The sequence below is a fragment of the Bacillus cihuensis genome, assembly GCF_000504145.1.
Lineage (GTDB): Bacteria > Bacillota > Bacilli > Bacillales > DSM-1321 > Peribacillus > Peribacillus huizhouensis.
The window spans coordinates 32,588-90,258 of record NZ_KI632502.1 but is presented as its reverse complement, the minus strand read 5'-3'; the positions used below and the strand labels follow the sequence as shown (position 1 = coordinate 90,258).

The following is a 57,671-nucleotide window of genomic DNA, read 5'->3' as shown; positions in this document are numbered from 1 at the left end:
GGCTTCTCTTAAGTTGAGTAAACTTTTGGGAAGCTCCTTTTTTCAATTCTTGTGTGATATAGTATGAATTTTGTCCTTATTCAAGGAGAAAGTGGACAAAAAAGACCAATTTTCATGATTTTAATACTAATGGCGTTATTCTTCTAGTTCGAGTTATGTTCAAAGATCTACTAATTCTAAATAGGGTTGTTAATGTATGGCCCCTTTACCGCAAGGCGCATTACCTGTGTTGCCATATATTTTGGCGTGTACGGCGTGTCCTCCTCTAACCACCATACAATCACCCCCAGAAAAGCAGCAGCGTAGTACCTCACAGCGATTTCCCGTGGTACTGTAAGCATCTGATCATCCGGCTGCACATTATTCATTCCTTTCGAAATAAAATCAATGATGACATCCATGAGACTGGAAGTGAAGTGGGGCATGTTTTTTTCGGTCAGAAAAACTTTATATAATCTACTATTTTGCGAAATTTGTTCAAAAAGTTGAATAAAAATTCCATGAGGTTTATCACTTGAAAAGTCAAATTCTCCATCAAATGATAAGTTAATCCTCCCGGTTAAGTCATTTAATATTTCTTCTGAACTTTGATATAAAAGGTCAAGTTTGTCACGATAATGTAGGTAGAAGGTGGCGCGATTTAAAGTTGCGCGACTTGTAATATCTTGAACTGTGATTTTCTCATATCCTCGCTCGTGAATTAATTCAACTAGTGCGTCTCTTAACATGTGACGCGTTCTTACAACTCGTGGGTCCATTTTTTTCGACATTTTTAATCTCCTTGTATTACTTTTTCTAATTTATCAACACATCTTAACCAACTGTCGATTAAACAACTAATCTAAGAATCGTGTTTATTGTTATTTTTAAGATGACTGTTATAATCATTTTATCAACACAATGTTGATAAAGCAACTTGTTGTTTATGTATTCACGATATCGTAATCATTCAGATATTTTTATTACATTAAATTTTGTAGGGAATAGATTTTGGGTCGTAACCGGTAAAGTAGCGATTATTACAGAAGGTGCATCTGGATGGATCCATTATAAATATTTCATCGATGACTAGAATAGTTGTTACAGGAGCAACGAATGCTTAACATGCATCAAGAGGGTCAGAACGAATTTATACAAATACGTTCACTGTATATGAGGGGGAATAAAACATGGAACTAAAAAATAAGGTTGCCGTTATTACTGGAGCAGGAAGTGGAATAGGACGAGCTAGCAGCATTAAATTGGCATCTATGGGTGCGATAGTCGTTTTGGTTGATTTCAATAAAGAAACAGGGGAAGAAACATTAAAACTTGTTATAGAACAAGGTGGAGAAGGAATTTTCATTCAAGCAGATGTATCGCAGAGAGAAGATGTTCAAAACTATGTAAATAAAGCTGTTGAAGCGTATGGACGTATCGATGTATTTTTTAACAATGCGGGTATAATCCAAAAGTTCGCTCCTTTCACCTCGGTTGAAGAATCAGAATTTGACCGTATTATGTCGGTTAATGTGAAAGGAATATTCCTTGGATTGAAATATGTATTGAAAGTGATGGACGAACAAGGATTTGGTTCCATTATAAACACTGCTTCAACTGCTGGAATTCGCGCAGAGCATAGCGTAGCTGTATACTCTGCAAGCAAACATGCAGTTATAGGTTTAACCAAAGGTGCTGCATTAGAATATGCAAAAAAAGGAATTCGAATTAACGCACTATGTCCAGGGGGAGTGCAAACAGCATTAACAGCTAGTGTTACTGAGCAGTTTGAAAAAGGCGGTTACGTCCCGGAAGAAATACCGAATATGCGAATTGGCCGTTATGCTGCTCCTGAAGAACTTGCGGATATGGTCGCTTATTTAGCATCAGAAAAAGCGAGTTATATGAATGGTTCAATTGTTGTTGTCGATGGGGGCTTAACTTTATAAATAATTGTTTACTCAAAGATTTAGAGATAGTTTATATAAAGCAGGGTTCATTTATTTATAAACGTTTTATCTTTTTAAAAAAATTAGAGTAAGTTCCAATACAGTAAGCACAAGGAAAATGAGTCCTAAACTTGTATTTTTTCTGAAGTGATAAGGTAAATAGATGTACGGACGAAGTGCGCTCCATAAATTACCGATTCAAATAAGTTTATGACATTATACCTTTGTGGTGTCGACCGTACAGATAAGGATTGGAAGAAATGTTAAATTTTTATTTAATTAAAAAATGAAAGGGTGTTTATATATGGGACGTTTAAACGGCAAAGTGGCGATCATTACTGGAGCTGCGATGGGGATGGGTGCTTCCGAAGCAAAACTATTCGCAAAAGAAGGAGCTAAGGTGATTGCGACAGATGTTCAATTAGAACCCTTGAATCAAGTCGTCAAGGACATTAATGAAAATGGCGGCGAGGCTGTAGCGATTAAACATAATGTTACATCTGAAGAGGAATGGAAATTTGTTATCGAAGAAGCAGTGAAATTATACGGAAAAGTCGATGTCCTTGTTAATAATGCAGGCGTTTCATCACCAAAAACTATTGCAAACATGGAAATGGATGAATGGAATAAAATTTTGGATATTAACTTAAATGGATGCGTAATCGGAATGAAATATGTTATCTCTGAAATGAAAAAAGCAGGCGGAGGTTCAATCATCAATATTTCTTCAATCGGTGGCCTTGTCGGTATGGCTGGTACAAGTCCATATACAGCAGCAAAAGGTGCACTGCGTGTCTTATCAAAATCAGCAGCTGTTGAATATGGAAAGGATAAAATCCGCGTCAATTCTTTACACCCAGGTATCGTTGTCACACCGATGACAGAACCATCGATGAAAGACGCGCTCCCTTTCTATAAAACATATACACAGCTTCCATACTTTGGTGAACCAGAAGATATTGCCTATGGTGCACTTTTCTTGGCCTCAGATGAATCTCGATTTATGACAGGATCTGAATTAGTAATTGACGGCGGCTGGACTGCTCTTTAATCCCTATTCAGGGGTGACGGTTTTTTTAGGAAATCTTGAAGTTAATTTCAATGAGTAAGAAAGAAGTATCTGTTGAAATGGTATTATGAATGACAAAAATCACTTAAAATATAATCATGTTTAGATAAGTGAAAAAGTTTATTCCGCTAAACAAGCTAATAGTTTGTCAATATTTTTCAATAAAAATATCATCTTTACTATAAATGCACTTGCCAAATAACTTTAATTTTTCACTTAAGCACCATTATTGTTAGACGCGACTAACAATAGTGGTGCATTTTGCTGTGAATAATTAATAATAGCCTTGATTTTTAATTGGGAATACTTGGAATATTCATACTTTTATTGCGCAGAGAAATAAGAAAAACGGTATGAATAACAATTTAACACTCTTTTTCAAACGACTTTATTGTCAATCTACTTGAATTCAATTAAAACTTAACAATCATCAGTCAATAGGCATTGGGTTGAGCGTGTAGTAACGGAAGCAACTGCTCAGGTGGTAGTAAGAGGACCCTGTGAAGGATTCTCGGAAAATTTGCGTGTAAATACCGCCTTAGTTCGTAGAAGACTGAAAGACCCAAATCTTTGAATGGAATCAAAAGTTATTGGAAAACGTACGAAAACGAATGTTGCCATAATGTATATCAATGGAATTGCAAATGACAAAATAGTGAAAGAAGTCCGTTTGCGTTTGGAGAGAACAGATATTGATGGAATTCTTGAAAGTGGAAATATCGAGGAATTGATTCAGGATGAAACATATTCACCTTTTCCAACCATACTTAATACGGGACGTTCGGATGTAGTAGCCGAAGAATTATTGGAAGGAAAAATAGCCATTTTTGTAGATGGAACACCATTTGTCCTAATTGTTCCAGTATTATTCGTGCATACACCCACCAACATCCCATGTTCTGCTACATACACTCCACACAGGAGGAAAGTGTGAATAGATGCTAACATTTTGCTAACGCAATCAAGTGAAAAACGATATATTTCCGTTAAAGATGTTACACCTCTGATTTTTACAAAGCTTGGTATACCGCATTTTTGGAACACATCGTGTAAGAGATTACACACTTTCACCTTACGGGCGACATGATGTAATAAACATCATAAAGCCTTGATATATATAGGTTTATAGGTTGAAGTGTGACAAATGCTCATTTCAAAAACTAAAGCTTATTTTATTAGAGGAGGTCTTTCATCAGTTTCCTGAACTGGTGGGAGGCCTTTTCTTCTATATTGGCGGTCATACGAGCATAGACATTCATTGTAGTATTAATAAAAAAATAGCACCGTAATAGTTGCTTTTCAGGGATAAATCTATTTTTTCATTTAGACTAATCAAGGTACTTTGCAATTTCATGAGCGGCAGTGATAATACGATCGGTTAATGCTATCATTTTTTTCCTTTGTAAATCGAAAATTTGGACCGCAAACACTGATAAAAGCAATCAGGTTATTTCGCTGATCAAAAATAGGAGCTGAAATGCCGTTTTCATTTTCATCCAGTTCGCCAACGGAGATACCAATTCCCCGTTTTCGTACCATTTCAATTTCTCCACGTAATGACTTACGGTCTGTAATGGTGAATGGTGTAAGTTTTTCAAGCGGTTGTCCCAATAGAATGTCTAATTCTTAAATACAGAAGAAATGTTAAAAGAGCTGTCAGGTGGATTCGGTGTTCATTTCGCTATCGACTGCTCTGGCCCACACAAGAGCGACCGAAAGTGCCTGGAAAGGAACAAGAAAAGGGGGAACCGTTGTTGTAGTTGGAGCTTTCAACCATGCTATGGCACTCAATCTGCCAGCAGGAGGCTTCCACCGCGTCGGTAAAATTTTAAAGGGCAGTTTTTATGGAGATACCCAGCCTTATCGCGACTTCCCTATCATTGCCCAGCTTTATTTTGATGGCAAATTTATGCTCGATGAACTCGTACTTGATCGCATCCAGCTACATGATATCAATAAAGCATTCGATAGTTTCCATGACTGCAATTGCATCAACGTTGGCAGAACAGTAGTGGAGTTATTATAAGAAAACAGACCGTCTGAGGCCAGGCGGTCTGTTCTTTTATGTGCGCTCGGCATGGGTGTAATCTTTAGGGTGAAAGTCCCGAAGTAGCAGTTAGCTTAACGCAAAGGTGTCCATGGTGACATGGAATCTGAAGGAAGCGAGCGGCAAACTTCCGGTCTGAGGAGAACGAACTTCATATGAGGCTAGGTATCATTGGATGAGTTTGCATGACAAAACAAAGTCCTTTCTGACGAAGATGATACAGAGTAAATGAAGCAGATAGATGGAGCACTTTTACCCGGGGAGATCTAACTGAAACCCAAATATACTCGATAACCGATCTAGTAATAGATAGATGAACAGTTAGAAGTCAGGAGAAGCCATAGTATCGTGAATGGGAAGGGCTGAACCATGAAGGAGTGTGGAATAAACTCGAATTTCACTTGTTCGTTGAAGCAGACAATCCGTAGATGGACTTACTTAGTGGAAGAAATGCTGGAAACACTAAGAGGGCTGAGATTCAAAATGGTAAGGAGAGACAGAAAAGTATAACGGATAGTGAGGTACAAAATCATTCCCCGTTAGACTTCGTGGAACCGCCGTATTCGGATCCGTATGAACGGTGGTGGGAGAGGTCGGGGGGGGGAGTCACCCCCTCCTACTCGATTCATCTTGTTTTAATGTATCTCGTTCTGCCATTAATTTTGTCATAATTTCTTCGATGAAAATAAAGAATACGGTTCGAGTTTTTTCATACGGCAGCTTTTTTTCATTTTGAGCAGATTGGGTTAAGTAAAAGATATTATCTGCTTTTAAAGCAGATGAATTGTCATACTCCTCCAAAATCAACAATGTTTCAGCCCCTCTGGACTTTACTTCATTAAAAAGGTTTTCAAAAGAGGCGAATTTACCGGTTACTGAAAAAACAATTAAAAGCGTTTTTTCATCAACCAAATGTTTCGCATGATCTTCACCTTGGGATACTAAAATATTTTTTTCGGAAACAACAGCAAGCTTATACGCAAAGTATTCTACACAAATAAATGAGGGACCTAAGCCGTATAGAACGATTCTGTCGTACTTTTTATAAAGAGTTAAAAACTCATCCACTAATGTTGGGTCAAAATTGTCAATAAAGTGTTTTAATCTTTCAAGCTCACTTGAAATTTGTTTGTCTTCATGAATGATTGGCTGTCCCCCAAAAAAATGCTTGTATTGTTTAAAACTTTCAAACCCAAGTTTTCTTACCAGTTTTGATACTTTCGAAGGAGACACATTACAGTAATCAGCGGCCTCTAATATTTTAAGATGATCATTATCTTTTATGATTTCAGAAAGTGTGTTATGAACCGTAAGCTCTAGGTTATTTAATTTATTTATATTAATATTTATTGTCTTTCCCTTCTTTCTCATATGTACTTAATGAAATTATATCATTGTGGAAAATTTTCCACAATATAAATATTTTTTAAAAATAATAGAAAATTTTCTTAAGAATCCGTTTACATTTGGAGTGATTTATAGTAAATTTACGTTGTAAATAATAAAAGCGATTTAAGAAGAGGGTTGAACATGAATACTCAAAAAATCGATATAAAAGATTTCTCAATGGATTTTTTTAGCTTAAAAGGAAAAGTAGCCATTATCACTGGAGGAAATTCAGGATTGGGGCAAGGTTTTGCCTTAGCACTGGCAAAAGCGGGGGCAAACATATTTGCAGTCAGCATCGCTGATGATAATGGTGAAACGAAAAACATGATTGAAGCAGAAGGCGTTCGATACCATTTGATGATTGCAGACGTTACTCAAGAGGGTACTTGTAAAGAAATTGCAGAAGAATGTATCGATGTATTCGGAAAAATAGATATTCTTATGAATAATGCAGGCATTTGTATCAATGAACCAGATGTGACGAAGTTTACTCGTCTTCAATGGGATAAAATGGTCGCGATCAATTTAACGGCAGGTTTTGAATTATCTCATGAAGTGGCCAAGTACATGATTCCACAAAAAAGCGGGAAAATCATTAATACTTGTTCCTTGTTTTCCTACCTTGGAGGTCAATGGTCACCAGCATATGCTGCAACGAAACACGGTTTAGCAGGATTTACAAAAGCCTATTGTGATGAATTAGCTCAATTCAATATTCAAGTTAACGGTATTGCACCTGGTTATTTTGCTACAGCGGTTACGACAGAGACAAGAGCGAACCCTGAAGCGAACCAACGGATTTTAGATCATATTCCAGCAAATAGATGGGGCAATATCTTAGATTTAATGGGTGCGGTTGTATTTTTAGCTTCAGACGCTTCCAATTATGTAAATGGTACGATCGTAAATGTTGACGGTGGTTACTTAGTACGATAGCGGAATAGAAAAATGGATATAGAAGGAGAAATGTAGCGATGACAAATGAACAAATAGTAAACGAAGAAACTGCAATGGTGAAGGAGCAGTTATTAAAAGAGTTAGAGACGATTATTTCAGTAGAACAAATTAATACAGATTATGAAGCACTGTATGATGCATCATCAGATCGTTATAATAAATATGCAAAAGCAAAAAAGGTCCTTGACGTTCCAATGCCAATGGCTATTGTATACCCACATTCTACAGAGGAAGTTCAGGCACTTTTGAATTTCTGTAATAAGCACAAAATCAATGTAATTCCTCGGAGTGGAAGAACAGCTACTGAAGGCGGACTTGAAAATTGGAAAGAAATCGCGTTGGTTATTGATGGGTCAAGAATGAATCAAATCATTAAAATCGATCCTTATAATATGCAAGCAACTGTCCAGGCGGGCGTAAAATTGCAAACGTTGGAAGATGAGCTGCGTAAAATCGGTTACACTACCGGTCACTCTCCTCAGTCAAAACCAGTCGCGCAATATGGTGGATTATTGGCAACAAGAAGTATTGGACAATTTTCAACCTTATACGGTGCGATTGAAGACATGGTTGTAGGATTAGAATGCGTATTCCCGAACGGGCATGTTTCCAGAATTAAAAATGTTCCGAGAAGAGCTGGCGGCCCAGATATCAGACATATTGTCATCGGTAACGAAGGGACACTATGTTACATTACAGAAGTTACGATTAAAATTTTTAAATACTATCCTGAAAACAACGTGTTCCATGGTTATTTAATCAAAGATATTGATACAGGTATTAAAGTGTTAAGAGAAGTAATTGCGAACGGCTTTAGACCATCTGTCGCTCGTGTCTATTCTGAAGAAGATGCAAGACAACATTTTTCTCATTTCTATAAAGATAAATGTGTTTTGATTTTTATGACTGAAGGACCAATAGGTATTGTCAAGGCAACAAATGAAGCGATTGAAGAAGCTGTTACTAAGTTCCAGGAAGGAATCGTTGAAAAAGTAGAAGACCAATTAATCGAAAATTGGTTCAACAACTTGAACTGGACGCAGGCACACATTGATCGTGAAATCCAAAATATGATTGATCACTCTAAACATGATGGATTCACAACGGAAGTATCCGCCGATTGGGAAAACATTACAAAGATTTATCACAATGTCATGAAACGAGTTAAAGAAGAGTTTGACAGATTTGAAGATATCACCATGCTTGGCGGCCACTCATCCCATAGCTATCTAAATGGTACAAACATGTACTTTGTATACAACTACAATATTAATTGTGCGCCGGAAGATGAAATGAGAATTTACCATCATCCGATCCAAACTATTATTGTTGAAGAAACATTAAAACTTGGCGGTTCCATGTGTCATCACCATGGTATTGGAAAATACCGCAGCGAGTGGACACTTGAAGAGCACGGTTCTGCTTACTATATGCTGGAAAAACTAAAAGAAGCATTTGACCCGAATGGCATCATGAATTTCGGTACCATCTTCCCTCAAGAAGAAGGCTTAAAATATATTAAAGGTTAATATTAGGTGATGATATGAGCGGGTATGTAATGGGTATTGATAATGGCTCGCAAAGTACAAAAGTAGCCATTTATGATTTTGAAGGAAATGAAGTTGCATTTGGAACTTTTCAATTAAAAGAAACGCTATCCCCGGAACCAGGTGTCGTCATCCATTCCGATGATGATTTATGGGACAGTGTGTATGGGGCCATGAGAAACTGTCTGGCTGATTTTACTGGCAATCTTCAAGAGATTGCAGGAATTGGCCTTTGTACAATTCGATGCTGTCGTGTGTTGTTAAAGGAAGATGGCCATCTAGCTTATCCGGTGATAAGCTGGATGGACTCTAGACTTAACAAACCATATGTACATTCTGATGACCAAGTAAAATATGTAACATCTACTTCTGGTTATCTTGGCTTTCGACTGACGGGGGAATTTAAGGACTCAGCTTCTAATTATGAAGTTCACTGGCCTTTGGACCGCGAAACGTTAAATTGGTCCCGAGACGATGAAGTATTTAATGCTTATGGACTGACAAGGGATATGGTTTTTGAACTTGTCAAACCAGGAGAAAAGCTGGGGACTCTGCGGCCAGAACTGGCTGATGAGTTTGGTTTGAATCAAAATATACCAGTAGTAGCAACAGCCAATGATAAAGCGGTAGAGGCTTTGGGCTCAGGGATGAAGGACGAGCGGACCATCATGGTTTCTCTTGGAACATTTATTTCGTCTATGTTGTTAAGAAATGAATATAAGGAAAATGCGCTTAATTTTTTCCCAACGCTTGCATGTATTCCATTTAAATATGTGTATGAATCCAATGGAATACGACGTGGTATGTGGACCGTGAGTTGGTTTAAGAAGCTTATTGGTGAAGAACTCGTCACAGAAGCTAGGAAGCTTGCTGTATCGGAAGAGGAATACTTGAATAGGAAAGCACAGAATGTTCCCGAGGGCAGTGACGGTCTGATTACCATCCTGGATTGGCTATCGACACCTTCTGAGCCGTATCGAAAAGGGATCATGATCGGTTTTGATCAGCGCCATACAAAATACCATATCTACCGCTCCATTTTGGAAGCGATTGCTTTTAATATTAAGAACAATATTGATGATATGTTAGCGGAAATAGATGTAACGTTAAATGATTTAGTCGTCATAGGCGGAGGCTCCAAAAGTGATGTAATGATGCAAATCATTGCCGATCTTTTTGGAATGCCAGTTCACAGACGTGAAGGCAGTAGCAGCGCGTGTCTAGGAGCGGCCATATGTGTCTGCCAGCATCTATCCATTTATAAAGACCTCTACGAAGCTGCCAATAAAATGGTTAAAACACAAAAAACGTTTTTACCAAATCAAAAAAATCACATACTCTACAATACCATTAATGATACAGTCGTTAAAAATGTAAGAAAACATACAGATGAGATTTTAAAACTTACTTATCCAATTTTCAAATGAAATTTGCCAAATTAAAATCACCAAGAAGCCGGAGCGTCCTAATGTTGAAGGTTGTTCCGGCGACTAAATAAAAGGTAATATCCGATTTCTTTAAAAATTTAAAAAAAGGGGAAATATTGGATGAAAAATTTGAGACATAGCGTTTTTTGGCCACCGTTTTTATTATTGATTGCTGCAGCTATATTTAGCTTTACGAACAAAGAAGGTTTTATAAAAATGACAACGGTTTCAAATGACTGGCTGCTTGCGAATGTCGGGTGGGTATTTAGCTTAGGCGGCTTGGTTATGCTGGTAACAGTAGTATGGGTCTATTTTTCGCCACTTGGGAAAGTAAAAATTGGCGGCAAAAATGCAAAACCCATGCTTAAATTGTCAAATTGGCTTGCGATTACTCTTTGTACGACGATTGCATCAGGTGTAACTTTTTGGGGAATTGTTGAGCCGATCTACCATGTAACGGCTCCGCCTGAGTCTCTGGGGATTGAACCAAATAGCCCTGCGGCTGCCATTTTTTCAATGTCAACGATGTATCTTCACTGGACAGTTACACCATATGCTATCTATTGTGTACCTGCACTTATGTTCGCTTTTGCTTATTATAATATGCGTAAACCGTTCAGTTTAAGTTCAACGTTAGCACCGCTTTTTGGCGACAAAGTATTTGGCGGCTGGGGAAAAACGATTGATTCCTTATGTTTATATACATTGGCACTTGGAATGGCCGCCGCAATGGGAACCAGTATTTTGAACTTAGCAGGTGGAGTTAAACAGCTATCAGGTATAGCTAGTACCCCGACACTTTGGGCCATTATCTCTGTCGTGGTCATGGTTACGTTTATTATTTCTGCTTCTACTGGTTTAATGAAGGGAATTAGAATTTTATCGGATATCAATATGAAGGTTTATATTGTGATTGTCCTATTCATGTTCATTGCTGGACCGGCAGCTTATATTGTTAATCTTGGAACTGAATCCTTTGGCTACTTTCTAAGCCATTTCTTTGAAAAAAGTTTATTTACCGGAGCCGCCGCCGGAGATCAGTGGCCGCAATGGTGGACGGTGTTTTATTGGGCTAACTGGTTTGCATGGGCTGCGATTACAGCATTGTTCCTTGGAAGAATCTCATATGGTTATTCCGTAAGAGCTTTTATTACGGTTAACTTTGTGTTTCCGTCAGTCTTTGGTGCCTTATGGATGACAATCTTTGGCGGTACTGCGATCCACAAGCAAATGACCGAAGGAACCCTGGGGGATATTTTGACGAATCAAGGACCTGAATCCGTTTTATATGCGGTTTTATCCGATGTACCTTTGTCCAGTCTAGTCATTCCTTTTTATTTATTTGTTGTATTTATCTCCTTTGTAACAGCATCCGACTCCAATATTTCGGCAATGGGCGGTATCAGTTCAACTGGAGTGACGCCTGAAAGCCCGGAATCACCAATGCTCATTAAAGTGGTTTGGGGAGTTGCTATTGGTGCTATTTCTTGGATCATGATCAGCTTCGCCAAAATTGATGGAATCAAAATGCTTTCCAATCTAGGAGGCATACCTGCACTCATACTGGGGCTATTAACAGTCTTTGCCTTAATTAAAGTCTCTACAGCCCCGGAAAAGTATGATGTGGCGAGCAGGGACGAGCTCAACGAAGGCCAGGAAACAGAAGAATTGAAAAAGGTGTTGTAACTTATAGAACATTTGAATATGAAATGGGGCTCTTTAGGGGAGCCCCATTTTTGTTACTATTCGCTTAGTGAAGATTATTGTTTTTATGTCCTCGACTTGTTAATAAACTATTTCAGGTTAAAATATGACTGCAAAATGTTGATTTATAGCCGTTTTTTGTAACAGATTTTCTTCTATTATTTATGAAAATGAATGGGCGGCATGATGTAATAAGCCGCTTCACCCCTTGATATATAAGGGTTTTCTGTAAGATATGAGTGGAATGTTAACATTTTGCTGACATAGAAGATTTTAACGGAGGCTTCTCATAAGTTAAGCAAACTTATGGGAAGCCTCTTTTTTCATTTTTTGTGTTACAATGAAGATATAATTTTTTTGATTCTGAACAAAACAAAGAATTAGTCACTTAGCGTCATAATCAATTAATCTCAGTCATTAACTGTTGAAAAGTTGATGTTACCGTAAAAAACGGTTGGATGACCCCGTTAAATAACATTCAAAATGGTTATCGATAGAAAGTATTATTGTTGAAGCTTTTTCTTCTAGTGTAATTGAAGGGGGCGTGGGGCGGAAAAAATGTACACTGTTTTTACATATTTTGTTTCCCTTTTTGTCATTGTGATATCAGTATTTATTACACTTTTTATCAAGAATGAACTAGAGCAAATGTTTCGAGAAAAAAATAATATGGTCCCTTTTCATATATGTAATGTGCTTATTACCTTAATGGTTTCTTTTGCGGCACATGCTGTAATGACTATTTATATCATTGGGAATGAATTCGATTGGATACTGCAATTTGTAATCCTCATGATCATTATCTTACCAATTTATATTATAGGGCACTTTGCATTTGAAAAATATAAATTAGTTTATCGAAAATATATAACCGCTGAGAGCGGGAAAGTTATTGTACTTAACGAAAAGTACTTAAAAAAGAAAAAATGGCCTTCAAAATTCAAAAATTATAATGCCATTTCTAAGGAAAAATAAATCAAGGGAATATAAAAATAGGCTCTTTTCGTAAAGATTGTTGTTTTAGCAAGAAACCAATTCGAACAGATGTTGATCTTCGTTACAGGTGCGAGACTCCTGCGGGAAAAGCGTGTTGAGGGAGACCCCGCAAGTGCAAAGCACTGAGGAGGCTTCTGAGACCGCCTCTGCAACGGAAATCAACCCGGGTTATTAGTGTAAAAATGATTGAAAAGCAACAAAGTATGTGAAAACAGCCTAAAAATAAGAGGTTTTCATGGGTTAAGAAAACTTACAAAAGCCTCTTTTTTTCATTTCTTGCGTTACGTGGTAAGAAACATTAATCGTATGGTTTCATTTTTCTGTTTGAGGGCAAATTTCTTGGTAAGTAAGTGGACATGCACGGTTAGTAATCTAAAAACGGTAAATTCCCGTTAAAGATGTTACAGTAAAATTTAAAAAATCCTTGAAATACCGCACTCTTAGTACACACCGTTAAAGATAATACACACTCTCAGCTTACGTGCGGCATGATGTAATAACGCCCTCAACCCTTGATATGAATGGGTTTGTCAGTGAAATATCAGAGATATGCTAACATATTAATAACAATAAAATTAAAGAAGCTTCTCATAAGTTGACCAAACTTGTGGGAAGCTTTTTTCTTATTTCTTTCGTAAATGGGATATACATTATTGGTAATCTGATCATCTAAATGCCAGAGTCTGTTATGATTTACGTAAGAGTAATTTAATCTAATATAAAGTAATAACAAGAAATAACTCTGACAAAATATCAAAAATTTAACATGTATAAGGGGACTAGCCTTATTCGTATGTAAACCATACTGATGGAAGTTTCACTTTATATCCAAAAAAGTGCCCGATTTTAAGAAGTCGGGCACTTTCATATGTTTTCTCATCGTCCATTTAAAATAGTAGTCTTTCAATTAACCATGCTCCACCTAATAGGAAAGCAACAATGGAAACAATCATAATGATTTTCTTAGAATGCTTTGATCGATAGATGAAATATAATAGCGGCAATAGCAGTAAGACGATGGCCAGTTGGATTATTTCAATTCCAATATTAAAACTAGTTAAATCAATGGCTAAGCTACTTTTTGGTATATTCATCTCTTTGAGGATATCAGCAAAGCCCATTCCGTGAATTAGCCCGAAAACAAATGTTGTGATCCAACGATAGCTAATCTTTTGACGAAAAATATTTTCCAAAGCTACATAACAAATACTAAGGGCAATGGCCGGTTCTACGAAACTTGAAGGGATGTCAATGATGCCTAATACTGTCAAGGTTAATGTAAAGCTGTGAGCAATCGTAAAAGCAGTAATGGTTGTTGCAATCTGCTTAAATGTTTGTCTGGCTATTAGAAGTGAAAGTAGAAATAGTAAATGATCATAGCCTGTTAGAATATGACTCATTCCAAGTTTCAAAAATGAAAGCCAGGAAAATGATGTTGCTGTATGGCTTGGGTTTGCTTGTTCAGATTGTTTTTGGTTAGGAGTTGGCTGGGCCACTTGCTCCCCAGGAGATGGTTGTTCTTGCTGAGCCACCTGTTCTCCATTGGATGACTGTTCCTGCTGAACTTCTGTAATCAACATCGTCCAAGTTCGGTTTTTCCCTTCTAATACGGCTTCACTTGTTTCACCTAAATATGATGCTGAAATGAGATTGATATAATTAGTCCCCGTATCATTGAAATAAAACCCATCATTAAAAATAAGTGTGTCGCCAGGAAAAAATACCGGAAAGGTCATAGTTGTAGAAAGAAATTCTTTATTTTCCTTCTTGATGATTTCCATTTTCTCAATCTTCGGTGTTTGTTCCTTATTCCCCTTATCAAGTGTAAGACCTTCTGTAATTAATTCTTCTAAATGGTGTTTTTCTTTTTCGATTTCTGATGATTCAAGAATCCAGTTTTTGTTTTTATCAATATCTGGTACTAATTCTAAGATGGATAATGTGTCGATAGAAAATATCATCTCTGTTTTGTTAGAATCCATTTTAATAGTTGTATAACTAGCACTATATGCATGTGCTGAAGTATTTGAAGGGAAGCAAATAAAGAAAAGGAATAAAAAAGTGAATAACATTAGAGTTAGAGATCTGACTTTCAAGAGTTGTTGAACTTTGTTAGCATGCGACAAAATATGAAACCTCCCAAAAAATACTATATTTAGATATTTTTATAGTAATGCTGAATAGAAGTGTGAACTATTTTCATATAGATATAAACATATTTTATCGGTATTTGTATATGGAATTATAATGAAATTACATTTTTTTAATATTTGTTTACAAGAATTTACGATAAATAAATAGTATTTTACTAAAATTTTTGTAAACTTAAGCAGTGGCTAAAATGTAGGATGAAGATAAGGACGATCAAAATTATCTTCTTGTCTGCATTACATGTCAAAATTTCCGAAAAAAGGGTGGGTAATGGATGGTAATTAAAAATCGAACGTTCAGACGTTGGACAAGTATGTCTACAGCAGCGTTTCTATTGATTAGCACATTTTTGCCTAGTAGTTTAATAGGTGAAGCTCATGCAGAGCAGGCTGATCATGTTGTAATTTCACAAGTATTTGGGGGAGGGGGTAATTCGGGGGCTCCTTACAATAAGGATTTTATCGAATTATACAATCCTACAGATCAAGCAATTGACCTTGCAAATTGGTCAGTACAGTATGCATCCGCTGCTGGAACATCATGGACAGTGACTCCGTTAGATGGCACAATTCCGGCTCATGGCTATTATCTGATTTCGGAAGCAGGTGGTGCAAACGGTAGTGATATTCCAACTTCAGATGCTTCGGGCGCAATCGCTATGGCTGCGGGAGCAGGGAAAGTGGCTTTATTTAACGATCAAGCTGCCAAAAGTGGAGCAACACCAACTGGCGCAATTGATTTTGTTGGTTATGGTTCTACTGCAAACTCGTATGAAGGATCTGGAGCAACCAAGAATTTATCAGCTACAAATAGCGCCCAACGCAGACCTTATGCAAACATTGACCCATCTCTTGGAAAAGGGAACGCTTGGGATACAGATGACAATGCAGCCGATTTTTATGTAGGATCTGTTGCTGCACCAAGAAACACTGCAAGCCCAACGGAAGTTCCAATGGTTCCAGTTACAAGCTTGCAACCAAAAGGAATGAATATTCAATTTGTACAACAAGGAACTGCAATAACTGTTAATGGTACAGCTGATGCAGTTGAACCAGGTTCAATTGTTAATGTTTATGGAGATGCATCTAAAGGAACTAAGCTTGCGACAGCGACTGCCGAAAGTGATGGGTCTTTTACTATCAATTTCGCAAATGAGCAAGTACTAACATCTGTTTTTGTTTCAGCCATTCAAGACGGCTTGGATGAAAGTGCCGCAATTAAAATTAGCTTAGCAACTGCAAGTGCGTCAGTCGATCAAACTAAATTAAGCTATGTAGTTACTGGTGGAGTAGGTACATTAATTGGTAATGCAGGTAGTGCTGCAGCAAATGCAACGATTAATGTCTATCCAAATAATCAAGCGAATGTGAAGGAAAGTTTAGTTACTAATGAAGTAAAAGCAGGTACAGCAGGAGATTTTACGATTACGATTAAAAATGCTCCTGATACAGTATATGTAACTCAAACTACCAACAGTAGCAATGGAATCATGTTAGAAAGCGTCCCGGTTTCCGTTACAAAAGCAGATACGTCTGTCATTTCAACAATTAAAGACGTCCGAGAGTCTGATGCAAAGGGACAGCCTGTGAACTTAAATAAGACTTTCACGATCGAAGGTGTTGCCACTGTTGATAACCAAATTCTTGGAACTCAAAAACAAAACTTCTATATTCAAGATGGTACAGCAGGCATCAACATTTTTGGTTCATTGGAAACTCCATTTAAGACACTTAAAGGTGATAAAGTTCGCGTTACTGGTAAAATTTTAGTTTACAATGGTTTAACAGAACTAGAGGCTACTTCTATTGTAAAAGTTAGTGAAGGTAATCCAATACCAGATGCGAAAACGCTAACAATAAATGATTTATTATCTAACTATGCAGTGGCAGAGCCGCTTGAAGGTAGTCTTGTAACAGTGACAGGTAAAGTTTCTGCCGTGGCAGTAACTGGTGTAAATTATAATGTCACTTTTGTAGATGAAAATATGAAAGCAACTACATTAAGGGTTATGGGAGCAACAGGTATTAAACCTGATACGGACCTGGTGATTGGTAAAAGTTATACTGTTACAGGTGTACTAGGCCAATATACTACAAATGTGTCTGCCACTAACGGGTACCAACTTTACCCTCGTGATGTGAAGGATATTGCTCCAATTCTAGGTATTACACATTCAGCGTTAAAAGAAGTTTACAAAGGCACAGCTGTAGAATTTGAAGCAAATGCAGATGGTGCAGAAACGGTTACTGCATATTACCGAGCTGCTGGAGTTACTGAATATACCCCGGTACCAATGAATGGCAGTGAAGGTCGTTATACAGGAACATTGCAAGCAGCAAATGTGCCTCAAGATGGTTTTGACTATTATATTGAAGCCAAAGCAGGAAAGCAGGTACAAACAGCTGGAACAAGTGCAGCACCATATGCAGTAACGGTAATTGAGGACAAAGTTGGTCCGGAAATTAGCGGTGAGACACCACAAAATGATACAAAAGTAGAAAGTGCACAACCTGAAATTTCTGCTTTAATTAATGACCCAAGTGGTGTTGATGACAAAACAGTACAAATGTGGTTGGATGGCCAAGAGCTAAAAGCACCAGCTGCATCTATTAGCAAAACACAGGTAAAATACACACCTGAAAACGAACTTTCACTTGGAACGCACACCGTGAAGGTTTCGGCAAAAGATGTAAAAGGTAACGCAAGCGAGAAACAATGGACATTTGAAATCGTTCCACGTTTTACAGGTGGAAATCACTACCGTGGTACAACACACAACCACACTAACATCTCACATGATGGTACGGGTACACCTGAGGATGCTTTAAAAGCAGGTAAAGCCCACCATTACGATTGGTTTGCATTCTCAGACCATTCACATGATATTGACCCTGAAAAACTGGGTACAGATACTGTAGTCCGTGATGGGATGCAGGAGCGTACTGGTGGTGATCAGTGGCAATTAACAAAAGACCTTGCCAAACAATACACAAAAAGTGATTATGTTGTATTCCCAGCATTTGAAATGACCTCTACTACATGGGGACACTCAAACATCTTCGGTCCAGATAATTTTATCGACCGAAATATCAATGGTAAGCAGTACCAAGACTTAAGTCAGTATTACGCATGGGTAATGACATACGATGACATAGTTGGTCAATTTAACCATCCAGATATGTCTGCAAATGCTTTTAACAACTTTAAACCGTACAATAAAGACGTAGATAAATTATTTACGATGTTAGAAGTTGGAAATGGTTCTGGACATTATGGATATGCAAATGCTGAAGGTAAATTCTTCTCAGCATTAGATTTAGGCTGGCATGTTGCTCCAACTTATGGTGAAGACAATCATGAAGGAACCTGGGGCCAAGTAAATGCTCGTACTGTTATTGTTGCAGACGATCTTTCACAAGAATCACTTCTTCATTCTATGCGTAATATGCGTGTGTACATGGAAGAAGATCCAAACTTCACGTTGGATGTTTTAGCGAATGGATACTATATGGGTTCCACAGTGGATAGCAAAACATTAAAGTTTGACATTAAAGGAAGTGACCTTGTAGCTGAAGCACATAATGATAGCGACTATAAATATCTTCCGACTTCTTATAAATCAGATGATCGAATTGCAAAAGTAGAATTGATTTCAAACGGTGGAAAAGTAGTGGATTCAATTTCTCCTATGGAAAAAGACTTCACATGGAACCCGTCCTATACGGTAGAAGGCGGCCAGCAATGGTTTGTCGTAAAAGTTACACAAATGGATGGCGAACGAATTTATTCTTCACCAATCTGGTCAAAAGAAGAATCTGTCGATGTAAAAGTTAACGATATTAATATTGATGGTGGCGTTATTATTGGCGGGAACCCTTCTAAATTAACGGCAACGGTTGCTAATAACGGTACGGAAGCCATTAAAAATCTTAAAGTAGACTTCTACTACGATGAAGTAAAATCTGATAATTTTATCGGAACAAATAACATTTCATCTATTTTAACGAAGAGCTCAGCAACAGCGACAGCTACATGGGCAAGCCCAATCAAAGGTGACCATCAGTTAATTGTTGTTGTCACATCAAATGATGGCATGGATATTGGTGCTGTGAAATATTCGTTGCCAGTAAAAATTAAAGAGCCGCTGGGCATTAATGTATTAATCGATGCTGCTCACGGCAACGAAAATACAAGTGCTGACAGTGGATCGTATAAGGATAACTTAAAAGCTTTTACACTTCTTCTTCAAAAAGAAGGGTACTCTGTAACAGAAAATAAAGTAACGCTGACAGATGAAGTGTTAAAAGATGTAAAAGTATTAGTGCTAACTCATGCAAGAACAGCCCTTTCAACTGCTGAAAATGCTGCGGTTGCGAAGTTTGTGAAAAATGGCGGTTCCTTATTAATGGCTGGAAAAAGCAATAACGGTACAAACCCTACTATTAATAATGGATTGCTAACTGATATTGGCTCAGCTATCCGAATGGGCAACGATGGGGTATTTGATGATAGTAAAGCCGGAAACTTCTGGAGTGATCCAAAGGTAAGCCCTTATGCAGTCAGAGTCCATCCAGGATTAGTTTCCAATTATATTACGGACCGCGTATCGTTTGTCGATTACTATAGCGGAACGAGCTTGTCTGGGGATAATAATCAGCCGCTAACAGAAAGCGGTACGGTTACAATCCTTGCGAAAGGAAATGAAACGACCTACCAAGGAAATATTAAAGATGGATATACGTATGATGCTGTTTCCGATGAGACGGGCGGATCAGCTATTCCGTTAATCGCATCAGAGGAAATTAATAATGGGCGGATTATTGTTAGTGGTATGAACATCTTTAATGACAAACAAATGGATGAATCCTTTGAACCTAAAGGAAATGATGAACTTACAATAAATGCGATAAACTGGTTAGCGCATCGTGAAGTTAAGGTTTCTAAGATTGAAGATGTTAGAAAACTAGCGGATGATACAGATGTTGTTGTGGAAGGTACGGTTACTACTGGAGCAGGAGTATTCTTCGATGCCTTCAATTTACAGGATGAAACTGGCGGTATCATGGCATTCCAAGAAGTTCCAGATGGGTCTTTGAAACCAGGTGATAAAGTTCGTGTTTATGGACATATCAAGACGTTTGATCATAACAAAGAATTAGAGTTTACAAGTTTCTCTAAAGATGTTATTAAAATCGGTACTGGTAAACCTCTTGAACCAAAAGTAGTTCCAACTGGTGAAGCAACATCTGCTGTCAACCAAGGACTTCTTGTGAAGGTAAAAGGAACGGTAGTATCGAAGTTTGATGAAAATTCTTATGTTATCAATGATGGTTCTGGAGATGTGTTAGTGTTTACAGATGGCTACATTGTGAACCAAAGTAATGTCCCTGTACCCGCTCTTGCAAAAGGTGACACGTTAGAAGCCGTTGGACTTTCAGGTGAATTTGCCCAAGGAACGCGGATTCGTGTAAGAGATACTAGAGAATTAATAGGTACTCAAGCATCAGGGTCTGATCCAACAGAATCAGACACAACAGCACCTATTGTTAGTGGAGTAGAAAACAATCGTTTCTATAATTATAATGTCACGATTACTTTTAATGAAGGTACAGCAAAATTAGATGGTAAAAAGTTTGCAAGCGGAACGAAGGTCACTGCAGAAGGAAGTTATACATTAGTGGTAACAGACGAAGCAGGAAATGTAACGACAATACAATTTACGATTGATAAAACAGCACCAAAAAAACCTAAAGTGGATAAAATAACTGCTGATACGACAAAGGTAACAGGTGAAGCAGAAGCTGGTACGATCGTTGTGGTGAAAGATGGCAACAAAATACTAGGCAGCGCCGTAGCAGATAAAAAAGGCCAATTCTCAGTTGAAATTGCTAAGCAAGAGGCCAAGAATGATCTTTCTGTCTACGCGGAGGATCAGGCTGGTAATATAAGCTCAGTTACAACAGTAAATGTAAAAAAATAAGGCAAATGAAATTAGGCAGTCTATCAAGAAAAGGCTCAAAAGCTGAAAGCTTTTGAGCCTTTTTGTGCGGAAAAATCGACTAACCCACTTTCACTGCTCTGGTTTCTTTCTACCGAAATATAGAGGGACTTATAGTGACTGCTAACATTTTGCTAACGCAATCTAATGAAAAACGATATATTTCCGTTAAAGATGTTACGGACAGAATTTAGCAAAATCCCGCTATACCGCACTTTTCTCACCTGGAGTTAAAGATATTACATACTCTCATCTTACGGGCGGCATGATGTGATCTGCCTCTCAAACCTTTGATTTATAAGGATTTGTTAGTAGGGTGAGAGTGAAATGCTAACACTTTACTAGCATTGAGGATTATAAAGGAAGCTTCTCATAAGTTGAATAAACTTGTGGGAAGCTTCTTTGTTCATTTTTTGGGTAACATGGAGATAGACATTTTTAGTGATTTGATCATCGGAATGGCCAAGTCTGTCCATGATTTGTTCAAGTGAGACACCAGCCTCTGCTAAGAGAGAGGTATGGGTATATCTCAAAGAGTGTGGAGTTAAGTCTGTATTTAGTTCAGCGATAGTAAGTAGCCTCTTCTTTCGGTTTTCGGCGGGACTCACATATACTTTTCTGTATAATTAATAGGATTGTAATACGTCTTGGTAATACTTTGATTTAAGTTTGAAATTAGAGACGTAGGAGGCGGAGTAGGGTAGCAGGAGATTATTTTTACTGAACAAAAAGGGCAGATCACTCATGAGTGATCTGCCCTTTTGCTTGCCCGGCATCAATGGCTTTACGAGTTGGAAAGCGTACCAATGTTCGTAATAATAGTACGCTGTCACCACTCTTTGAAGGAGAACCAGGCGCTTTATTTAATATTAATTATGATAAAGTGTATTGCTTAGAAATTAAGTTAGCAATCCTAGATGGAACCCAGATGACACAACTTGGGTACGATTTTTAGCTTTTAACTTTAACATAAGACTACTTATGTAGTCTCTAACTGTATGCTCGCTTAGATGGAGGAACTTCCCCATTTTTTTATTATCGAATTACCTATATATTGAGGATGTGAAATAAGGATTAACCATCAATATAAAGGATAGTTCTAGCTACTGTGAAATTGTAAAATTAAAAATATGAAGAATTTGTGACACTTTTCAAAATGCGGAATCACTCTTGAGTAAATTTTTAAAATGAGGACAAAGTTTTAGCGCAAACAAAATATATTAATGTTTTGCATAATCAAAGGGGGAATTACATATGACAAATTTAAGTGACAAAGTTGCAATTGTAACAGGTGGTGCTTCTGGTATCGGATTATCTACTGTGAAGGCTTTTGTAGCTAAAGGGGTTAAAGTGGTGATCGCTGATTATAACGAACAAGGCGGTAAAGATGTTGAGCAAGAATTGAAAGCTACAGGTGCAGATGTTTTGTTCGTGAAGGTCGATGTTGGCGATGAAAAATCTGTAGAAAACCTAGTTTCTGAAACGGTTAAACATTATGGTCAAGTTGATGTATTGGTGAATAACGCTGGAGTAGCGGTAAAGGCCTCTACTCACGAATTATCATTCGAAGATTATGATAGAGTTATTCGAATTAACCAAGACGGTGTATTTTTTGGGATGAAATATGCAATTCGTGAAATGTTAAAAACGGGTGGCGGTTCCATTGTGAATACAGCTTCTATGTTAGGGCACGTTGGAAAATCAGGAGTGTTTGCTTATAATGCAAGTAAAGGGGCAGTTAATATTATGACTAAATCTGTTGCTCTTGAGTACGCAAAACATAACATTAGAGTAAATGCTGTTTGCCCAGGTTATGTTGAAAGTGGCTTGGTTAACAAAGAAGCACTAGGTGAAGCCTATGATGAGCTAGTTGCGAAACACCCGATTGGAAGACTTGGAAGATCCGATGAAATTGCACACGCAATAATATTCTTGAGTGAAAATGACTTTGTCACAGGTAGTTCTCTAATGATAGATGGAGGTTATACTGCTCAATAAGATAAAACAGGGAAATGGAAGAGTTGTGCAAATTCCGAAACATGTGTCACACAACTTCTATTAAAAAGGGCAGATCACTAATGAGTGGCTGCCCTTTTGCGTGTATACGGTATTAATGGCTTTAGGTTAACAATCCTAGGCGGAACCCAGATGATACAACTTGGGTACGATTTTTAGCTTTTAACTTTAACATAAGACTACTTATGTAGTCTCTAATTGTATGCTCGCTTAGATGAAGGAACTCTCCCATTTTCTTATTATCGTATCCATCTGCTAGGAGAGTTAATACACTTAACTCGCGATCAGTTAATTCGATATTATTACTTGGTGATACATTATGATCGAAATTCTTTAGAAATAATCCTATTCTGTTGCAAACTTCCTCTATAAGTTGTAAATCCTCTTGCGTACAATCAAACTCTTTTCCCACCTGATCTAAAGTCACCCAACCGAGAACTTCTTTATAATGACATATTGGAGCAACAATGAGTGAAGATAGATTGAATAACTGAATCGTCTCATCTTTTACCGTATGTACGGGGTTTTTAATAAATATTGGCTTTCTTGTAATTAGCATGGTATGAAACAACTGATTCGGATATACGTATCCTTGTGTTTTTTGAACCTTTGATAATTCTTCACCAATAACACCTTTAAACTCATTTGACCAAGGGATATATGCATAGAAAACACATCTTTTATAGTTAAGCAGCCTTTCGCATTCCTTTATTATTTTTATGAAGTCATTGCTTCCAGAGTAGCTTATGAGTACTTTATTAAATTCATCTAGAATTTTAAGTTTATTTAGTAAAGTTTTTTCATATTGTGCATTATTACTAGCGAAAACATTAAAACGTAACAGATAATTTCTGATTGTTTCTTCTTGTTCCTTATCTAATGTTGTTTTCGGGTATAGATATATGCTAGTTTCACCAACATTTAAAGCTAGTGAATGCTCAGATAACTCGTTAAATTGAGCATTGTTTGTATCTAAAAGCGGATAAAAAGGAATTCTTCGGATCGTTTCTTGTTCTGTTCTTACCCAACCCAATATGACAGGGCTAGTTATATTATGATGCTGAACAAGAAAAAGTTGTTGAATTGGAAATAATTCCAAATATGAAAGTAACAAGCTCTGTGAAGAATGGGAATGAAAATCATCTGAAGTTTTAATAGCATTCTTCCAATTAGAAAATAGGTTAGAAATTTTTGTAGCAATAATAGGTAAGTAAAACATATAGGAATAAGCCTTTACGTCTGCAGAATTTTTTAATAAATTTGCAAAAGACTTTTCCAGAATAAGGTGTAATAGGTATAAAAAATGATGATTCAAAATCATTGAGTACGTTTGTATCCAAGTCTTTAAAAGGGTATCTAAGTCGATTTGGGCTTTGTTTTCATTTGGTTCAGTTAAAATTTGCAAAAATGAACTTGCAAGAAACTCAATAATAGATTGTTCTTCTTTGGATAGATTTAATTCTAATCTTATTTGCACATTAATACTCATTTGAAGTTGGGTTTTATTTTTTTTTAGAAAGATTTTAAATTCCTCAAATGATATATCGTTATAGGGAAATAAATCAGGTCGCATTGAATAAAGTATCTCCTTTAACGGATAAATTACCTATATATTGAGGGTGTGAAATAAGGATTAACCCTTAATATATAGGATAGTTCTAGGTGGCTGTGATATTGTAACATAATAAATGTGAACAATTTGTGACGACTTTCAATTCACGGAATCACTCTTGAGCAAAATTTCATCGATTAAAGACCTTGGGACTAGTGGTTCTAAACATGAAAAGTATGGAGATCTCCCCTATTTCTGTATGGCAAATACCAGATAGGCCTTAGCGGGTGGGTGAGATGCCCTATTTCTATTATAAGGCAACATGCTTTGACATGTGAACAATATGCGATGGAGCCCAATCAAAATATTGTAAGCCCTTTATCAAATGACTTTAATAGAAGAAATTGGAGTGAATCCATATTCTAATTGAAAGATTTGTTACTATTATTCCCAATATGAGGTTAGCTTTATGAATAATATTTTTAGGGAGATGGAGTATAGGAAGAGGTTAACTTGATGGATAATGTTTTTAGGGAGATGGAAATATAGATGGAAAAGGCATTAAATTCGAGTAAGAAATACAGCTGGGTTCTTTGGGGTATCATTGCGTTTTTGTTTTTTGGAAATTTAATTAATTTCTCCGGAAAAAATATAATCGGCCTTTCAGCGGATTTAATTATGAATGATCTTGGTTTGAATTCTAACCAATGGGGCTTAGTGGGAAGTGCTTATTATTGGTTGTTTCCGATTTCTGGGATTATCGGTGCTGCACTTTCTGATCGGTTTGGAACGAAAAAAATACTTTCCATTCTTATACTATCGTGGGGCATCATACAATTTGGGGCTCTAGCAATTAATGGATTTAGTGCGCTGATTCTATATAGAGTCCTATTAGGAATCTTTCAAGGTCCATTTGGTCCAGTTGCAATGAGTCATATCAATAAGTGGTTCCCCGCTGAAAAACGCGGAGTCGCAAGCTCTTTATTTACTTTAGGAGCAACAGCAGGAGGGTTAGTTTTAGCGCCTGTAATCATTGGACTTACAACATTTGGCTGGAAAGTTGCTTTTGCTGTATTTGGAGGAGTAAGTGTAATTTGGGTTCTCCTATTTATGTTTACTACAAAAGAAAGCCCTTCTAGTATAGAGCAAAAGGCAGCAACAAAAAATCCAGTTGCAAATAGTGTCCAAAAGAAAAGTGGTAAAGAAGTAGTAAAGGCCATTTTTTCACCAACTTCTATTTTCACATTATTTCTGGCCTTCTCTACTTTTATATTTGTCGTATGGACGGCAATCTGGATGCCGAACTATTTAACTAAAGTAACAGGTCTGACTTCTAGTCAGATGGGAGTTTCTGTTTCAATAATTGGAATAAGTTCCGCTGCAATAATTTTTCTAGTGTCGATGGTTTCTGACAAAGTGCTAGCAAAAACACAAAATTGGCGTTTATCCCGTGTCATTGTGATTGGTGTAGCAGCCGTTATTGGCAGTCTGTTGGTTGCTAGTGTGGTGTTTATACAAAATCCTGTTTGGAATGTCATTGCATTTGGTTTAGCATACGGTTTAACGGGTGCAAACTTTGCAATTGGGCCACAAATTATGATGAGGCTAGTACCGGAGCGAAGTGGACTTATGGCAAGTATTTTAATGTCATTTCAAAATGTAGGTGGAATGATAGCTCCTGTAGCTACTGGATTTCTTATCGGCTTATCAAAAGAAAATATTATTCAAGGATATAATAATTCCATTTTAGTAGTGTCAGGTACAATCCTATTATGTTCAATATTATTCTTGTTGTTTGTTAAACCGGATGTAAAAAAGCATGCTTAATTCTATTTTTTGATAAAGACATCTAATTAAAGAGAGGAAGAGTTTATTATGAGATTACAAGACAAAGTTGCAATTATTACTGGTGGAGGAACTGGAATTGGTAAGGAGACCGCATTAAAATTTGCGAAAGAAGGGGCAAAGGTAGTCATTACTGATATTAATAAAGAGGCGGCTATGAACACTGCTCAAGAGATTCAAGCAATGGGTGCTGAAGCCATTTTCATACAACATAACGTAAGTGATGAAGACGATTGGAAAAAGGTTGTTAGTGAAACAAGAAGCCATTTCAATAAAATCGATGTATTATTTAATAACGCAGGAATCTATATCATCAAACCTCTTACTGAAATAGAATTAGATGAATGGAATCGTTTAATGTCTATTAATGTAACAGGAGTTTTCCTTGGTATGAAGCATGTGATCCCTGTGATGGTAGAACAAAAGAAAGGTTCTATAATTAATGCTTCATCAATTGCTGGTTTATTTGGAGCTCCTGGACATGCTCTTTACGGGGCAAGTAAAGGTGCTGTTCGCATCATGTCAAAAGATGCGGCTATTGAATTCGCTGGCAAAGGTGTGCGTGTAAACTCTATTCATCCAGGATTTATTGAAACTGCAATGACAGACTATGCTTCAGAAGCAACTGGACGTACGACAGAGGAATTAAATAGCGCTTATCCACTAGGAAGAATGGGCAATACCGAAGAAGTTGCACATACAGTTGTATTCCTTGCATCTGATGAATCTTCTTTCACAACTGGGGCAGAGTTCGTTATTGATGGTGGAGCTACTGCAAGATAATTCGAGACGATTTCTTGACGTGAATACTCCCTTTATAGCTAAAGAAGGGGCTGTTCGATAAGTCCTAAAAATAAAGCAGGTGGAGAAAAAACAGTCGTTTTTCTCCACCTGCTTTTGTATGTTGTGGGCCAAAGCTATAATTCCGAACTCGACATGCACCTTGTCGAGTCCCCACAGAGAAAATCTACGGAACGACCGATTGCCCTTGATGTGACGGAACGCACTTTCTACTTCGACTATGCGTTGAGCGTGGATGTTGGCTTTTTCTTCTCATTCAAGGGCTGTTTTTGCCTTCGCTTTCATGTATTGTACTTTCAATGGGCAATCTGTACAATCTTCGGATTCGTATTTCTTAAAGCTTTGCTCATAACCGGACTTATTCTTTTTAATTTGGTATTTTCTAATAGAAAATACCAAATTGAACAAATAAGAAGTGTTTTATTTTATTGATAGTAGTAAGAGCTACAATAACATAAGTATACGTTAAAGATGCCACAGACAGAAATTAGCAAAACCTTGATATACCGCACTTTTAGCACACCATGTAAAAGAAATTACACACTCTCACCTTAGGGGCGGCATGATGTAATAAGCCGCTTCACCCCTTGATATATAAGGGTTTCTGAGTAAGATGAGAGTGAAATACTCACATTTTGCTAACATAAAGGATTTAAAAAGAAGCTTCTCATAAGTTGAGCAAACTTCTGGGAAGACTTATAGATTGTAAATGTTTGTAACTTAAACTAACAAGCAGGTCTCTTGAAGATAGTGTTGTATGTTAGAAGTAAATGGTAAAGGAGATTATATATAGGAGATAAAGGGAAAATTCATTATCAACGGGGTACTGATGAACTAAGAATGAAAAATATCCGTGTCCATAAACTTGTTCAAGAATTTAATAATTGTACAATTGAAGATTAAAAAAGAAAAGAGAGCATTATTAAAGAATTTCCTGGAACCCTAGGGGTAAATTCGATTATTTAGAAATAATTTCCATATTAGCTTTAGGTACAACATGCACGTCGGAGCCAATTTCTATGCGGATTATAATTGTACCATATTTATATGGTTATATTATATCAGTAGCCATGGAAGAAAGTAACTGCCCGTGGGGCTTGACCCCGTCAACTAAACCGTTCGTACCCTACTGTAGAAAACATTGTTCAAGGTAAATAAAGGTATTCAATGTAACATGATGGTAAGCCCGAATGCCTTTAGAGGGCACGTGCGAATTGATGAGTAGGGGGCCATGGAAATGCCCCCCTACTCTCTGTAACAAAGAGTCAGTAACCTGCCCCATTTCCCGATTCACCTCCTATATTTTCAAATAATGTTCAGTTCACCCCCTGCTTCATCTTCTGCAGTTTCGAACGATATCGATACACACTTGCCTCAGATACCATCAATTTATCAGCAATTTGGCTGATAGAACCTTTGATCTTAAAGATACCTGTACTTTCAAGCTTTTCAATTAACTCTATCTTTTCCTTTTGTGTTAGGCGCTCGGTTGGAATTTGTTTTTCTTCATAAAACTCTTTGATAACAGAATCCACGATGTCTTCCGGATTTTCAAAGAAGTTTTCCGTTTCGGTAGGGGCGGTATCAAGTGAAAGTTGAACGGTACTGAAGTCTGTAGGAGCTTCTGACTGTAATTTTAAACCGCCGCCAAAACCTAAACGAAGAATTTCCTGGCTTAAGTCAATAAGTTTAGAATTGTCGATATTAATACAAAGCATTCCTAATAAATTCCCTTTTTCTTTTATAAAAAAAGTGGAAGAATTTAATATCTTATTATTCTTCGTTTTACCCTTATAATTATAAACATAATCCTTTTCTTTCCATACTTCGCTTTTGATAAACTTAAGAGCAAGATCTGTTAAGGGAGACCCTACTTTCCTGCCGCTAATATGACCGTTCGCAATTGCAACAATGCAATCTTTTTCATCACTTACATCCTGCAGGGCGATTTCGCAGTTTTCACCCACCACCAATCCTAAAAATCCAACTAATTCTTTGTAATAATCCATAATTTTGCTCATATAGGATACGTCCCTTCTATATTTGGTAGAATCTATCATTAAGCTTGAGTGATGATATTGATATATTTATAGGTATCAACCATATAATACCATGTAATAATTCACTATTGTAATAAAAATTCTACTTGTTAATAAAAAAATATCAAAGTGATAATAAATTATTATTGACGAATAACAAGACACGAAATAAAATAAAGTCATAACAACTAAGGCGGTGAAAACATGAAGGAAATAATCAATACAACAAACGCACCAAGTGCTATAGGACCCTATTCTCAATGTGTTGTAAGCAAAGGGATTGCGTTTGTTTCAGGACAATTACCAGTGAACGCCGAAGACAATACGATCCCAGAAGGTGTAACTGAACAAACGAAACAGTCACTAAAGAATATTAAATTCATATTGGAGAGCGGCAACTATAGTTTAGATGACGTTGTGAAGGTAACCGTCTATTTAAAAGATATGAATGAGTTTGGCGCAATGAACGAAGTGTATGGGGATTTCTTCCAAGACCCGTATCCCGCTAGAGTAGCTGTAGAAGTTGCTAGATTACCAAAGGATGTAAGAGTAGAAATTGATGCCATTGCGATAAAATAATTTACTATGAATCTTGTAATCTTTTGTTTAGAGAAAATGTATTAGCTTGAACCCTTTTAAATTTTGAAAGCCCTTTCGAAATAAAATATAGGTTATATATTGGTTTAAAATGTAAGCATTTACATGTTTATATATTGATGAATGTAAGCATTTACATGCCTGCATGTTGATAAATGTAACTCCAAAATCTCGCTTAAGGCATACGTATTTAATAACGTTTTGTCCTTGAGCGAAACGAAAGGAATGAATACAAAAATGCAATCAGGTGCAATGATGATGCTGGTATTATTTTTATCTATTGTAATACTTATTTTTCTTATACTTAAACTTAAAGTCCATCCATTTATTTCTTTAGTTCTGGCAGGGATCTTTATTGGATTAGCTACAGGTATGCCCCTAACTGATATTGTTACTTCCATTGAAAGTGGAGTAGGTGGAACGCTGGGATCACTAGCTGTTGTAATCGGTTTTGGAACGATCTTAGGTAAGATGTTAGAGATATCTGGTGGTGCTGAGCGCTTGGCACGAACAATGCTAAATGCTATGGGAGAAAAACGTGCGCCTTGGGTTATGACACTTATAGGCTTAATTGCTGGAATTCCAGTATTTTTTGAAGTAGGTTTTGTTTTACTTTTTCCAATAATTTTCATCGTTGCGAGACAAGCTAAGATGTCGCTTATAAGAGTTGGAGTTCCTTTGGCAATATCTCTGATGGTTGTACACGCCATGGTACCTCCACATCCGGCAGCATTTGCTGTTACCGAAATGTTGGGAGCCGATGTTGGGAAAGTTATTTTATATGCACTTCTTATAGGAACACCTACTGCAATCATTGCTGGGCCAATCTTTGCTAAGTTCATTAGTGGTAAATGTAGGACCGAAGCATTTAATGAATTAGAAGTAAAAGCCCCAACGCCAGATGAGAAGCTTCCTGGGTTTGGAATTACTTTATTCACTATTCTTCTACCTTTATTCATTATGGTAGGAAAAACAGCAAGTGATTTATATCTTACAGAAGGTTCTTTTTCTTACAATCTTGTTAGATTTTTAGGTAATCCAATTATCGCTTTACTTATTTCAGTATTTGTAGCTTATTACACATTAGGACTTTCTCGTGGTCTAAAGATGAAAGAACTATTATCTCATACTGAGGAAGGATTTAAGTCAATTGCATCCATTTTGTTGATCATTGGTGGTGGCGGTGCTTATAATGCGTTTTTGGTTGATAGTGGGTTAGGTACAGAGTTATCTAATATTATGCAATCATTAGATATGAACCCAATTATTTTGGCTTGGCTAGTAGCAGCAATTTTACACCTTGCTATTGGATCCGTTACGGTAGCCATGCTTAGTGCTGCGGGAATAATAGGTCCATTGTTGGCCGCTTATCCAACTTTGAGTCCAGAAATTGCAGTTCTCGCTATTGGTGCTGGAGCTATTGGATGGTGTCATGTTAACGATTCTGCTTTCTGGCTTGTAAAAGAATATTTGGGATTATCATTACCAGATGCGTTTAAGAGCTTCACTGCTGCAACTGTTCTTGCATCGGTTGTTGCCCTTGGAGGGGTATTACTTTTAGCACAATTTATATAAAAAATTATGAATAAGAAAAATAAATTATGGAAGGAAGATGAGTTGGAATGGAAAATAAGATAATTCAAGGAAAAACTATAAAGGAATGGGAAGAGCAGTATCCTCTAATGAGCAAGATTATTTCAACTGACGAAGTGCTTTGGACAAATTCTAAATATGAAAAGTTTGCAGATGCTACTAAAAAGATCTCTTTATCAGAGAAGGATGTAAGAGATGCAGAAGAAAGATTAAATAGATTTGCTCCATATATTGCTAAGGTTTTCCCAGAAACAGAAAAAACAAATGGAATTATTGAATCACCTATTGTTCCAATTCCTACTATGCAAAGTAAAATGGAAGAAACATATAATCAAGAAATCTTAGGTCAATTATTGCTCAAATGTGATAGTCATCTTGCTATCTCTGGGTCAATTAAGGCAAGAGGCGGTATTTATGAGGTTTTAAAACATGCAGAAGATTTAGCTATTGAGAATAACATGCTAACAATAAAAGATGATTATTCAAACATCGATAGTGATAAATTTAGAGAGTTTTTCTCTAAGTATTCAATTGCAGTGGGATCAACTGGAAACCTAGGCCTTAGTATCGGAATAATGAGTGCACAATTAGGGTTCAAGGTTTATGTTCATATGTCAGCTGACGCAAAACAATGGAAGAAAGACCTCCTTAGAAGCAAGGGTGTTACAGTAATTGAGTACGAATCAGATTATAGTAAGGCAGTAGAGGAAGGTAGAAAACAAGCAGAAGCAGATCCAAACATGTACTTTGTTGATGATGAAAATTCGACTAACTTATTCTTAGGATACGCTGTAGCAGCTGATAGATTAAAAAGGCAATTAGAAGAAATGAATGTAGTTGTTGATGAGGATCATCCATTATTTGTTTATCTTCCATGTGGAGTTGGTGGCGGACCTGGTGGAGTAGCATTTGGGCTAAAGTTAGTTTTCAAGGATAATGTACATTGCTTCTTTGCTGAACCAACACATTCTCCATGTATGGTTATAGGATTAATGACAGGTATGCATGATAAAGTATCGGTACAAGATTTTGGAATCGATAACATTACTGATGCAGATGGACTCGCTGTTGGTAGGGCTTCAGGTTTCGTAGGGAAAACATTAGAAAACCTAATGAGTGGATCATATACTGTAAAAGATGAGGAGTTATATATACTATTAAGTATGTTATCCGACTCAGAAAATATTCAATTAGAACCTTCTGCATTAGCTGGAATCCATGGTCCAATTCAATTATTCAGAGATGAAGCTGGACAAAGGTATATAGAGAATAACAGCTTAAAAAATAAAATAAAAAATGCTTCACATATCGCTTGGGCAACAGGAGGTAGTATGGTTCCAAAAGATGTAATGGAAACATATTATAAAAAGGGAAAAGAGGCATCTGCTACCCTGAATAATTAAAAGTTCATTTGTAAAAAAGAAACTATCTCAAAATAGTAAGAGATAGTTTCTATATATATTTAAAATAAATATTAGACTATTCTGGCTAAGTTTGACACATCAAAAGGTTTATTATCTCGCATATTCTTAAAATTACTCTAATTTTCAAATTTTACGAATTCTAACTAAGTAATTTGTAATTACTTAAATTATATGTAAATAATCTCGGAATAAACGAGAATGATCTTCCTTGGAAAATACTGTTTTATTGATATTTTTAAAGGATTTACGTTAGCAAAATGCTAACATTTTGCTAACGCAAATCCTTCTAAAAACGGTAAATCCGTGTTAAAGATGTAACACTTCTGATTTGCAAAAACCTTGATGTACCGCACTTTCTGCACTCATCGTTCAAGATATTACACACTCTTATCTTACGGGCGGCAAGATGTAATAACGCTCCATGGACCCCGGTAAAAACGGGCGTTATAGACCTTTATATACTCTTGAAATAACCGAAGGGTAACAAAAGGGTCTAAATTAGAGGTTTTCCATGAGTTCCTTGAACTTTTGGGAAGCCTCTTTTTTCATCTCTTTTGTTACATATAAATAAACATTTTTAGCCGTGTCCTCATCCTTATGTCCTAGTCTCTCCGTAATTTGTGGAAGACTTACTCCTGCCTCAGCTAAAAGAGAGGTATGAGTATGGCGTAATGAGTGAGGAGTAATTTCAATATTTAATCCAGCAAGTTTTAGCAGCCTTTTCATTCGATTCTCTATTTTTTTTATATAGATCGGATAACCGGGAGACGAATCATCAATACCAGCAAAAAAAAACCTTGGTCATGGTATATATATCGATATCTCATCATTATTGTTTTTTGAAGCCCCTGATGCCTTTTCAATTCATTAATCACATTGTCATCGACATCGACTATCCGTATAGATGTTTCGGTTTTAGGTGTTAACAGCTTATATTCTTTTCTGTTATTGGTAGGATTATAATATGTATTTGAAACGCTGATAGTGTGATCATTCATATCGATATCCCGCCATTTTAGGGCGCATAATTCACCTACACGTAATCCAGTGTATGCCAACTGTAAGAAGATAACATAATCTTGATCCAAGCCTGTTTTCTTAGCAACATGAAGATAATGCTTTAACTCTTTTCCTTCTAAATAATTTGGTAAATGCTTTTTTTCTTCTAATTCTTCAATTTGTGAAGTAGTGTACTTAAACGAGTGATTTAGTGAAAGTAGAATTATTGACTTTTAGATTGTGATTATATTTTAGTTATTCCATAATCGGGCGCTTTAGTTGAATAAGCATGGGTTATTTTTGACCACATTCTGACCACCAAACATATATAAGAGTATATTATCAAATTTTATTAAACAGAAAAAAGCCCAATAAATCAGGCTTCCAGTAATTCATTGTATTCCCAGTTTATTCATGTTTAATATATAAATAAAATAATGTGAAAAATACGGTCTTAAAGGTGCACGTCGTGCTCCTCAGTTCTCAAAACGTTAATTGTCAACGTTTCAAGGCTCTCAACCAATTTTGGTTGGGGGTCTTTTTTATGTGAAAAAAGTGGTTTGGGTCACATTTTGGTCATGAAAATTCTTTTTTGGTCACTATAGCATCCATAAATCATAGTTCAATGTATCTTTGAAATTTTTGTGCAGTTTGCTCTTTTAGTGTGTCTGTTACGTGTGTATAGGTGTTCATTTGTATATCTGAGTGACCCAACCGCTCCTGAACTTCTTTAATACTAGCTCCGGCTTCAAATATACAAAATCATACATTCATTATTTTTAGGGGTTCTTCATCACTTTTTATGCGGCTACCGGGCTTCTTCAGAAGCCGAAAACGTTGATTTAAGAAGGATGCATAAACCATGCAAACCGATAAAAAGGGACGACGTGAACCCCTCTTTGGCGCCAAGAGCTTTGTTTTACTAGTGGTTCCTCAAGTTGGCATTATGTTACCTTGATTTGTATAAATTATTCATGAAGAAGATTGTATATTGATTTAGCAATTTATATAAAGGAGATATGTTTTAATCATCATCTTTGGCAACGGCATTTACTGCAAAATCGGCAAGGATCTACAATTACCTTCACGCGGAACGAACAAATGCTGGTATTTCCAGAAGCATCGGTAGCTTTACAAATGACCGTTGTCGTACAAGGAGGAAAGAAAGAACCAGATGCTGGTGTACACACAGCCGTAACCCCTGGACAGTTATCGCTCACTATAGGATCAAAGTGAACGATTGCCCCATTTGAACATCGATCATTACAAACCGTGAGGTCGGGAGGACAATTAATCACTGGCGGTTCAGTATCATTTACTGTTACGGTAAACGAACAAGGAGCGCTTGTATTCCCAGCAACATCCGTAGCTGTACATGTCACTTTAGTTGTTCCAACAGGAAAGAGCGAACCAGAAGGTGGGGAACAAACAAATGTTGCTCCCGGACAGTTATCATTTACAGTTGGAGGTGGATAGTTCACTTTCGCCCCACAAACACCAGGGTCATTATCCTGAGTGATGTTACCTGAACAGATGATGGTTGGCGGTTCGACATCGTTTACTGTGACCGTAAAGGAGCATTCTGCAGTTCCTCCACAAATGTCAGTAGCGGTACAAGTGACAGTGGTTTTACCTACTGGAAATGAGGATCCAGAAGCAGGGCTGCAGATTACTTGAACTCCTGGGCAGCTGGTACTTGCAGTTGGGGTTGGAAAGTTGACAACTGCCCCACAAACACCAGGGTCATTATCTTGAGTGACGTTAGCTGGACACATAATGGTTGGTATGCGTTCAAGATCGCTGATGTTGCCAAAGATATCTTGACTGTTGTTGCTGCGAGTATCAGTCCATACGGAGATCAACTTTTCCGGTTCCGGCAAAGCTGGAGGAATAAAGGCCGAATAAATATAATCACCAATAAATGTACTAGGATTACCAAAGGTAGTATCAGCATTAGGGTTGAAAGAAACGTCTGTTATCCGTGAATTTGTAAAAGAGGTTCCACCATTAGTCGAAACTGCTAAATAAACATCTAGAAGAGTAGAAGATTCCCGGTTTGTGTAGTAAATTACGGTTACGGTGCCGCTGCATGGGGAAACTGCTACAAACGGGAAAAAATTTTGGGAATTCTCAGGACTATTATCAACACGAATAGGAGCTGACCAGTTGGCTCCGCCATTATTAGAGAAAGACAAATAGATATGAGCATTTCCTGTGTGGTATGCTTGCCATACGGCATACACTCTTGCGAAGTTTTCAGTACCAAAACATTCTGATCTATCAACGGCAAGAAAAGCAAAGGTAGGGACACGGAAACTCCATGCTGAAACTTTTGGAGTTAGAGGATCAGGTACTCGAACAATAGCACTGACATCAACAGTAGGACCGAATGTTACCCCGCCATTATCTGATCGGCGAATTCGATACGTTGCATTAGTGAAATCACCTTCAATCCAAGCAACATATACTTCACCATTCGGACCTACTTGAACATTTGATCCTTGTACAAAGGGAGTAGGCTCCCCGGCAATTACCGCTGAAATTGGAATTGGAACTGGTGTCCAATTTAATCCACCATCAACAGACCTTTGAAGTAAAATTTGAGAGGTGTTTGTCCCGTCTGGAACGTTGGTAAACCTAGTATAGCTAATATAGGCATTCCCAACAAATGGGCTTGTCGGAGTCTTATCGAAGGCTAGATATTCTTTATCATCAAAGAAATTATTATTTATACCTGAAACATTAATAGCAGGAGAAAAGTTTGCTCCATCGTCAACTGATCGATAAACAATGATGGATGCCCTATCCAATGTCGCTGAAACAGGTTGAACAGCGATACCAGCTAATAACCACCTATTGTTTAGATCTGCGTCTATGATTGGATCGCTAGTATTTCTAAATCCTGCTGGGACTGGGAGAAACGAAGTCGTGAATGAGGCACCTCCATTAGTAGATCGATATAACCCAAATTGAGGAAACCCATTTGCAAGCGTATAGGCGTGAGAAGAAGCAATAATTGACGAAGGGTTATTCGGATTGACCCCCACAGTAGGCTCATTTTCGGGCCGTCCATTTAATGTTGAGATTCGAAAATCTGTTGTGTCGACTTGCTGTATTGATATCGATGAATTATCTCCATTTTCCCCATGTTCTTCATTTGGTTCTATAATTTTTTGCATTGGTGGTGCACTTGATATTTTAATTAAACTTTCTTCTGACATTCAGCATTCCACCTTTTTATAAGTGTTTCGCTCCCAGCAAACTGTGTAGATTCACAAAGGATTCTAGTTGAATCCGTAACATTACAAGTTGGCATTGGTAAGCATTCTGCTAAACATTTTATGGAAATACTAGACAAGCTGTTTGTGCTTATGAAGGAGAAAAAAGTTATTTAAAAAAAATTTTTCAAAAACCTGATATATTGGGTTTCTGAAAAGGCTTGGTTCCTATTACATTGCTGTTGTTTATGAAAAAACTTGATAAAGCAGCCTCTTTAGAACATATTTAAAATTGTTTTACTTCCTATTACATGCCTAAATAAAAGAACGTAAGAAATACGTTACTAAAAAAAATTAAAAACTGTAGGGTGCACCATTTGATGGAAGAATAGGTAATATAACCCTGTACTACTCCATTAATTTTCGTTAAAGATGTTACTTTTACAAACAAACGAAACCTATTTATGACGCGGGTTTATTAGCATTTGTTAATTCACCTTAAACATAATACAAAACGGAGGAAATACGGGCGGCATGATGTAATAAGGGATTTAAACCCCTTTTATATCGGGCAGTTAGACTGCCTGGATGGGTTTTTTGTGCATTCATCAAAACGCGACAAACCTAACAAATGAAAAACAAACAATTAGAGAAGGTCTTCCATTAGTTTATCGAACTTTTGGGAGGCCTTTTCTTCCATGTTGTCTGTCACAGGAGCATTTATGGTTCCATGGTTGTATTAATGGCTGTCTGAATCAGCAGGTGCAAGAATCTGCAAGCTCCTCCTTTTCCAAAAAAAATTTAATTTCTTCTTTCTGACTTTCAATATCTTCTACTTTTACTCGTTACTTTGGGAATTGAAAATTTTCTGTAGGGTTCAGTTTTAACAGCCCAATAGAATTCCTCAAGTAGGGGGATCGGCTCTTTTTTTGTTTCGTATCGCTGGGCGACATAACTTGCAAATAAATCTAAAAACCTTCATATTTAATAGAGAAGGAGGTCCGATATGCGAAGTGATATACAACCGAATGAACGAGCTTTCTCTTCCAAGGAAGTGGCAGAAGAAGTAGGGATTGCAACTCCCACTGTTCGAAAGTATGGCCAAATCTTAGAGCGGAATGGATATGAGTTTTTGAAAGATGGCGATCGACGTATCTTTATTCAATCTGACATCGGAGCGCTTATAGCGTTACGCGATACGGACAAGCCCCTAGACGATACAGCTAAAGACCTTGTGAATCAACAAAAAGAAAGATTAGAAGGATCCAATGAAACAGAGATTGCGATAACCGATACATATGAAAATATACCTCATGACCCCAATCAACTAAAAGAGGTCTTAATGTTTTTTGCCAATGAACTCGCAGCCGCACGTGAAATGAATGTCCAACTGACAAACGATATGTTAGAACTTAAAACAAAGGTTTCCCGACTCCAACAAGATCATCATGTTATAAGTTCTAGTATTGGAAATTCAGCGCAAAAAACTCATGCTAAAATTGAAAAATTAACTGAACAACAAAATATCCATTACGAAACATTGCTGCAACAAGAAAAACAAAAAAGTGAACTCTTACAAAAAGAAATACAAAATATGCGGGACGAACAGAAAAAGGAATGGAGTTCACAAAATGATTTTAATAAACGTTTAGAAGAAGCGATACAAAAACCTAAAGGAAAATGGGGAGAGCTTTTCTCCATATTTCGAAAATAAGGTACCTTTTTAAGGTTTTTATGCTTAACTGTGTAAAGATTTGTGGAAGGAAATTTTTGGTGTAGAAAATTCAAGCGATATGCATTTAAACAATATACACAACTTGAAGCAAGCAAAAAAGAATGTTTGATAAAATGGGAGTTGGGGCGGTTAAGAACCTCAATAAAAAACATGAGTCATCCCTAATAGTGTTCGACAAGAAAGGGTTGATCGGCTCTTTTTCTGTTCCGTATCGCTGGGCGATATACTCTTGCAATTGTATCCCAAGAACCTTCATCTTTAAGAAAAGAAGTCTGATATGCGACATGATATTTATCTGATGGACGAGCATTCTCCTCCAAGGAAGTGAGAATGCTACACCCACTGTTCAAAAGTATGGCCACATTATAGAGTGAAAAGGATATGAGTTCTTATAAGAGGGTAACGCGTATCTTTGTTCAATCCGACATCGGAGTGCCTATAGCGTTACCCGATACGGACAAGTCCATAGACGATACAGCTAAAGACTTTGTTAATCAATAAAAATAAAGATTAGAGCAACCAATGAAACAGAGATTGCGATACCTGATACATTTGAAAATTTACCCCGTCACCCCAATCAATTAAAAAAAAACACTATTTTTCAAACTTCAACAAATTCCCGGGAAATATCTACAAATTATGAGTAGATATCGACAAAAATTAGCAGGATTTAAATAATTATTTATTTTGCTGATAAGAAAGTAGACATACTATAGAATTCAAATTCTCAATGTTCATAATTTTGCTCATAGCTTTTTTATCATCTGTTTTAAAATATATTAAGTAAAAGATGAAAACACTATATTATCAATATCTTTATTAATTTGTTTTCATAAATTATATGCCTTGATAAATGGGCAGCATGATGTAGGCCAACAGGAAGTTGTTCACTCGGACGTTGCGGCAGGACCTCGCGTTTTTAGTCCGAGCTCCGCTGACAGCGTTTATTTTACAAGAAAAGTGAAATGCTAACATTTTGCTGACATAAAGGATTTAAGTGAAGCTTCTCATGAGTTTGAAACTTGTGGGAAGTTTTTTTTATTTGGTGACATGAAGATATACATCTTTCGTTATTTAAACATCTGAATGGCTAAGCCTGTCCATAATTTATTTTCTAATAACCTTCCATAGTCAACTTACTAAAATAGGGCTGAGGGCTTAGTAAAAAATTAGGCTTAAGCAGGTTTGTTCCAATAAATACCACATTGTATGATTACTTTAGTAAGTTCAAAAATCATTCAGGTCAAGTCTATCTACTAAGGAACCAGCATGTAAGAACATTAATAATTCAAAAAGTGAATGGAAATTCTCCCTCCTAAAGAAAGGAGCAAGGTTAATAGAGACAAGGATAAAATAGAAAAATTTTAGCGATGCAGGAAGGAGAAAAAATAATGTTTTTGAAAATAGTCAAGAATGATTTCCTCCGAAACAAAATTGTAACGATGACAGTATTTGTATTTATCACGATGGCAGTTATTTTGGCTGCTAGTGCTATTAATAACATTGCCAATTTGATTCAGGCGATGTCAGATCTTCAGGAGAGTGCAGCTCCAGCTGACATTACAGTGATGCATGCCGGAGAATATGACCAGGCAGAAATCGACCAATTCATAGAACAATACCATGACCATATAGCGATGCAGGAGACGATGATTCTTCAGAATATTGATGGAAGCAATATTCATTTTGGCCAAAATCAAACGATGGCTGGAACTATACAAGATATTTCCTTTGTTGTCCAGAATAAGAAATTTGATTTTATATTGGATCTGGATAATGAAAAGCTGGATGTAAAGGAAGGTTTCGTTGCTGTTCCCATCTATTTCATGGAACAACATGACTTAAAAATAGGTGATACGATTACTGTGAAAAGCGGCGGGGATGAGAAAGAGTTTGTCATTTTAGATTATGCAAGAGATTTTGAGATGAACTCTTCCCTTACTTCTTCTAAACGGTTTGTGATAAATCAAAATGACTATGATGAAATGCTTAAAATGCAGGCTGGGGAACTGGAATATCTGATCGAATTCAAGCTGAATGAAAACGGGGATTCTGCTGCTATTCAGACTGCCTATATCGAAGCGGGTCTTCCGGCAAACGGTCCTATAATCGAAGGAAAGATATTTACAATGTTTAATGCTATGTCAGATATGGCAGTTGCGATTGTCATTATATTTATTAGTATTCTGCTTATTGTGATTGCTTCGCTCTGTATCAGACTTACATTTCTGGCAACGATTGATGAAGATATTAGAGAAATCGGTGTTATGAAAGCAATGGGGATAGCCAAAAAAGATATAAAAAAGGTCTATCTTAACAAATACAGAGTCATCTCAGTAGCAGCCGGTATTATCGGTTATTTGATTTCCTTTGAAGCGGTAAATTTGTTAAACGGTAGTATGAGACTTTACATCTCTTCCGATTTGTCAGGAAGCTTAAAATATATACTATCGCTTATAGCTCCATTACTTGTATATTTCATGATTGTGATGTACTGCAAGCAAGTACTGAAAAGAATCGATAAGATTTCTGCGGTGGAAGCTTTGCGTTCAGATATCATGGAGCGCGGAAAGAACCGAAAATACAGTTTCCCGCTGCTTAAGAACAAATTCTTCAGCACTAATATTTACATGGGGCTGAGGAATGTATTGAAACGATTCAAGTTATACAGGCTGGTGTTTGTAATTTTTATCTTATGTACGTTTATTCTCATTCTCCCCTTAAATATTTATAACACCATGAATTCACCGGAATTTTCCACATACATGGGAATAGGAAAATCCGACATGAGAATCGATCTTCGAAGGACAGATACGATTACAGAAGATTTTATAAAACTGCAGGAAGAGTTGAAAAATGATGATGATATTGAAAAGTTTGCACCTTACATCACAAGTTCTTACCCGGTCAAAAATGCGGAAGGTTCCTGGGACTATATTAATATTGAAACCGGAGATTTTTCCGTATTTCCATTAAAATATTTGGAAGGCAGAGCACCGGAGGGTGAAGGGGAAATCTCGCTTTCCTTTGCCAATGCCGAAAAAGTCGGATTAAACAAGAAAGTAGGAGATGAGGTAACCGTCAGGGTTGGCGGGGAAGAACAGACTTTATCAGTCACGGGTATTTATCAGGATATTACAAATGGGGGAAAAACAGCAAAGGCGCATAAGAGTCTTGGGGTAAATGAAGAGGCCGTTCTTTGGTGTATTGTGAGCATGGATATGGCTCCGGGAGTTGATAAACGCGTGAAAATGGACTACTACCAGAATACTTATGATTCTGCGCAGGTAAATGATATCAAAGAATATACGCATCAGACTCTTGGAAATCTCATTGAACAGATGAGCACAGTAGTAATGGGCGGAATCGCCATCGCGATCATCATAGCTGTATTAATCACGGCATTATTCCTTCGAATGTTATTATCAAAGGATATGTCTCAGATTGCCATCATGCGAAGTGTGGGATTAACTTCAAAGCAAATTAGTCATCAATATATGGCAGGAACGATGATGGTCCTGGTAGTGGGAATCATACTTGGCGTGCTGGTTTCGAATTATTTAGGGGAGTTTCTGGTAAGTATGGCCATGTCCTCTATGGGAGCGGCAAAAATTGAATTTGTCCATATTATATGGCAGATCGGGCTACTTTGTCCGTTAGCGCTGATTATAGCTGTTGGATTGACGATATTTATGTCCTGTAAGGTAGCCGTAAAAGATGACCTATCTGTCGTATTAAGAAGTTAACAGTACTGCAAGGCACGGGCAGGAGGCATTTTTGCTGATATGAAAGAAATCATCTGTGTATAGACGCCAACTGTTTTTCCTGAAAAAAGCATTCCAGGACCCTCTGAGGAAATAGACTTTGATATTAATATTTGGCATGGGAGGAATATAGATGAGCAATATAGTAGAAGCAAAAAGTATGAACAAAAAAATAGCATTAGGAAAAGATAATGAGCTTCATATCTTAAAGGATGTAAACTTGGAGATAGAAGAAGGTGAATTCGTATCGGTCATGGGGCCATCTGGAAGCGGGAAATCAACACTGCTATATAATATAAGCGGTATGGATAGAATTACTTCTGGTAGTGTGAAATTTAAAGGCCGTGAAATCGGCAGTCTAAAAGAAGAAGAACTGGCGAAGATTCGACTGGAAACAATGGGATTTATCTTTCAGGATATTAATCTATTAAAGAATCTGTCATTGATTGAAAATGTTATGTTTCCTGCACTTGTATCAAAAGATGCGGATAAAAATGCGGTAAATCAAAAAGCAAAAAAACTGTTGAAAATGACAGGAATTGAAAAGCTTGCAGATCATAATATCACTCAAGGCTCTGGAGGACAGCTGCAGAGAGTCGGCATCTGCAGAGCATTGATAAATGATCCAGATATCGTATTTGGAGATGAACCGACCGGAGCATTAGATTCCAAATCGAAAGAAGAGATTATGTCAATTCTTGCAGAGATTAATAAAAAAGGGACAACGGTAATGCTCGTTACGCATGATGTAAAGGTGGCAGCAAAAACTGAAAGAATACTGTTTATGGTAGATGGAAATATTGTTGCACAGAAGAAAATGCGTAAATACGATGCGCAGCAAGACGATATTAAGCAAAGAGAAGAAAGCATTATGAAATGGTTAGTGGAAAATGGGTTCTAATTTTTCATTGGCACTTGCAAAAAGTTCATATGGGAATTGATAGGTAAGTTCTAAAGGAAAAGTTCTTAAGAATGTTTGTAAGGAAAGACATGTTAACATTTTGCTAACGCATTCAAGTGAAAAACGATAATATCCCGTTAAAGATGTTACACTTCTCATTAGCAAAAACCATAATATACCGCACCTTTTGCACATTACGTTAAAGATATTACACCTCTCATCTTACGGGCGGCATGATGTAAAAAACATCATGAACCTAGTTAAAAGGTTTATTAAATAAAATTGCTTGAATAAATATGATAAATGAAATAAAGATTGTATTCTAATTATCACTAAGATCAGTTCGTCACACCCAATAAGAAAAAATCCAAAGGAGGGGTTGTGGTAAGTGAAGAGGTTATTAAATTATATAGAAATTGTGAAGCAAAAAGATATGTCTCCAATGATAAGTAATTTTTGCGAATGGATCTTTTGTTAAAAGTGAAATCATCTAAATTCGAGCTAGAACGACTGATAAAAAAATAAAGATTACTAGATCCAGTGCTTATCAATAAATACCCATTCTTAAGCCAGTGTACTGAAATGCTTCATTTCTTTTTCTCGAGCTCTTACACTGCTTATCTTCACACCGCTGCGGCTATACGTTTTTAACAAACCCTGGGCGAATTGATCAAAAGGCATATCGGATTCTATGGTAAAAGTGCCATTTTGAATTTCTAATTCTACAAGGCGTGCTGCTGCCTTTGCTTCTCGTTGTGTTTTAAAGCCACGTTTAGATATCTCTTTACGTTTTTTTGTGAGTGGGTCCAGCCCTAAATAAATATGATTACTCTATGTTTTCCCTCGTTGTCTGAATTTTGTCATGTTAGTGGTCTACTTTATTAGTAAATTTATGGCATACATGTTTATCCATTTGAAACAACCAAATTTGGAATTGCTATGTTGTGTACTTTGGAAGGAGGCCAATTTTAAACACCTCTATCTTTTTAAAAAAATATTTGTTTTAAGGGATGAAAAATTATTTAATGCTTCTTTCTATTAAGAACTACTCCTGTGCTTCCCTGAAGAGCCTCTATGGTGAAATCGAAATACTTAAACAAGCCTCCCTCGAAAATGTATTCTACGTCAGTGCTTAGGTAATCAGGAATCATAATGCATATATTTTTAGCATATTAATATATTAACGAGTTTACGCTGTTTTCTTAGCGGTCTGTCGCCAAGCCGCCGACATTACGGTGCGTCAATACGACCTTGCCATCACGGAACAGCTCCAGCCCGTGCTCGATATTCTAGGCTAAATAGGAAGCGGTATTCGGAGGGATGCGGAAATGACAAAATATCACGCTTTAACGCAAGCGGAAGCGGTCGAGTATGCACACGGCATCGAGGATGTATTCCCGGATGGTGCGCAGCTCAAGTCACGGGAAATCGGCGACGGTAATCTTAACCTTGTGTTTCATATATCAGACCCGGCCTCAGGGCGAGCCTTAATTCTGAAGCAGGCGCTGCCTTATTTCAAGATGCTCGGCGAATCGGTTCCCTTGACGCTGGACAGAGTACGCATTGAATGCGAAGCATTGCGCATTCAAGGGGAGCTTTGTCCTAATCTGACGCCAAAGGTATACGCGTACGAGCCAGATTTGGCGTTGATGGTCATGGAGGATTTGAGCGATCACACCGTCATGCGCCGCGGACTGATGGAGCGGGGCTGTTATCCGTTGTTTGCTGAGCATATCGGATCATTCTTGGCACGGACGATGTTCTTCACCTCGGACCTGGCCATGGACCAACAGGAGAAGAAACTGCGGGTGAAATCGTTCATCAATCCGGAGCTTTGCAATATCACCGAGGATCTTATCTTATATGCTCCTTATACAAAGTCCCGGATGAACATTTTCGAGCCTCATATCCGTGATGCCGTTGAGCGCATTTGGGCGGATAAGGAGTTGCATCTCGAGGTTACGCTGATGAGAGAGAAATTTCTGACGAAAGCTCAGGCCCTGCTGCATGGCGATTTGCATACAGATAATATCTTCATCAAGCCGGATTCTACGAAGGTCATTGATCCCGAATTTGCTTATTACGGTCCGATGGGCTTTGATATCGGGACGGTTATCGCCAATCTGCTGCTGAACTATTCAGGCCAAGAGGGCTGGAGCACGGATGCGATGGAGCGCACTGATTACCGCCACTACCTGCTGGGTACTGTGCACGAATTATGGACACAATTCGAGCTTCAGTTCCGCGAGCTTTGGAACGGGCATGCCGCCGACCGGTTGGCGAAGACCCGAGGATATCAGGATTTGTATGTGGCAAGACTGCTGCAGGACACAATAGGATTTGCTGGAGCGATAATGTTGTGCCGCGTCCATGGTTTTATCCACGTCGCGGACATCGACCACATCGAAGATGCGGCTGCCCGCGAACAGGCGCAGCGGATCGCGCTGGAGATTGGCGTGGCACTGATCAAACGAAACCGCTCCGCCCACTCTATTAAGGAAGTGTTGGATATCGCTTTAAAAGCTGTAAACTAAGGAGCCGAACTTATCATGACGAAAGAAGCTGGACATATCGGCGGTTGGGGAACAAAGCTGGCTGCAGTCGGTACGCTAAAACGGCGATCGCCTTAGGCAGCGATGACTCAGGGAAGAAATATGTTTTAACATTTGTCCCAGCCTGTAGACAAACCTTCCCAGCGGAAGGGGTCTACAGGCCTTTTCGCTGAAATAATAAATTGAGCGATAGCTTAATCCAGGCATTGAATGAGCTTATGCAAACTACTCGCTCTGAGAAAGGAGCATTCGGGTGAAACGATCAGCCGCTAAACGACAACTTGATGTCACAGCGGACAGCGAGGACGATGCTAGGAGGGAGCTCATCTCCAACTGAAGCTCGATTAGCTTACCACTTCAAAGCTCTCCGAGCGGGTAATGAAAACAGTCCCGTAACCTAAACTCGCAAACTCTTTAAGCAAATCGATACTCCCCAGCTCTATATCTGGCTTCGCTGTGAAACCACTGGCCGCAAACCATTGCTCCACGAATAACCGTGAACTGCTCCCCGGAGATAATAGAAGGAAAGGCAGCTGCGCCAGTTCGCTCGTTGATAATGTACGACTTGCCAAATCTTGATAGGCTGCCCCTACTACGAAGGACTCATCTAATGAAAAGACGACTACTCATTCAAAATCAATAAGAGTCGCCTTTTTGTTGCGTTAATGCCGATCAATCTAAGAAACGATGGATTTCCTCCAACACCTTGCGCTGCTCCTGTGAAAAGACACCGTGTCCCGCATGGGGAAATAGAATCAGCTTGGAGCCTGGAATACGACGGTTCAGAATCTTAGGATGCTTCGAACTGAAGACCCAATCATCCTCGCCGTGAATAATAAGCGTTGGTGCCGAAATTTGCCCGAGCCGATGGTACGAATCGAAATTTTTGCTCGCCTCACGATGAATCTCCATGCTTCTAGGATTCGAAGGCGCGATCTGCATCCGTTCCACGAGCGAAGCGATCAAGTCCGGATTCTCCTGGATATAGGCTTTGGAGTAAAGCATATTTAGCGTGTTTTGCGGGGAATATGCAGCGTTCTTTCGCATCAGCCACTTGATCATCCGAAAAGAAGGCGGCACCCGTTTGACCCCGCAGGTCGTGGAACATAAGATTAATTTCGACACACGGCTGGGGCTTTCGATTGCAAGCTCCTGCGCAATCATTCCCCCCATGGATTGGCCTAAAATATGTGCCTTTTCGATATCAAGCGCGTTCATTAGCCCAATGACATCCTTGGCCATATCCGAGATGTCGTAAGCTTCTGTCGGAGCGTCGCTCCGGCCAGTACCTCGATGATCGAGCATGATGAAGTTGTACCTTTCGCTTAACGCGGCCTTGATTGCCGGGTTCCAAGAGTCCATGTTGCTGTCTTTTCCTGAAAGTCCGATCAAAGGAAATCCTTCCCCGATCGATTCATAACAAATGTTAATGCCGTTGACAAATGTTTTTTTCAAAATTACCCACCTCCAGTTTCGTAATCTCTGGCTACGAATGAACGATATCCAAGATCAATATATTCTTCGGAAGTGAATAGAGTGAGGATGAAAGGGAAAGGTCCTCAGCCGATTAACGGCTTGAGTCTTTCCGCGTAGAACTCCTGATTTATTTTTCTTCCACCGATTTTTTCGTCCCCGTGGATTCCTCGGATATTTCCGAATTTTGTGCCTGTGGGGAGCTTTCCATTATGCGCTCCCGTCCTATCTCCATTAATTCTTGGCCAGTTCCTATGATACCGGTCTTCAAGGCATTGGTGAAAGTTCTGAATTCTAAACTGGACGGTTGCTTTTCATCGCGATTTTCATCGCTCGTCACATTCACAAGTTCTTTGCCAACGTTGGTAGCGCCGCTTCTCAAAGCAGCAAAGGCAAAATTAATGATCTCATTCTTTACTCCCTTGAAGACCCCTTTTATGCTATCTGACATGTGCCTCACCTCCTTTCCGATCCTGCGATTTACCCGGGTAAGGGGGATGATTCTTTCTCTAGTGTCGTATTTTCTTCTTGTGATGCTTACGGGGAACTTCTTGTTTCTTCTCCTCTTCCTTCTTGTTACCGATAATATAATCTTCAATTACCGTCCACGTCCGTTGGAAATACTTCTCTGACAGCCTGTATGCGGAACTGCCGCGAAGATATTGGATCCTGCTGTCGTGCGGTGCGGATGCTACCGCTTTGTCGAGTCTCTCATTGAATGTCAATGGTCTCCTCACTCTATTTTCTTATGATTTTTTCTTCAGTTCCAATTGATTGAGACGCTGAACGACTGAATTTGCTTTGTCAGGTTTTTCTGCATTTTGGTAAGCTGCACTTAGGTTTCGCAGTACTTCACGTACTTGCTTTGGAGTAAGGTAGTTGGAATTCTCTTTATAGTGGTCAAGCAGGAAGTTGAAGTCCTCGATCGCCGTTTCCGAGCAATGGAAAAAGGACTCCGGCAGTCTCAGACAAATGTTCCCGCGCAACAACCGAATTTCTTTTTGGTTTGAGTCTAAAGATACGGCCCGATTCAATGAGTCTAATCCCTCTTGCGCCTTATCCGCTCTTTCCAAAATTTTAACGGCATCCCGGCCTAATAGAACGAGAGTACTGCCGTAATAGGCTTCAATTAGCGCATTCTCAGGCTCAGCCTCACGAAGCTTTAAGAGCATCTCGTTTGCTTTTATCACCGCTTTTTTGTCTCCGTCCACCCCATTATTATGGAGTATTTTCGCTTCCTCAAATTGTTTCCTATGGACGCTTTGATCTGCCATTCCTATGGACCTCCTATTGTATATATTGGTATTTCTCCAACCCGTAAAAGCAATATAAATAAATATACTTCCTGCATTTCCAACTTATTTGTTACGATATGTGCGATCCCTATATAGAGGTTGGATGAACTACCTAGTTTATTAAAAGTGTACGTTTGTCCGAGTCGAGTCTTTACATTCGTTCATTCTATAACAATTTTATTGTTCCTTGCAGAATCCGCTGGGACAGATGCCACGCTTTCCGACAAGTTTCTGCCCTCCTCCGTAATTCATTTCATTGCTGACCCGGGTAGCACCGTTGATCAAAGCAGTTGCAATGATAGGCTCGGATTGTTTCCTTATTTTCTTAACGATAATCTTAAGAGCATCTTTTGACATGCGTGTCACCTCCTTCAAAAGAAACTTTCCCTCCCTATGGCCTGTTGCAGCATGAACTAGCGCCGTCCTTTCTGATTGAGCTGATTGCGAGGAGTTTCTTCTTTCTATTACTCCTCCGCCCAGTTTAGGAGCTCGCTCCCGGCGGCACGAACGGCCCTTTTTATCAAAATTGATGTGGGACTCTCGGTGATCGGTATATGTTCAACGGCTGGTTTCCCTTCCAAAGACTTAAGCTTTATCTTGAGGAGATGCAGAAAATCAGGGTCCTGGGTATCGTTTTTCAGTTTTTTCCAGCACATAATCGCAGCCTGATTTCGACCGATCCGGCAATATACCTCGCCAAGTTCGTAAATAAGCTGCAAGTATTTTTCTGTCTCAAGGAAGCCTTCTTCATGCATTTCCCGATCGATGAGAAAGGTGTAATCTTCAATCACCGTTTGGGCTCGGTGGAAATGCTCTTCAGGTAACCTATATGCGGCCCTGCCTCGCAGCAGTCGGATCCTGCTATCCTGAGGGGCGGCACTTACCGCTCCATCAAGAAGTTTAAGTCCTGCTTTCGACCCTTTCAATCTACTCAACGGTGATGTCTTATCCCGAGCGATTAGCAACAAGGTGATGCCATAGTATGCATCCAGAAGCGGGTAGCCCGGATAGTCGGATCGCGCCTGTTCCAACAACTGATGCATGTCTTGAACGGCCTTTTTATTGCCTCCCAAGGCGTCCTTGTGTAGTGAAATAACCTGCTTAAGAAAAATCTCGATATCTTTCTCGCTTACATTCTCCAATTGTCTATTCAGCTGGGTTAATCGTTGCAATACTTCATTCGCTTCGCTCAATTTTCCTACATTTTGGTAAGCAGCACTTAGACCCTCCATAATTCCCCTGACTTGCATATTAGTAAGGTAACTGGGATCTTCTTTATAACGATCCAGCAGGAAGGAGAAGTCTTCGATCGCCGTCTGTGAGCAATGGAAGAAGGACTCTGGCAGTCGCAGACATACATTCGAACGTAACAACCGAATTTCCTTCTGGTTCGGGTCCATGGAAATTGCTTGATTCAATGAATCTAGTCCTTCTTGCGCTTTATCCGCTTTTTCCAGAGGCTGAACAGCATCTCGTGCTAATAGCGTAAGTGCGCTGCCGTAATAGGCTTCAATAAAAGCATTGTCGGGCTCGGCTTTGCGAAGCTTTAAGAAAATCTCATAGGCGATTTTCACCGCATTTTTATCACCGTCTGCGCCTTTCATAAGAACCCTTTTTCCTTCCTCGAATTGATTTATATGAGTGTCGTTTTTTTCCATTTCAATTCCCCCCTCCCGACGAAAAATTCGGATCGATTCTTAACTAATGTCATTCCCGAACAACTGCCGGTGTCAAGCTTCTCCAAAGCGTTATTTTTAAAGTCCAGCAAAAATAGTCCACCCTGATCTGAACCACTGGCTGGAAAGCTTACCAGAAGACGTGTATTGAGATATTCAAAATCTTGGTTATTCTCCAATCCGAATAACAACACGAATCAATCCCCTCCTTAAAATAAAGGATTTGTGCTAGTTAAGATTTGTGCTAATTACGATATGTATGGTTTATATGATCAGTTTGGATGGAATACTCATTTTTATAAAATGTATGTTTATCCCAATCAAATCTAATTTTCCTTGCATTTCATAAAGAGTACAGGAGGGAGAAGAAAACATGAATGATGGAAAGCTAAATAAAGAAGAGAAAAAAGCAGAAAAAGCAAAAAAAAGAGAAGAGAAAAAAGCGGAAAAAGCAAAAAAAAGAGAAGAGAAGTTGGCAAAAAAAGAGAAGCAGGTTAAAGATAAGCAGAAAAAAGAAAAGAAAGCACCAAAAAAAGATTGAAGTAAGAAATTAATAGAGATGGATCAAAACTGTTCAAGGAAACTATTCGCAGTATATCGGAGATTACAAAGCCGTTTATTGATGCGGGAATGATTACGCCTTTTCGCGTGGACCGTGCCCTCACTCGTTCATTACTTCTTGAAGGTGATTTTAACAAAATTTATGTGACGTGTTCGCTCGGCGAATGCGAAAGACGCGAACCTTAAGGTCTTGATAAAAAGGTCAAAGCAGGTGAAATCCTTGGAATTTACCGGTATATCCTATCCTTATGAATCCTAGTCCACAAGAGATCGTTATAGAAACCGATAAGCAAACGGTAGGAGATTTCGTTGCGCATATCCTGTACTGCTTTACATTTCTATAACTTGATAGTTATCCGTTGGGACCGCCACAATCGATATTAGGCTTCAGGTGGTTGTAAGATGTTGTCCTATCTCAGGGCCATTGGTACATGCAGTTTAGGCCCCGTAAATTCTAAGAGTATCAAGAATACTGGAATGGAGGAAGTAGATGAAGTTTCAAACTCATAAGATGACGGTATCTATTGACGAACATTCATCCCATCTAGAACAATTCAAGGAATTTTATAAGCAATTGGATGATGAAGGAAAAACCATTGAAGTACTTCCTCATCAAAAAATAGAAGATTATCAGTTAAAAGCTGTTAACGCCACTCTTGCTCATGTGTGGAACCGAAATGAATACTACCGTTCGACGTTGGAAGAGGCAGGCTTCACAGAGCCTAAAATCGATAGTCTAGAACAATTAGCTTCCGTACCGATGCTGAAGAAAGATGTCATTAGAGGTGATAAACAAAAGATATTATGCGTCGATCCGAAAGAAATAGGTCAAGTTCATCTTACTAGCGGCACATCGGGTAAGCCAATATATACCTCTTACACATTAGCTGATCAATATGTATACGATCTGCTACCGAAGTATTTGGAGCTGTTTAAGGAGTCGGACGATGATGTCGCAGCAATTGCGCTGCCTTATGAATTTGCGCTGCCCGGCCTTGGATTTCAGCGATTATTTCAATTTGCGTTTGGTACGGCGGTTCTATCGCTTGGCAAAGGAGGTTACATGGCACCTATCGATAAGTCGTTGGAATTAATGAAGGAATTTCAAGCCACAGTCCTTACTACAACCCCTTCTTACGCGGCACTCCTAGCAGAAGAAAGCGAGAAGTGCGGTATAAAAATTGGTGAAGATATTCGCCTGAAGAAAATTTGGCTTACTGGCGAAGGATGCTCATCCACCTTCCGCGAACGACTGGAAAAGTGGTGGGGATGCGAAGTCTCGTTCTTTTACGGCTCAACCGAGTGCGGAGTTGTCGGTGTAGAATGCAGTAAGCATAATGGGTATCACGTCATGGAAGGGCATGTGAAAGTTGAAATCGTTGATCCTGTTTCGGAGGAAGTGCTTCCATACGGTCGAACGGGAGAAATCGTTGTGACGACGCTGCTGCGTGAAGGAATGCCAATGGTACGCTACCGGACCGGGGATCTTGGCAACTTGCAAAAATCCAAATGCGATTGCGGAATCACAATGGACGTTATACAGCTAAGAGGCCGAATGGAGCACATGCTGCGCTTGGGCACCGAAGACTATTCTCCATTCTTGATCGAGCACTTTCTCATGGAGATTCCCGAAGTAGGTTTATGGTATCACCTTAAGCTGGATCAAGGAGTGCTCACAATCGAAGCCGAGAAATTTCGGACGAAGCTAAGTGACGAGCAATTGGCGGCAAAAATTCAAGAGCATATGGCTGATCGGATTGGGATACATTGCGAAGTTGTAATCAGACACGATATCCCTCGTACGTTCGGCAAAGCGACCAGAGTATTCAATTAGCTATATACAAAAAACGAGAGAGGAGATGCCTTAATGAGCGACATCGATATAGAGAGGGCGCGAAGGTTTCAGGAGATGTATATGCGTATTCTAAAATCCCCTCTGTACAAGAGGAAATTATCTGACTACGCTTTAAACGGCATTGGATTGAGTCACATCCAGACACTTCCGTTAACGACAAAGGGAGATCTGCGGAAAGCCGGCCTCTTCGGTCACCTCGCCGTCGATATGAAGGAAATCGCTCAATACCACGAATCGACCGGCACGACCGGAGAGCCCTCCGCTGCCTGGTTTACGCAAAAAGATTTGATGATTGGCGGAAGACAATTGAAGGAATGCGGTGTGCGTTTGACGTCTGAAGATCTGGTGCTGATCCGCTTTCCTTACGCAATGGCGCTGCCTGCATTCTTAATGCAGCAGGCAGCTTGGCAGTCAGGATCTGGGGTCGTTCCTGCAAGCGGACGTACTGTAGTTACCCCTTACCCCAGAGTGTTAAGCCTGATGAAAAATCTTTCTGTCACGGTGTTGGCGGGACTCCCGCGTGAGATGGAATTGCTGGCCGAAGCGGCTCGTCTCGGCGGTTCTGAGTCGAGCAAGGACTTTCCGGCTCTGCGCGCCATATGTGTCGCAGGTGAATTAATGAGCGACAAGCGCAGGGAGCATATAGAAAAGCTGTGGAGCGTGCCTGTATTTAATATGTACGGTTCGACGGAAACTGCCAATATCGCTACAATGTGCGAGTATGGCACAATGCATATCGTAGAACAAGATTTTTTCGTAGAAGTACTGAATGAGGACGGTTCAAGCCCCGTCGCTTTTGGAGAAAGAGGATTTGCGGCGATCACGACGCTTTCCCATCAGGGTTCTCCTCTGCTGCGATACTTTAATGAAGACATTATCTCTGTAGAGCCCTGTTTATGCGATTGCGGCCGAGCTGGAGCCAAGCTGGTTCATTACGGCAGAAGCAAGGATCGAATCCGTTTCGGAAACACCGTCCTAGACGCAATGGATATTCAGGATTCCGTATATTCGTTGTCTCCTGCTCCGGATGCTTGGAAGGTGCTAGAGGAGGAAGAGGGGCTGCACATTTTACTAGATTCGCATGATTCCGGGAAATGGTCGGAGGAAAATGTCCGTTCTCGATTATCTTCTCGACTTCAAGTGCCGGTCACCGTTGAAATCACAACGTTGCTCGATCGTGTTGATCTCATGAGTAACGTTCCATCGATAAAGCCTGTATATATCAAAAAGCGAAGTAACGGCGCATAAAAATAGATCCATTGAATTCGATAGCATAACGATAATTAGGAAGATTCCCATTAATTAGACTGAAAGGAAGGATTGTTCATCATGAGCGATAAGTTGCAACAAGAGAAACCACCTCTTCTCGTAAGCCGCCACCATAAAAGCGAGGATACGGTTATTAATATTAAGGAAGCGGTGATCGGTGGTTCTTCGCATACGCTGATTGCAGGTCCCTGCTCGATTGAATCGAGAGCTCAGCTCGTAACAGTTGCTTCCGCTTTAAAGGAAGCTGGCTTAACGGTCTTACGCGGCGGGGCGTTCAAACCGAGAACTTCTCCTTACGATTTTCAAGGGCTCGGTGAAGAGGGATTAAAAATTATGAAGGATGTGGCGGATGAAATCGGATTGGTGACCATCAGTGAAATTATGAGCCCCAATCAAATCGATACAGCCGCCCGTTATATCGATATCTTTCAAATAGGCGCGCGCAACATGCAGAACTACGACCTGCTGAAAGCCGTCGGCCAAACGAAGAAGCCTATACTACTGAAACGTGGCCTTTCCGCTACTTTGGAGGAGTTTATGCTCGCAGCAGAATATATTCTGCATCAAGGGAATGACCAGGTCATGTTAATCGAACGTGGTATACGCACTTTCGAGAAAGCGACTCGCAATACGCTTGATATTTCCGCTATTCCACTCTTAAAGCAGGAGACCCATCTTCCAGTGCTAGTGGATGTCAGTCATTCTACCGGGCGGAAAGATATTCTGCTACCTTGTGCAAAGGCAGCGCTTGCCGCTGGCGCCGACGGGATTATGGTTGAGGTGCACCCGGATCCCTCGATCGCTCTCTCCGACGCAAAGCAGCAAGTCAACATTGATGAGTTTCATGCGTTCTGGAAGGGGCTCTGCGCTTCCGGTTTGTACCATTAACAATTTTCATAACTGTCGAAGAGAGTCGCGAACAATTGTCTAATGGAGGTGAGAGTATGATAGACCCACAGTTTGAGAGAAAGGCGTCGGATGTTTTACACGGATTGATATTCGACTTTCTATTAGTAACGGATGGACGGACAACGGATCTGCTGGAAACGCTGTTGAACGAGAAAATTATTGTACATGTGATCCGGCAAGAACAAATAGGTGGGGAGGATGCAAACCTGATGGGTGAATCGTCGGGAGCTCCGTACTATATTCGAGAATCGGTTTTGATCGGCGAGAAAAGTCGATTTGTCATGTCACACAACATTGCCCTTGTATATTCTAAGCATGTACCTCCCGATTTGTTCGAGAAAATTGCGCATCGACAAGAGGGAATTGGAAAAGCGATTAGCTCACTCGGAATGCGTACATTCCGAAAGGTGGCCGACTCCGGATTCATGAACGAAGCGGAAACGATCGATCTTTTCCAACGGCCGATCAAGATCCACTTTCCTAATCTGCAAAATAAGGTGCCTTACAAAAGATACTTCATTTATTTCGGACGTAATCCGGGGATTCAGATGCTCGAATATTTCAATCCAAGCATCATCAGACACCGTTTACAGCAAGAGATGACGAAAGAGCAATCGAACAAAGAAGAATAAGGTTCTGAAAGAAGAGTAACTGATCAATGGCTGGCTCTACAGGGAGAAACGCCTCCCTTAGAGTCAGCCATTGCTTTTGAATATGCAGGCCACAGCAGTGAATTATATGCTGACAGGCTTCCTTATTTTTTTCTCGATTTTGCTTTCATTTGTTTGACGATATCGACTCCGGAGATGACCATTTGTTCACCAGCATATTGTACGCCCTTCTTTACGGCTTCGAATAATTTTCCTGCAACGATATCGACGGGTTGATCACGATCTTCTACAGCTTCAATGAATTCTTGCTGGGCTACGTCTGCTCCGTTTTTGACTGCCATCGTGTAGTTAGCGGCAAAGTATCTAAATCCCCGATTGATTTCGCGAAAAATTCTCGAAAACTCTTGATTTTCCCTCGACAACTGTTTCACCTCCTTACTACATTTAGCCATTCTCGCTAGCTCTCACTTTTCTATTGGATTCGAGGCATCCATTGCCATGGTATGCTTTCGTTATCGAGCATTCGGGATGATCCATACGCAATAGTGTGAAAGCGGTTTTCCTTCCAAATGGAGTCTATATTTCCTGCTGCCCTTCATCATGAGACTGTATCGCTTCAGCCAGCCTCTTCTGCTCGTCGGATTCGGCTTTCAATGCGGTCACAACCTCGTCATCATGCATCGGAACGGATTCAATCGTTACCTTTCTTTTTTTGTTGCCGTCCCAAGATGTAAACAATGCAACGATAACGCCCGCCACTAGTACGAAAACAAACACGCCGCATAAACTCATACCCAGAATGAATAAAATTTTATCCCCCAAATCCATGTTCTTTGTTTTCATTCTACTTTCACTCCTTCTTTCACTCCTTCTATATAATAATAGTTCATTATATGTATAAATATCCCAGGTCATATAGGTAATGGACTATTATTCGATGAATTCCACTTCAGTCCAATCCAGATTAGCTAACTCACATAAACATATAAAGAGTCACCATGGGTAGAGTCATTAAACATATAAGAGGAGGTTCCAATCAATGGATCATATTCAGAGGAAAATTGATTCTAAGCCAGTCGCAGATGAAGAAGCACTTTCGACAGTTTCCAAACAGGAGAGCAATTTGGAGTGGAAGCGGTTTATCCAAAAAGAGTTAGAGAAACCTGATTCTAATCCGTTCGCAGCTGAAGAAGCACTTTCGACAGATTCGAAACAGGAGGGCAATTTGGAGTGGAAGCGGTATATCCAAAAAGAGTTAGAGAAAGTAGAAAATCAGGAAAAGGATGCAGGGATTGAAGACTCGGAGACGACCTCGTCCGCTGAGAGGAAGTTTAATCTCAGTTCCCTTATCGAGAAGATACCTCTAGAAAAATTGATCGATAAGGGAATACGATTTATTAGTACGAAGATAGAACAGAACAAAACAGAAGAAGAAAAAACAGAGTCAGAAAAAACAGAGTCAGAAAAAACAGAGGTAGAAAAAACAGAAGAAGAAAAAACAGAGTCAGAAAAAACAGAGTCAGAAAAAACAGAAGAAGAAAAAACAGAGTCAGAAAAAACAGAAGCAGAAAAAACAGAGGTAGAAAAAACAGAAGTAGAAAAAACAGAGGTAGAAAAAACAGAGTCAGAAAAAACAGAGGTAGAAAAAACAGAAGCAGAAAAAATAGAGGTAGAAAAAACAGAGGTAGAAAAAACAGAGTCAGAAAAAACAGAGGTAGAAAAAACAGAAGCAGAAAAAACAGAGGTAGAAAAAACAGAAGCAGAAAAAACAGA

The 57,671-nt window shown here is 38.8% G+C and carries 46 protein-coding genes and 4 pseudogenes; 27 read left to right on the top strand and 23 right to left on the bottom strand.

The features are described 5' to 3' along the window. Positions 1–176: 176 nt before the first annotated feature. On the bottom strand, positions 177–770 hold the full coding sequence (locus V179_RS0126700) for a TetR/AcrR family transcriptional regulator (protein ID WP_028394147.1): 594 nt from the start codon (positions 768–770) through the stop codon (positions 177–179). A 399-nt stretch (positions 771–1,169) separates the two neighbouring features. Between V179_RS0126700 and V179_RS0126695 the strand changes: the two genes are divergently transcribed. From V179_RS0126695 to V179_RS0126685, 3 genes and pseudogenes are all read left to right on the top strand, one after another. Then, entirely contained in the window at positions 1,170–1,928 is a 759-nt protein-coding gene (locus tag V179_RS0126695; protein WP_028394146.1) for an SDR family NAD(P)-dependent oxidoreductase, read from the top strand. Between the two features lie 304 nt (positions 1,929–2,232). Next, positions 2,233–2,979: an SDR family NAD(P)-dependent oxidoreductase gene (locus V179_RS0126690; RefSeq protein WP_028394145.1), complete on the top strand. Its 747-nt coding sequence runs from the start codon at positions 2,233–2,235 to the stop codon at positions 2,977–2,979. A 457-nt stretch (positions 2,980–3,436) separates the two neighbouring features. Further along, positions 3,437–3,871, top strand: a pseudogene (locus tag V179_RS0126685) (spore germination protein); the annotation flags it as partial. 476 nt (positions 3,872–4,347) lie between these two features. Here V179_RS0126685 and V179_RS28980 read toward each other — a convergent pair. Then, positions 4,348–4,608: an IclR family transcriptional regulator domain-containing protein gene (locus V179_RS28980; RefSeq protein ID WP_028394143.1), complete on the bottom strand. Its 261-nt coding sequence runs from the start codon at positions 4,606–4,608 to the stop codon at positions 4,348–4,350. A gap of 58 nt (positions 4,609–4,666) precedes the next feature. On the opposite strand from V179_RS28980, the gene V179_RS0126675 reads away from it, so the two are divergent. Further along, positions 4,667–5,023, top strand: a complete 357-nt coding sequence (locus tag V179_RS0126675) for an MDR/zinc-dependent alcohol dehydrogenase-like family protein (protein WP_028394142.1) — start codon at positions 4,667–4,669, stop codon at positions 5,021–5,023. Between the two features lie 627 nt (positions 5,024–5,650). Here the strand turns inward: V179_RS0126675 and V179_RS0126670 are convergent. Further along, positions 5,651–6,415 (bottom strand): MurR/RpiR family transcriptional regulator, encoded by a 765-nt coding sequence (locus tag V179_RS0126670; protein WP_051405171.1) that lies wholly within the window; start codon positions 6,413–6,415, stop codon positions 5,651–5,653. Positions 6,416–6,589: 174 nt separating this feature from the next. On the opposite strand from V179_RS0126670, the gene V179_RS0126665 reads away from it, so the two are divergent. The 5 genes from V179_RS0126665 (at position 6,590) to V179_RS0126645 (ending at position 13,043) form a co-directional block, all read left to right on the top strand. Next, positions 6,590–7,369 (top strand): SDR family NAD(P)-dependent oxidoreductase, encoded by a 780-nt coding sequence (locus V179_RS0126665; protein ID WP_268745223.1) that lies wholly within the window; start codon positions 6,590–6,592, stop codon positions 7,367–7,369. 38 nt (positions 7,370–7,407) lie between these two features. Further along, positions 7,408–8,919, top strand: coding sequence for an FAD-binding oxidoreductase (locus tag V179_RS0126660; RefSeq protein WP_051405170.1), 1,512 nt, complete (start codon positions 7,408–7,410; stop codon positions 8,917–8,919). A 29-nt stretch (positions 8,920–8,948) separates the two neighbouring features. Then, entirely contained in the window at positions 8,949–10,364 is a 1,416-nt protein-coding gene (locus tag V179_RS0126655) for an FGGY-family carbohydrate kinase (protein ID WP_235179285.1), read from the top strand. A gap of 120 nt (positions 10,365–10,484) precedes the next feature. Continuing rightward, positions 10,485–12,050, top strand: coding sequence for a BCCT family transporter (locus tag V179_RS0126650; RefSeq protein ID WP_028394137.1), 1,566 nt, complete (start codon positions 10,485–10,487; stop codon positions 12,048–12,050). A 576-nt stretch (positions 12,051–12,626) separates the two neighbouring features. After that, positions 12,627–13,043, top strand: coding sequence for a hypothetical protein (locus tag V179_RS0126645; protein ID WP_028394136.1), 417 nt, complete (start codon positions 12,627–12,629; stop codon positions 13,041–13,043). Between the two features lie 908 nt (positions 13,044–13,951). Here the strand turns inward: V179_RS0126645 and V179_RS0126635 are convergent. Beyond that, positions 13,952–15,190, bottom strand: a complete 1,239-nt coding sequence (locus V179_RS0126635; RefSeq protein ID WP_028394135.1) for a HupE/UreJ family protein — start codon at positions 15,188–15,190, stop codon at positions 13,952–13,954. A 299-nt stretch (positions 15,191–15,489) separates the two neighbouring features. Between V179_RS0126635 and V179_RS28975 the strand changes: the two genes are divergently transcribed. Continuing rightward, entirely contained in the window at positions 15,490–21,195 is a 5,706-nt protein-coding gene (locus V179_RS28975; protein WP_084552513.1) for an Ig-like domain-containing protein, read from the top strand. A gap of 359 nt (positions 21,196–21,554) precedes the next feature. Here V179_RS28975 and V179_RS30450 read toward each other — a convergent pair. Together V179_RS30450 and V179_RS30445 are read right to left on the bottom strand one after the other, a co-directional pair. Next, a pseudogene (locus tag V179_RS30450) lies at positions 21,555–21,812 on the bottom strand (tyrosine-type recombinase/integrase); the annotation flags it as partial. A 300-nt stretch (positions 21,813–22,112) separates the two neighbouring features. Beyond that, a complete protein-coding gene (locus V179_RS30445) occupies positions 22,113–22,241 on the bottom strand; it encodes a LuxR C-terminal-related transcriptional regulator (RefSeq protein ID WP_084552511.1) in 129 nt (42 codons plus the stop codon). 226 nt (positions 22,242–22,467) lie between these two features. Between V179_RS30445 and V179_RS0126620 the strand changes: the two genes are divergently transcribed. Beyond that, complete coding sequence (locus V179_RS0126620) at positions 22,468–23,211, top strand: SDR family NAD(P)-dependent oxidoreductase (RefSeq protein ID WP_028394134.1); 744 nt, start codon at positions 22,468–22,470, stop codon at positions 23,209–23,211. Positions 23,212–23,332: 121 nt separating this feature from the next. Here V179_RS0126620 and V179_RS29460 read toward each other — a convergent pair whose 3' ends face one another. After that, positions 23,333–24,802, bottom strand: a complete 1,470-nt coding sequence (locus tag V179_RS29460; protein ID WP_051405169.1) for a LuxR C-terminal-related transcriptional regulator — start codon at positions 24,800–24,802, stop codon at positions 23,333–23,335. A gap of 528 nt (positions 24,803–25,330) precedes the next feature. Between V179_RS29460 and V179_RS0126610 the strand changes: the two genes are divergently transcribed. Beyond that, positions 25,331–26,608, top strand: a complete 1,278-nt coding sequence (locus tag V179_RS0126610) for an MFS transporter (RefSeq protein WP_028394133.1) — start codon at positions 25,331–25,333, stop codon at positions 26,606–26,608. Between the two features lie 48 nt (positions 26,609–26,656). Beyond that, positions 26,657–27,409 carry an SDR family NAD(P)-dependent oxidoreductase gene (locus V179_RS0126605; protein WP_028394132.1) on the top strand — a complete coding sequence of 251 codons (753 nt, stop codon included), beginning with the start codon at positions 26,657–26,659 and terminating at the stop codon, positions 27,407–27,409. On the opposite strand, the gene V179_RS32620 is transcribed toward V179_RS0126605, so the two are convergent. Together V179_RS32620 and V179_RS0126595 are read right to left on the bottom strand one after the other, a co-directional pair. Then, a complete protein-coding gene (locus V179_RS32620) occupies positions 27,290–27,664 on the bottom strand; it encodes a transposase (RefSeq protein WP_152534837.1) in 375 nt (124 codons plus the stop codon). The two genes, V179_RS0126605 and V179_RS32620, sit on opposite strands and share 120 nt — an antisense overlap. Before the next feature lie 1,079 nt (positions 27,665–28,743). Beyond that, positions 28,744–29,436 carry a helix-turn-helix transcriptional regulator gene (locus V179_RS0126595; protein ID WP_235179283.1) on the bottom strand — a complete coding sequence of 231 codons (693 nt, stop codon included), beginning with the start codon at positions 29,434–29,436 and terminating at the stop codon, positions 28,744–28,746. A 234-nt stretch (positions 29,437–29,670) separates the two neighbouring features. Between V179_RS0126595 and V179_RS0126590 the strand changes: the two genes are divergently transcribed. From V179_RS0126590 to V179_RS0126580, 3 genes are all read left to right on the top strand, one after another. Beyond that, a complete protein-coding gene (locus V179_RS0126590; RefSeq protein ID WP_028394130.1) occupies positions 29,671–30,045 on the top strand; it encodes a RidA family protein in 375 nt (124 codons plus the stop codon). Positions 30,046–30,288: 243 nt separating this feature from the next. After that, entirely contained in the window at positions 30,289–31,638 is a 1,350-nt protein-coding gene (locus V179_RS0126585; protein ID WP_235179282.1) for a GntT/GntP/DsdX family permease, read from the top strand. A 47-nt stretch (positions 31,639–31,685) separates the two neighbouring features. Next, positions 31,686–33,059 (top strand): D-serine ammonia-lyase, encoded by a 1,374-nt coding sequence (locus V179_RS0126580; protein WP_028394128.1) that lies wholly within the window; start codon positions 31,686–31,688, stop codon positions 33,057–33,059. Positions 33,060–33,578: 519 nt separating this feature from the next. Here the strand turns inward: V179_RS0126580 and V179_RS31915 are convergent. The 4 genes and pseudogenes from V179_RS31915 to V179_RS29455 all read right to left on the bottom strand — a co-directional run bounded on the left by V179_RS31915 (position 33,579) and on the right by V179_RS29455 (position 37,300). After that, positions 33,579–33,806, bottom strand: coding sequence for a tyrosine-type recombinase/integrase (locus tag V179_RS31915; RefSeq protein ID WP_051405168.1), 228 nt, complete (start codon positions 33,804–33,806; stop codon positions 33,579–33,581). Between the two features lie 17 nt (positions 33,807–33,823). Continuing rightward, entirely contained in the window at positions 33,824–34,168 is a 345-nt protein-coding gene (locus tag V179_RS31910; RefSeq protein ID WP_235179280.1) for a tyrosine-type recombinase/integrase, read from the bottom strand. 526 nt (positions 34,169–34,694) lie between these two features. Continuing rightward, positions 34,695–34,835, bottom strand: a pseudogene (locus tag V179_RS31905) (site-specific integrase); the annotation flags it as partial. A 275-nt stretch (positions 34,836–35,110) separates the two neighbouring features. Beyond that, the gene (locus V179_RS29455) at positions 35,111–37,300 is read right to left on the bottom strand and encodes an HYR domain-containing protein (RefSeq protein ID WP_051405167.1); all 2,190 of its coding nucleotides are present in this window, start codon (positions 37,298–37,300) and stop codon (positions 35,111–35,113) included. 1,003 nt (positions 37,301–38,303) lie between these two features. Here V179_RS29455 and V179_RS0126560 point away from each other — a divergent pair. The 3 genes from V179_RS0126560 to V179_RS0126545 all read left to right on the top strand — a co-directional run bounded on the left by V179_RS0126560 (position 38,304) and on the right by V179_RS0126545 (position 43,697). Further along, positions 38,304–39,011, top strand: coding sequence for a hypothetical protein (locus V179_RS0126560; RefSeq protein WP_028394126.1), 708 nt, complete (start codon positions 38,304–38,306; stop codon positions 39,009–39,011). Positions 39,012–40,423: 1,412 nt separating this feature from the next. Further along, positions 40,424–42,778, top strand: coding sequence for an ABC transporter permease (locus tag V179_RS0126555; RefSeq protein WP_028394125.1), 2,355 nt, complete (start codon positions 40,424–40,426; stop codon positions 42,776–42,778). Between the two features lie 151 nt (positions 42,779–42,929). Next, positions 42,930–43,697: an ABC transporter ATP-binding protein gene (locus V179_RS0126545; RefSeq protein ID WP_028394124.1), complete on the top strand. Its 768-nt coding sequence runs from the start codon at positions 42,930–42,932 to the stop codon at positions 43,695–43,697. 564 nt (positions 43,698–44,261) lie between these two features. Here the strand turns inward: V179_RS0126545 and V179_RS30425 are convergent. Then, the gene (locus tag V179_RS30425) at positions 44,262–44,507 is read right to left on the bottom strand and encodes an Arm DNA-binding domain-containing protein (RefSeq protein ID WP_268745222.1); all 246 of its coding nucleotides are present in this window, start codon (positions 44,505–44,507) and stop codon (positions 44,262–44,264) included. 518 nt (positions 44,508–45,025) lie between these two features. Between V179_RS30425 and mtnK the strand changes: the two genes are divergently transcribed. Further along, a complete protein-coding gene (gene mtnK / locus V179_RS0126540) occupies positions 45,026–46,231 on the top strand; it encodes an S-methyl-5-thioribose kinase (protein WP_028394123.1) in 1,206 nt (401 codons plus the stop codon). A 362-nt stretch (positions 46,232–46,593) separates the two neighbouring features. Here the strand turns inward: mtnK and V179_RS0126530 are convergent, their stop codons facing one another. From V179_RS0126530 to V179_RS31895, 7 genes are all read right to left on the bottom strand, one after another. After that, positions 46,594–46,821: a LysR family transcriptional regulator substrate-binding protein gene (locus tag V179_RS0126530; protein WP_028394122.1), complete on the bottom strand. Its 228-nt coding sequence runs from the start codon at positions 46,819–46,821 to the stop codon at positions 46,594–46,596. Between the two features lie 100 nt (positions 46,822–46,921). Further along, positions 46,922–47,704 (bottom strand): alpha/beta fold hydrolase, encoded by a 783-nt coding sequence (locus V179_RS0126525; RefSeq protein ID WP_028394121.1) that lies wholly within the window; start codon positions 47,702–47,704, stop codon positions 46,922–46,924. Between the two features lie 148 nt (positions 47,705–47,852). Beyond that, complete coding sequence (locus tag V179_RS0126520) at positions 47,853–48,320, bottom strand: hypothetical protein (RefSeq protein ID WP_152534836.1); 468 nt, start codon at positions 48,318–48,320, stop codon at positions 47,853–47,855. A gap of 148 nt (positions 48,321–48,468) precedes the next feature. Then, positions 48,469–48,996 carry a tetratricopeptide repeat protein gene (locus V179_RS0126510; RefSeq protein WP_028394118.1) on the bottom strand — a complete coding sequence of 176 codons (528 nt, stop codon included), beginning with the start codon at positions 48,994–48,996 and terminating at the stop codon, positions 48,469–48,471. A 198-nt stretch (positions 48,997–49,194) separates the two neighbouring features. After that, positions 49,195–49,374 (bottom strand): hypothetical protein, encoded by a 180-nt coding sequence (locus V179_RS0126505; protein ID WP_028394117.1) that lies wholly within the window; start codon positions 49,372–49,374, stop codon positions 49,195–49,197. A gap of 107 nt (positions 49,375–49,481) precedes the next feature. Beyond that, entirely contained in the window at positions 49,482–50,675 is a 1,194-nt protein-coding gene (locus tag V179_RS31900) for a tetratricopeptide repeat protein (protein ID WP_235179278.1), read from the bottom strand. After that, a complete protein-coding gene (locus V179_RS31895; RefSeq protein ID WP_028394116.1) occupies positions 50,651–50,887 on the bottom strand; it encodes a hypothetical protein in 237 nt (78 codons plus the stop codon). Before V179_RS31895 ends, V179_RS31900 begins: the two co-directional genes overlap by 25 nt. A gap of 179 nt (positions 50,888–51,066) precedes the next feature. On the opposite strand from V179_RS31895, the gene V179_RS31405 reads away from it, so the two are divergent. From V179_RS31405 to V179_RS0126460, 6 genes and pseudogenes are all read left to right on the top strand, one after another. After that, positions 51,067–51,234: a hypothetical protein gene (locus V179_RS31405; RefSeq protein WP_200868703.1), complete on the top strand. Its 168-nt coding sequence runs from the start codon at positions 51,067–51,069 to the stop codon at positions 51,232–51,234. Between the two features lie 8 nt (positions 51,235–51,242). Then, positions 51,243–51,440 carry an adenylyl-sulfate kinase gene (locus V179_RS32615; RefSeq protein ID WP_084552507.1) on the top strand — a complete coding sequence of 66 codons (198 nt, stop codon included), beginning with the start codon at positions 51,243–51,245 and terminating at the stop codon, positions 51,438–51,440. 304 nt (positions 51,441–51,744) lie between these two features. Then, positions 51,745–53,088 (top strand): phenylacetate--CoA ligase family protein, encoded by a 1,344-nt coding sequence (locus V179_RS0126475; RefSeq protein WP_028394115.1) that lies wholly within the window; start codon positions 51,745–51,747, stop codon positions 53,086–53,088. 33 nt (positions 53,089–53,121) lie between these two features. Continuing rightward, a complete protein-coding gene (locus V179_RS0126470; RefSeq protein WP_028394114.1) occupies positions 53,122–54,357 on the top strand; it encodes a phenylacetate--CoA ligase family protein in 1,236 nt (411 codons plus the stop codon). A 72-nt stretch (positions 54,358–54,429) separates the two neighbouring features. Further along, a pseudogene (locus V179_RS28945) lies at positions 54,430–55,266 on the top strand (bifunctional 3-deoxy-7-phosphoheptulonate synthase/chorismate mutase); the annotation flags it as partial. A gap of 56 nt (positions 55,267–55,322) precedes the next feature. Next, complete coding sequence (locus V179_RS0126460) at positions 55,323–55,919, top strand: 4-hydroxybenzoate synthetase (RefSeq protein WP_028394113.1); 597 nt, start codon at positions 55,323–55,325, stop codon at positions 55,917–55,919. A gap of 122 nt (positions 55,920–56,041) precedes the next feature. Here the strand turns inward: V179_RS0126460 and V179_RS0126455 are convergent, their stop codons facing one another. Beyond that, complete coding sequence (locus tag V179_RS0126455) at positions 56,042–56,320, bottom strand: hypothetical protein (protein WP_028394112.1); 279 nt, start codon at positions 56,318–56,320, stop codon at positions 56,042–56,044. 154 nt (positions 56,321–56,474) lie between these two features. After that, positions 56,475–56,741 (bottom strand): hypothetical protein, encoded by a 267-nt coding sequence (locus tag V179_RS28940; RefSeq protein WP_034302751.1) that lies wholly within the window; start codon positions 56,739–56,741, stop codon positions 56,475–56,477. 196 nt (positions 56,742–56,937) lie between these two features. On the opposite strand from V179_RS28940, the gene V179_RS31225 reads away from it, so the two are divergent. Further along, positions 56,938–57,671, top strand: a 734-nt coding sequence (locus V179_RS31225) for a hypothetical protein (protein WP_051405165.1), incomplete at its 3' end; no start/stop codon positions are given.

Bases quoted from the DNA above. Each gene is read 5' to 3' on its own strand.
- V179_RS0126700 (WP_028394147.1), bottom strand. From the start codon at position 770: ATGTCGAAAAAAATGGACCCACGAGTTGTAAGAACGCGTCACATGTTA.
- V179_RS0126695 (WP_028394146.1), top strand. From the start codon at position 1,170: ATGGAACTAAAAAATAAGGTTGCCGTTATTACTGGAGCAGGAAGTGGA.
- V179_RS0126690 (WP_028394145.1), top strand. From the start codon at position 2,233: ATGGGACGTTTAAACGGCAAAGTGGCGATCATTACTGGAGCTGCGATG.
- V179_RS0126670 (WP_051405171.1), bottom strand. From the start codon at position 6,415: ATGAGAAAGAAGGGAAAGACAATAAATATTAATATAAATAAATTAAAT.
- V179_RS0126660 (WP_051405170.1), top strand. From the start codon at position 7,408: ATGACAAATGAACAAATAGTAAACGAAGAAACTGCAATGGTGAAGGAG.
- V179_RS0126655 (WP_235179285.1), top strand. From the start codon at position 8,949: ATGGGTATTGATAATGGCTCGCAAAGTACAAAAGTAGCCATTTATGAT.
- V179_RS0126650 (WP_028394137.1), top strand. From the start codon at position 10,485: ATGAAAAATTTGAGACATAGCGTTTTTTGGCCACCGTTTTTATTATTG.
- V179_RS0126645 (WP_028394136.1), top strand. From the start codon at position 12,627: ATGTACACTGTTTTTACATATTTTGTTTCCCTTTTTGTCATTGTGATA.
- V179_RS28975 (WP_084552513.1), top strand. From the start codon at position 15,490: ATGGTAATTAAAAATCGAACGTTCAGACGTTGGACAAGTATGTCTACA.
- V179_RS30445 (WP_084552511.1), bottom strand. From the start codon at position 22,241: ATGGGGAAGTTCCTCCATCTAAGCGAGCATACAGTTAGAGACTACATA.
- V179_RS0126620 (WP_028394134.1), top strand. From the start codon at position 22,468: ATGACAAATTTAAGTGACAAAGTTGCAATTGTAACAGGTGGTGCTTCT.
- V179_RS29460 (WP_051405169.1), bottom strand. From the start codon at position 24,802: ATGCGACCTGATTTATTTCCCTATAACGATATATCATTTGAGGAATTT.
- V179_RS0126610 (WP_028394133.1), top strand. From the start codon at position 25,331: ATGGAAAAGGCATTAAATTCGAGTAAGAAATACAGCTGGGTTCTTTGG.
- V179_RS0126605 (WP_028394132.1), top strand. From the start codon at position 26,657: ATGAGATTACAAGACAAAGTTGCAATTATTACTGGTGGAGGAACTGGA.
- V179_RS0126595 (WP_235179283.1), bottom strand. From the start codon at position 29,436: ATGGATTATTACAAAGAATTAGTTGGATTTTTAGGATTGGTGGTGGGT.
- V179_RS0126590 (WP_028394130.1), top strand. From the start codon at position 29,671: ATGAAGGAAATAATCAATACAACAAACGCACCAAGTGCTATAGGACCC.
- V179_RS0126585 (WP_235179282.1), top strand. From the start codon at position 30,289: ATGAATACAAAAATGCAATCAGGTGCAATGATGATGCTGGTATTATTT.
- V179_RS0126580 (WP_028394128.1), top strand. From the start codon at position 31,686: ATGGAAAATAAGATAATTCAAGGAAAAACTATAAAGGAATGGGAAGAG.
- V179_RS31915 (WP_051405168.1), bottom strand. From the start codon at position 33,806: ATGAAAAGGCTGCTAAAACTTGCTGGATTAAATATTGAAATTACTCCT.
- V179_RS29455 (WP_051405167.1), bottom strand. From the start codon at position 37,300: ATGTCAGAAGAAAGTTTAATTAAAATATCAAGTGCACCACCAATGCAA.
- V179_RS0126560 (WP_028394126.1), top strand. From the start codon at position 38,304: ATGCGAAGTGATATACAACCGAATGAACGAGCTTTCTCTTCCAAGGAA.
- V179_RS0126555 (WP_028394125.1), top strand. From the start codon at position 40,424: ATGTTTTTGAAAATAGTCAAGAATGATTTCCTCCGAAACAAAATTGTA.
- V179_RS0126545 (WP_028394124.1), top strand. From the start codon at position 42,930: ATGAGCAATATAGTAGAAGCAAAAAGTATGAACAAAAAAATAGCATTA.
- mtnK (WP_028394123.1), top strand. From the start codon at position 45,026: ATGACAAAATATCACGCTTTAACGCAAGCGGAAGCGGTCGAGTATGCA.
- V179_RS0126510 (WP_028394118.1), bottom strand. From the start codon at position 48,996: ATGGCAGATCAAAGCGTCCATAGGAAACAATTTGAGGAAGCGAAAATA.
- V179_RS0126505 (WP_028394117.1), bottom strand. From the start codon at position 49,374: ATGTCAAAAGATGCTCTTAAGATTATCGTTAAGAAAATAAGGAAACAA.
- V179_RS31900 (WP_235179278.1), bottom strand. From the start codon at position 50,675: ATGGAAAAAAACGACACTCATATAAATCAATTCGAGGAAGGAAAAAGG.
- V179_RS31405 (WP_200868703.1), top strand. From the start codon at position 51,067: ATGAATGATGGAAAGCTAAATAAAGAAGAGAAAAAAGCAGAAAAAGCA.
- V179_RS0126475 (WP_028394115.1), top strand. From the start codon at position 51,745: ATGAAGTTTCAAACTCATAAGATGACGGTATCTATTGACGAACATTCA.
- V179_RS0126470 (WP_028394114.1), top strand. From the start codon at position 53,122: ATGAGCGACATCGATATAGAGAGGGCGCGAAGGTTTCAGGAGATGTAT.
- V179_RS0126460 (WP_028394113.1), top strand. From the start codon at position 55,323: ATGATAGACCCACAGTTTGAGAGAAAGGCGTCGGATGTTTTACACGGA.
- V179_RS28940 (WP_034302751.1), bottom strand. From the start codon at position 56,741: ATGAAAACAAAGAACATGGATTTGGGGGATAAAATTTTATTCATTCTG.